Here is a 54,742-nt window from a genome sequence, read left to right as displayed (position 1 = left end):
CTGGCTCTATGCATGGCTGGGAACGGCTCGCCGCGCACCTGGGCCATACCGCGCTTTACGTGCTGATGGTCGCGATTCCGGTCACGGGATATCTCTACAGCTCGGCGGCCGGCATCCAGGTCGTGTACCTCGGCATCTGGCCGATGCCCGTGCTGATCGGCCCCGACACCGCGCTCAAGGGCGTGCTGCGCGTCGTGCATATCTCGCTGAACTACACCCTGCTCACCGTGGTCGTGCTGCACGTGCTCGCCGTCATCAAGCACCAGTTGATCGACCGCCAGAACATCCTCTCTCGCATGCTGCCGTTCGGCACGCCGCGCGACTGACTTCGCGGCGCGCATGCGCCATCTCCATTTCCCGATACCTTCCACCTTGGACCGACTGCCCATGATCCAGCGTCTTGCCCATACTGCTTCCGTCGTCGCGCTCGGCGCGGCGCTCGCCGCCGGCGCGGCACTTGCCACGACTTTCGCCACGAACGCCAACGCCGCGGCCGAAGCCGCGAAGAACTCCGTGAGCGCCGTGTTCAAGCAAATGAATGTGCCGGTCGAAGGGCGCTTCAACCACTTCACCGCCGACGTGCGCTTCGATCCGGCGAACGTCGCGGCATCGAGCGCGAAGCTCGACGTCGAGGTGGCGAGCTTCGACCTCGGCGCGCCGGAATACAACAAGGAAGTCGCCGGCGACGAATGGTTCGACGCTTCGCATTTCCCGCACGCGACCTTCGTCTCCACGCAGATCAAGCCCGCCGCGAACGGCGCGTTCACGGTGACCGGCAAGCTGACCATCAAGGGCAAGACGACCGACGTCGTCGTGCCGGTGCAGTACCGCAAGGACGGCGCCACCCAGGTGTTCGACGGCACACTGCCGATCAAGCGTCTCGCTTACGGCATCGGCTCGGGCGAGTGGAAGGACACCTCGATCGTCGCCGACGACGTGCAGATCAAGTTTCACATCGTGTCCGCCGCGCACTGACGCGCGTACGGCACCGCTTTTTCATCCCGTTTCTCCCGCACCAGGAATCGATTCATGAAGACCACGATTTTCGCCGCGGCCGTTGCCGCCTCGCTCGCAGCCTTCGTCGCCACGCCGGCGCTCGCAGCCGCCACGACCTATAACCTCGACCCGATGCACACCTATCCGAGCTTCGAAGCCGATCACTTCGGCGGCGTCTCGGTGTGGCGCGGCAAGTTCACGAAGAGCTCGGGCACGGTCACGCTCGATCGCGAGGCGAAGACGGGCACGGTGGACGTGACGATCGACGCATCGTCGATCGATACCGGCAACGCGAAGCTCGACAAGCACGTGAGCTCGGCCGAATTCCTCGACACCGCGAAGTTCCCGACGGCCACCTACAAGGGCACGTCGATCCGCTTCGAAGGCGACAAGCCCGTGGAAGTGATCGGCACGTTCACGCTGCATGGCGTGACCAAGCCGCTGAACCTGAAGATCGACTCGTTCAAGTGCTTCCAGAACCCGATGCTCAAGCGTGAAGTGTGCGGCGCGGACGCATCGGCACAATTCGACCGCGCGGACTACGGCGTGAACTGGGGCCAGTCGTATGGCTTCAAGACGGCGACGACGCTGCAGATCCAGGTCGAAGGCGTCAAGGCGGACTGAGTTTGCGCGCGGCATGGGCCGCGCGTCGCTCGATGCGAAAAAGCCCGTGCGCTGTCAGGCGCGCGGGCTTTTTTGTTGCGGGAAGCGATAAGGATGACGAAGTGTCGTCAGTGGATCGGCGACGTTGCGTGCGTGCCGCGCGGCGACAGCGCGACGTCGACGACGTGCGAATGCCAGATCCCGCAGGTGGCCTTCACGGGCACCCAGGCGTACTTGCCGCGGACCTTGGCGAAGGCGCGCAGATGGATCAGTGTGTCGATGGACGGGGCAGGCGAAAGTGCGTCGCTCGCGACGGGCGTGGGCGTGGCATTCGCGGGCGCGGGCTGCTCGATTTTCGCCGAGAGCGCGCGCCGATCGGGCACGAGCAGCGAATCGTAACGCTGCGCCTTATGCACCCACTGGTCGAGCGCGGCAACGCAATTGACGACGGCGTCCGGCACGCGTATGCGGCGCAGGTATGCGTAGTCTTCGGGTTGCGGTTGAATTTGCGCCTGAACGCGCAGACTGAGCCAGAAAAGCGCGAGCAGGGCGCAGGCAAGGGTCGTGAACTTCATGATGACGTGGCCTGTGCAGCGGGGATGGGACGGCGGGGGAGGGAGTATACATGCTGGACGCATGCTCGCGCGCCGAGTCACTCAAGACGCTTGAGCCTGCGCCGTACGCTGCAAAGCAAAAAGCCCAGTCCGGAGACTGGGCTTTTTGTTTGATGCTTTGGTAGGCCGTACGGGATTCGAACCTGTGACCAACGGATTAAAAGTCCGCTGCTCTACCAGCTGAGCTAACGACCCAAAAGAGAAGCGGGATTATAGCGGCGTCTGGTCAACGCGTCAACTTTTGCCGTCATAAAACCGATGGAAGCGCCCGGAGCACGCCGTGCCCCGGGCCTTCCCTGTATGCGAGAGGCGCATTTCGCGGCATTGGCATTAGCCAGCGCCACGTCACGCCAAAACCATCCAGCAGCGCTTATTTGAGCTGTGAAAGCTTGCTCTGCGCCGTCTGGGCGACATCCGAGTTGCCGTATTGCGAAACGACCTGCTCGAGCGTGCGTTTGGCCGCAGCCTTTTGCCCCTGCTCGATCTGATTGTTTGCAATGGCCAGCAGTGCCTCGGGGGCACGCGGGTGTTGCGGGTATTTGTTGACGACGTTCTGCCACGTCGCGGTCGACCCCTTGTAGTCCTTCAGCGCATACAGCGCGTTGCCGAGCCAGTACTGCGCGGTCGGCTGGTAAGGACTCTGCGGGAACTTCGCGATGAAGCTACGGAACGATGCCGCCGCGTTCTTGAAGTCGCCGTTGCGGAACTGCTGCGAAGCGGCGTTGAACGCGTCCATCTCACCCGGCTGAACCGTGCCTTGCATGCCGTCCACGGTCTCCTGCTGCGGCTCGAACTTCTTGAGTCGCGTGTCGAGATCCGTGTAGTAGTCCTTCTGTTGCTTCTGCAGGGTCGCCAACTGGTTCGCCATATCCTCGTTCTGTCCGCGCAACGTCGCGACCTGCTGGTTGAGCTGGTCGAGGTGGTTGGACTGGTCGAGGATCGTGCGTTGAGCGGCGGACAGCTGGCTGGACAGGCTGTCCGTTTTCGCGCGCAGGTCGAGAATCGCCTGGCGCGCCTGATCGTCATCGAAGATACCCGCGTGGGCCGGCAGCGCCGCAAAGGCGACGCCAGCCACGCAAGCGGCTGCGGCTACGCGCAGCGGGGAGAAACGGTGCGACATACGCCCCTTCATCCAATGCTCAATTACTGTTGATACACGAGGTCAGCACGGCGGTTCTGCGCCCACGATGCTTCGTCGTGGCCCGTTGCGACCGGCTTTTCCTTACCGAGGCTGACGGCTTCCATTTGCGAATCGGGCACGCCCATCAGCGAGAGGGCGCGACGGACCGCTTCAGCACGCTTTTGACCCAGCGCCAGGTTGTATTCGCTCGTGCCGCGCTCGTCGGTGTTGCCCTGGATCAGGACGTGACGTTCCGGGTGCGTCTTGAGGTACTGTGCGTGAGCTTGCAGCAGCGACTGGTAGTCGTCCTTGACGGCGTAGCTGTCGAAATCGAAGTACACGCTGCGCTTGGCGAGCGGGCTGTTCGGATTGTTCAGCTCATCGACGTTCACCTGGGCGACCGCGTTCGGGTTCGGCTGGGTGTTCATCGCACCGGCGTTCGGGTTCGTTTCCTTGACACCCGACTTACACGCTGCCAGTGCACCGATCATCAAGACGGCCAAGGCCAGGCGTACTTTCTTCGACATCATTATTTCTCTCCTGAAGTGTTATTGCATAAAAGGACCCCAGGACGGCTCGCGTACGCTGCCGCCCTGAACGGACAGGATTTGCCGCGTACGACCGTCGGTCGATACAGCAGCCAGCACGCCACGGCCGTTCACCTGTGTGGCGTAAAGAATGTACTGACCGTTCGCCGCGAAGCTGGGCGACTCGTCATGTGTCGTGTCAGTGAGCGCCGTGGCGACACCGGACTGCAGATCTTGAATGTACAGCTTAAATCCGCCGCCCGTGCGTGAGATGTACGCCAGTTGCTTGCCGTCCGGGCTGGCCTTCGGGCTCGTATTGTAGTTGCCGGTAAACGTCACACGCTGTGCCGCTGCGGCGCTTTCGCCCTGGGCCGGCATCTTGTAAATCTGAGGCTGGCCGCCGCGGTCGCTCGTGAAATAAATCCAGCGTCCGTCAGGAGAGTAGTTGGGTTCGGTGTCGATCGTCGTGCCTTGCGTGAGGCGGTGCAGGCCGGAGCCGTCGGCATTGACGGCGAAGATCTGCGTGTTGCCCGTGCGCGACAATGCTACTGCGAGCGTGCGGCCGTCGGGAGACCAGGCCGGCGCCGAATTGTTGCCCTTCTGGTCCGAAATGATCACGCGGCGACCCGTCGGCAGGTCGTGCACGTAGACGATCGGCTTCTTCTTTTCGAAAGATACGTAAGCGACCTTGGTGCCGTCGGGCGACCAGGCCGGCGAGATGATCGGCTCGGGGCTCGACAGCGCGATATGCGCGTCTTGTCCATCGGAGTCCGAAACCTGCAGCTGGAAGCGGCCGCCCGTCTTGATCACGTATGAAAGACGCGTGGCGAACACGCCGCGATCGCCGAGCAGCTTCTGATAGATGTAGTCCGCAACCTTGTGCGCGCTCATGCGCAGGCCGCTTGCCGGGCTCGTGAGCACGAGGCCGCCGAGGCTTTCGCCCTTCACGGTGTCGTAGAGCTTGAAGCGCACTTCGTACTGGCCGTTGGCGAGCTTGTTCACGCTGCCCGCAACGAACGCGTTGGCGCCCTTGGCCTTCCAGCTGCCGAGGTCGACGGAGTCGTTTTCCGAGATCGGTGCGCTGCCGGCATCGATATTCGTAAATTTCCCGCTGCGTTGCAGGTCGGCGCGCACGATGGCCGCGACCTGCTCGGGCGAATTCGCTTCACCGGCAAAGTTAGCCGTGGCGATGGGGAACTGGGTGGAGCCCACGCCGGTGACGAGGACGTTGAGTTGTGCGTTCGCCGCGCCGCCCGCCGTGATCAGGCAGGACGCGACGAGGGTTCGCAGGCCAAGCTTCGTCATCAATGTCATGCTGTGATATTTCCTGAAAAAAGCAATTTTGTCATAACGCGCAACAGCAGACTGACCCGAAAACGTTCGAATCGTTCCTTATTAGCCACTGTTGCGCGGCGGCTTTCCTCAACCTTTCTGCGCCTTGCGCTCGCCATCAACCTGCCGGGCGCAAGGTGATCTTGAAGCTAGAAGGCGCCTTGCCGTCGGTATCGACCGGCATCGGATCCGAGCGCTGAACTGCCCGCAACGCGGCGTCGTCCCACGACGCGTTGCCGCTGCTGCGCGAGATCGTCGCCGAAAGCAGCGTGCCGGTCGGCGAGCAACGCACCGCGATCTCCGTTTCGAGACCCGACGTTTCGCCCGCCCACACGATGTTCGGACGCACGCGGCGGCGCACCTTGTCGGCGTAGCCCGGCGATGTCGCGTTGCCGCCCGAGCCGCTGCCCGTGCCGCTCTTCGCAAGACCGTTGCCGCTCGTACCTTCGCCGCCGCCCATCGAGCCTTGCATCTGCGCGATGCGGGCGCGGCGTTCCGCGTCGAGCTTCTTCGCCTGGGCGTCGGCTTGCGCCTTCGCCTTGGCCGCCTTCTCGGCGTCGGCCTTCTTCTGCGCGTCGAGCTTCGCCTGCTTCTGCTGCTCTTCTTCCTGCTGCTGCTTCTTGAGCGCGTCCTGCTGCTGCAGCTGCTTTTGCTTCTCCGCCGCGGCTTGCTGCTGTTCCTGCTGCTGCTTGAGTTTTTCGGCCTTCTGCTGCGCGGCCTGCTGGGCCGCGAGCTGCTGACGCTTCGCTTCGGCTTCCTGCTGGGCTTTCAGACGCTGCTGCTGCTCGGCCAGTTGCGCCTCGCGCTGCGCTTCCTGCTGCTTACGCTTTTGCTGTTGCAGCGCAATGTCGGCTTCCTCGGTTTGAGGCGGCGGCGGGGCAGGGGCGACCGGCGCGGGCGGCGGCAGCGGCTTCGGTGTCGACAGGTCCGGCACCTCGGTCCACAGTTCCGCCTCTTCACCCGCCGGCGTGCTGTTCTGCCAGCGGATGCCGTGATAGAGGAACAGGCCGAGCAGCACGTGCATGAGCACCGCGAGGGCGATAGCACGTCCTGTGCCACGCTCTCGCGGAGGCTGCAGCGGATACGAATCGTTCTTGCGGATCATTGCGATTTGACGAGCAGTCCGACACGTTTGACGCCATGCGACTTCAGGTCGGACATCACGTTCATCACCGTCTCGTATTTGACGGACTTGTCGGCGGCGATCACGACGGGCTGGTCGGGATGGCTCTGCTCGCGATCGGCGACGAAGCCGTTGAGATCGGCGCGCGTCATGGTCTGTTGCTGCGTGGCGCCGGAGTCATCCTTGTAGCGTACGCTCAGATTGCCGTCGGGGCGAATATTGACCACGACGGGCGGCACCTGCTGCTGCTGCGACGCGCCGCCGACGGTCGGCAGGTTGACAATGGACGGCGCCACGAGCGGCGCGGTCACCATGAAGATCACGAGCAACACCAGCATCACGTCGATGTACGGCACGACGTTGATGTCGGCCATCGCACGGCGCGAGCGGCTGCCTCGCATGCTCGAACGGACTGAGCCTCCCATCTTCGACTCCTTGCTTCGTGAAGATTAGTGGGCCTGACGCTGCAGGATGTTCGAAAACTCTTCGATGAAGGTTTCGAAGCGGATCGCCAGACGGTCGATGTCGTGTGCGTAGCTGTTATACGCGACCACCGCCGGAATGGCGGCGAACAGACCGATCGCGGTCGCCGTCAGCGCTTCGGCGATGCCGGGCGCGACGTTCGCGAGCGTTGCCTGCTGCACGTTCGCGAGACCGCGGAACGCGTTCATGATCCCCCAGACCGTGCCGAAAAGACCGATGTACGGACTCACCGAGCCGACCGAAGCGAGGAACGAGAGGTTCGCCTCGAGCGCATCCATTTCGCGCTGGAAGGCGGCGCGCATCGCGCGGCGGGCGCCGTCGAGCACGAGGCTCGGATCGTTCAGGCGCTTCTCTTTCGCCTTCAGGAATTCGCGCATGCCCGACTCGAAGATACGCTCGAGCGCGCCGATCGTGTGACGGTTGTTGGCTGCGCTCTGGTAGAGCGCCTGCAGGTCGCCGCCTGACCAGAAGTCGCGCTCGAAGCGCTCTGTCTGGGACCGCGCCCGGCGGATCGCAAACCACTTGCGGAAGATGAAAGTCCAGGAAATCAGCGACATGAGCAGAAGAAGCCCCATCACCGCCTGTGCCAGTATGCTCGCATTAAGAACGAGAGAAATGATCGACAGATCTTGTGTAGTGTTCATATAGGTTCGTTGTGACGTCCCGAAAGGGGCGAGCGGCTGCAAGACAACGCAAGGCTTCCCGTAGGCGGTTGGGAAGCTCTCGTGCCGTCGCGGCCGAACCCTGCTTGGTCCTGCATTGACCGGCGCGAGTTCACTGGCGTCGTATCAACGGTAATTACTGCACTGCCGTTGACACGGCGTACAGGTCTTTCTGGGGTCCACGTTGCAAGGCTTCATGAACGGGGGCCGGAATGGGTGCGGGCCGCATGGCCGTGCTGTCGACGCAGGCAACGCGAATGGTGCCCGTGGCGAGCAGCGTGTTTTCGCGCCACGCTTCCTGCATGAAGTCGACCGAGGCGCGGCCCAGCTTCTCGACGCGGCTGACGGTGGTGACGACGTCGTCGAGGCGCGCCGGCGAACGGTAGTCGAGCGCGGTGCTGCGCACGACGAAGAGCACGCCCGTTTCCTCGGCGAGCCGACGCTGATCGACGCCGCACGCGCGCAGCCATTCGGTGCGCGCGCGTTCGAAGAACTTCAGGTAATTCGCGTAAAACACGATGCCACCGGCGTCGGTGTCCTCGTAGTAGACGCGCACCGGCCACGTAAAGCCGCGCCCGGCCGGTGACGACGCCGCGTCCGGCTTGCTGGTGGAATTTTCCATGCCGCGCATTCTACCGGAACGCGAGGCCCCTACGTCTTTCGTACGACTGACGTAAGTATTAAATTTGTAAGGTATTTTTAGCCGCGGTGGATACTGGTACCGGCGAATGTCTGGGCAACGGGCATCAGTTCGATCGTGTTGATGTTGACGTGCCCGGGGCGCGTGGCGATCCAGTAGATCGAATCGGCGATGTCCTCGGCCGTGAGCGGCTGCACGTCCTTGTAGACGCTGGCTGCCCGGGTGTCGTCGCCGCGAAAGCGCACGTTCGAGAACTCGGTGCCGCCGCACAGGCCCGGCTCGATGTCGGTCACGCGCAGTGCCGTGCCCGCGAGGTCAGCGCGCAGGTTCAGGCTGAACTGACGCACGAACGCCTTGGTCGCGCCATAGACGTTGCCCCCCGCATACGGCCAGCGGCCCGCCACCGAACCGATATTGAAAATGTGGCCGCGGTTGCGCTCGACCATGCCGGGCAAGAACGCGTGAGTGACCTGCACGAGACCGGTGCAGTTGGTGTCGATCATGGTTTCCCACTCGTCGAGGTCGGCCTTCTGTGCCGGCTCCACGCCGAGCGCGAGGCCGGCGTTGTTGACCAGCACGTCGATGCCGGCGAACCCGGGCGGCAGCGCGCCGGGCGCGGCTTCGACCGCCGCGCGGTCGCGCACGTCGAGCTCGATGGGCAGGAGGGCGTCGCCGAGTTCGGCGGCGAGGGCGTCGAGGCGGTCCTTGCGGCGAGCCGTGGCGACGACGCGATGTCCGCCCTTCACGAAGGCGCGAGCGATGGCGGCGCCGAATCCTGCGGACGCGCCGGTGACGAAAACGATCATGGTGGCTCTCTGGTCGGTAGAAGGCGGGAAAAGGGGAGAGCCTACTTGCAATGCCGCATGGCGGCAAGAAAGGGACAGTACGCGCGCGGATCGCATGGCCGGCGCCGCCGCACGGCGCGTCGCAGCCCGCGGGACGCCCGAGCGCACTGGGGGCGGGCGGTTGCCTATTCCCTGCCGTTCCAATAAACTAACGCGCTCAATCCCTGCGTGACTGGCGATAGGGTTCCGAAATGGCGGCATTGGCGGTAGCCATGCGCTTGTTATTGGGGACTCAAGGTGGAACGACCCACCGTGAAGCGCAGGGTGCCGTTTTGCCGTTCGCCTGGGCAGCCTGATTTCGCGCGCTTTCGTTTGCGCTGCGGGGGCTGTCCTGCCTCGCGTGTGCGGCACCTCGTTCCGCCACGTCAAGGCTGGCCTCTTCGCCAGCAGCGCCGCGTACCCGCTACGCGTTCCGCGCGAGACCCGGTCAACCTGAACACACTTAACGGAATCCGTATGTTTGACAGAGCCGAAAGCACCATCGCCAACGTCGATCCCGAACTCTTCAAGGCGATCGAACTCGAGAACCGCCGCCAGGAAGAGCACATCGAGCTCATCGCGTCGGAAAACTACACCTCGCCCGCGGTCATGGCCGCGCAGGGTTCGCAGCTCACCAACAAGTACGCCGAAGGCTACCCCGGTAAGCGCTATTACGGCGGCTGCGAAAACGTGGATATCGTCGAGCAGCTCGCGATCGACCGCGTGAAGCAGCTGTTCGGCGCCGAAGCCGCGAACGTTCAGCCGAACTCGGGCTCGCAGGCCAACCAGGGCGTGTTCTTCGCCGTGCTCAAGCCGGGCGACACCATCATGGGCATGAGCCTCGCCGAAGGTGGTCACCTCACGCACGGCATGGCGCTGAACATGAGCGGCAAGTGGTTCAACGTCGTGAGCTACGGCCTCGACGCCAAGGAAGACATCGACTACGACGCGCTCGAAAAGCGCGCGCACGAAACCAGGCCGAAGCTGATCATCGCCGGTGCGTCGGCTTTCGCACTGCGTATCGACTTCGAGCGCATCGCCAAGGTTGCCAAGGCGGTTGGCGCGTACTTCATGGTCGACATGGCGCACTACGCCGGTCTGATCGCCGCAGGCGTCTACCCGAACCCGGTGCCGCACGCCGACTTCGTCACCACGACCACGCACAAGAGCCTGCGCGGCCCACGCGGCGGTGTGATCCTGATGAAGGCGGAGTTCGAGAAGCAGATCAACTCGGCCATCTTCCCGGGCATTCAGGGCGGTCCGCTCATGCACGTCATTGCCGGCAAGGCCGTGGCGTTCAAGGAAGCGCTCTCGCCGGAGTTCAAGACCTACCAGCAGCAAGTGGTCGACAACGCACGCGTGCTGGCGGAGACGCTGGTCAAGCGCGGTCTGCGCATCGTTTCCGGCCGCACGGAAAGCCACGTGATGCTGGTGGACCTGCGCGCGAAGAACATCACCGGCAAGGCGGCGGAAGCCGTGCTGGGCACCGCGCACATTACGGTCAACAAGAACGCGATCCCGAACGACCCGGAAAAGCCGTTCGTGACGAGCGGTATCCGTCTCGGTTCGCCGGCCATGACGACGCGCGGCTTTGGCGTGAAGGAAGCCGAGCAGGTCGGCAACCTGATCGCCGACGTGCTCGACAATCCGGAAGACGCCGCGACGATCGAGCGCGTGAAGGCGCAGGTCGCCGAGCTGACGAAGCGTTTCCCGGTTTACCGCTAAGCCACGCGATAACCCATGCGCTGCCCCTTCTGCCGGCACGAAGACACGCAGGTCGTCGACTCGCGCGTGTCCGAAGACGGCGCCGCGATCCGGCGCCGCCGCCGCTGCCCGGCCTGCGACAAGCGTTTCACGACGTACGAGCGGGTCGAGCTGGCGATGCCTTCGATCGTCAAGAAGGATGGCAGCCGCACGGAATTCGACCGCCGCAAGATCGTGGCGAGCATGCAACTGGCGCTGCGCAAGCGCCCGGTTGCAGCCGATGCGATCGACGCGGCGGTTGCCCGTATCGAGGACCAATTGCTCGGCAGCGGCGAGCGCGAAGTGCGCAGCGAGCGCCTTGGCGAACTTGTCATGGGCGAATTGCGCGAACTCGACAAGGTGGCGTTCGTACGGTTTGCTTCGGTGTACCGACGCTTCGAGGACGTCTCCGAATTCGAAGACGTGATCGAGGAATTCCGCCGCGCGGGCGCCAACAACCCCGCGAAAAAGCGCTGAGCGCATTCCCATTTTTCTTCCCTCCTGCCAGGCCGCTGTCGTAACGCTTGCATTCTCGCGAGCCGGCGTTGCGCGCACCAGCTAGCCGTTCGGCTAATTGTTTCGTTTCGTTTTCGTCCGTAGATTGATGGCAATCCGCTCGAACTAAGGATTGCTCATGAAGTCCGGAGGATTCACGCTCATTGAGACGATGGTCGTCATCGTCCTGCTAGCGATCTGCGCAACGGTTTCCACGCCTGTTTTCACCGCGTGGCGCGTGCGCGATCAGGTCGACGCGCGCGCCAACGCCATGCTCGGCACGCTCGCCTATGCACGCAACGAGGCCATACGGCGCAAGGCGCGCGTCACCGTTTGCCGCGTCGACGCCGCGCGCCATTGCCTCGAGGCGGCCAAAGCGTGTCCGTCCGGAATTGCCGACTGGTCCTGTGGCTGGGCCGTCATGATCGAGCGCGCCGGAGCGTCTATTCCGTTGCGCATCCAGCCGGCGCTCGATGCGATCTCCGTGGCGTCGGGGCTCACCGCCATCACGTTTTCGCCGCCGGCGGGGCAGACCATCGGCAGCTTGCGCAACTTCGAGATTGCCCCGCGGGTCCCGTCGGCGGCACAACGCGGTGCGGGCTGGCGTCGCTGCATACGCATCGCACAGGGGGGGCGGGCACGCATCAGCGACGGCGCATGCACGGGGGCGTCATGAGCCGGGTGAGCGAGCGCGGCGAGCGCGGGTCGACGCTGCTGGAGGTCGCCATTGCGCTCGGCATCATGGCGATGTGCGGGCTCGGCCTGATGAGCACCCAGCTCGGGCTGGCCCGGCACGCGCAACTGGCAGCGGCGCGCGAGCGCGCGGCCTTTGCCGCTGACGCCATGGCCGAAGCGGCGCGCGTGGCGCGGGCAACGCCCGCCACGACCGATCGATGGCAGGCGCTGGCGGCGAGCGTCGTGCCCGAAGGGCGGCTGACCATGTCGAGCGCGGGCGGCGACGCATCGATCGCGTCCGTGAGTTGGGCGGCGACACCGCACGGCGCAGCGTCGGGATCGACGCCGGTTTCGCGGGTTGCGCGGTGTCTCGATGCCACGGCTTCCGCCGGGCGCGCCTGCGTCGCCCTGGCGTTTCTGCGATGAACATGCGCTGCGCCCACGGGGTCCAGGAGGCTGGCCACACGCTGCTCGAACTGACGATCGCCGTGGCGCTGGGCCTGGTGGTGACGCTTGGCGCGCTCTCGGCATATCGCATGCAGCGCCTGGCATACGCGCAGGCGAGCGACGCTGCGCGCATCCACGAGGCCGGCATGAATGCGTTGATGCTGATCGGCGAGCAGATTCAGATGGCCGGTTTTGTTTCGGCGGACGCACGCTCGCCGCTTGCCGGCGCCGCGATCTTCGGCTGCTCGGCGGGGAGCCCGAGCGGTACCGATGCGGCGCTTGCCTGCGCGCTGCTGCCGAGCCGCTCCGACGGGTTGGCCGTGCGCTATCAAGGCGACAGCGTATCGACGTGGCCCGCCGCAAACGGCCAGGTTACCGACTGCCTCGGGCAGGGGGTTGGTATGGGGAGCGTGGAAATCGTGAACCGGTATTATGCCGCGGCGGCGAGCCACACGACTCGCGAAAGCGAGCTTTACTGCGCGGGCTCCGGCAAGGTCGGCAAGCCACAGCCGCTCGTCGAGGGCGTCGAGCGTTTGCGCCTGCGCTACTGGACGGCGGGCGCGGCGCAGGCGGTCGACGCTTCGGCGCTCGCTCGCGATCAGTGGGCGTCGGTCGTCGCGGTCGATCTGTGCGTGCTGGTGCGCGGAGCGGCCTTTGCGCGGCGCATCCGATACGTCGATTGCGATGGCGTGCAGGCGCTCGGCGCGGATGGGCGAGCGCGACAAGCGTTCTGGCGGCACATCGCGCTGCGTAACGTTTTGCCGGCAGCGTCATGAAAATAAGCCTGCGCGGGAAGCGTCGCACACTGGCCACGGCTCGCGGCGTGGCGCTTCCAGTCGTGCTGCTTGTCGTCGCGATGATGCTCGCGACCTCGGCGGCGTGGTTCGAGGCCGCGCTGCTGGGGCGGCGCAACGCGGATGCCGTCGCCGATCATCTGCAGGCCTTCCATGCCGCCGACGCCGCGCTCGTGTTGTGCTCGCGTGCGCTGACGAATGGCTCGCTGGCCCCACCAGCGGCGGCCACGCAGTCAGGCGAGCCGCAAGCCTGGCGGCGGCAGGACAGCTTCGAGCGGCAGACGGTTGCGCCCCTTGCTGCGTGGCCGGGGTCCGTGCGCTTGCCGCAATGCCTCGTCGAGGCCTGGCGCATCGATAGCCGTCCGCTGGCTCGCGCGTATCTCGTCACGGCGCGAGGGTTCGGCGCATCGGAAGACACGCAAAGCTGGCTTCAGGACCAGTTGGTCATCGAAGCCGAGGGCGACGCGACACGCGTCGAGCATCACTGGCGCTACGTCGTCGCGAGGCCCTTTTGACGAGGCAAACGGGAGGTAAGGTGAAGAGCAACCGGTACAACGCGTTCACACTGCTCGAACTGGTCATCGCGCTGGCGGTGGCCGCCATCGTCGCCGCCTTCGCGATGCCGGGGTGGAGCGCGCAGATCGCGCGGGGACATCGCATCGACGCCGTGGCCGCGCTCTATCGCGCAGCGCAACTCGTCGATACGCAGAGCGCGTCGATGGCACTTTTGCCCACTGGGTTCGACCAGGCTCCGCCGACGGGAACGCCCGTCTACCGCCTGCGTCTCATGCCCGCCGACGATTCCAACGGCGGCTACGCCCTCGTAGCCGATCCGGTGGAAGCCGGGCCGATGCGTGGCGATGCGTGCGGCGCCTTCGTACTCGACGCAACCGGCGCGCGCAGCAATCGTGCTGCAGGCAGCGGCGTTGTCCCGGCGTCTACGCAGATGTGCTGGAGGGACCGGTGAACGGCCTGGAGGGCTGCCGCGGGCGGCGGTGATCAGCCGGTGAGGTCGTCTTCGTCGGACTTGTCGCGGGCAGGCCGGTTCGCAGAGGTGCCGCGCTGACGCCGCACCTGCTGCCAAACGCGATACGCTTCCCACGCCGTAAAAGCGAGGCCGCCCCACTTGATGACGGGGCGCGCAGCCGAGACGATGCTCGTACGCAGCGGCTTTGCCACGATGAGCGAGATGAGCGAACTGACCAGCGGATATTCCTTGAGCAGGCTGCCGAGGCCGGAAGCCACGCCGCCGCCTGAGCGACTGAATCCGGGCACGACGAACCGCAGCCAGCTGAAGTTCGTAACCGTCGCGCGGATGTCGACGAGCGCTTCGGCCATTTCGGCACGCTCGACGCTCGCTCGCACGAGCAGCAATTCCTTGCGCAGGGCGCGCAGCTGCGGCGTCGACAGATCGTGCGCGCGGCCGCGGCGGGGGCGAAAAGCAGTGTCCGGTCGAGGTTGATTCATGGCGTCGGCTCGCGGCTAGGGGTTGCGCAGGGCGTCTCGGTCTTTCTCGAATTCCTCGAGCGTCGCCTGGAAGACGAGTGGCGCGGTGTGCAGCCCGCGGCGCGCCTTCAGGCCGCAGAAAATGGCCGCGATCGCGTAGACGACCGTGAGACCGGCGAGCGCCTCCCAGCGGTACGTGTCCCAGAAGGCGATGGCAACGAGCGCCGTGAGCGCGATCAGGGCAAGCATCGCGAACATCATCCCCGCGAGGCCAAGAAAGAGCACGCCGATGAGGCGGTCCTTCTCCTCGGCGAGTTCGATGCCGATCAGTTCTAGCCGCGTCTGTAGCATCGCGGACGCGGAGCCGAGCAGTCGGCGCAACGGCCCGTGTTCGTGTCGCTGCGAGTGGGTGTCTGTCGTCATGGCGATGGCAGGTGGCGCAGGCGGATGCCCGAGCAATGCGCAAGAAAAAACGCAACAAAAGACAGCGGGCTGAATTGCCCGGCGAGACCAAGCGGTGCGGTGGGCCGCGCCAACGAAAAGCCGTCAGGCAAGCGCTGCCAGCGCCTGGTCGAGCGCGCCGCGCGAGGGGCCCGGAGCCCACTCGCGTAGCGCGGCGAGCGCTGCTTTATTTGCGGTTGATCAGCAATCCGACCAGCACGCCCACGCCGGCGGCGATCCCGATCGACGCCCACGGATGCTCGTGGACATAGTCGTCGGTGGCGCGGGCCGCTTTCTTGCCTTTCTCGACCACGACCACCTGGACGTCGGCGGCCTTCTCTTTTGCCTGCTTCAGACGCGAGAGTGCCGTTTCGCGCAATTCCGAAGCGCGCTCACCCGTAGCGCTCGCAGCCTGCTTGAGCAGGTCCTCTGCGTCCGCGAGGACGGTTTTGATATCGGACATCAGCCTCTCCTTGTTGACTTCTGACATTGACTGGCTCCCATCGTGTCACATCACGCGTGAATCGTAACAAAGATACGGGCGCTGGCAAGCATGACGCGCCGCCACGACCTGCGAGTTCGCACGATCCGTTCCCGCGAGCGTGTATGGACGGGGCTCTGGATCCCGCTCACAAATAATCGCGAGGTGAGTCATTGATTTGATCCGGCACCTAAAGTTTCCTCCAATCGGCTCAAAATTACAAAAACTCATACCGGTGTGAGCCGATGTTCGTTCGCGGGGCGCAACCTGGGCCTGTATGCTTGAGTGTTGTAAACGTCTACTGGATCAACGGGCAGCGCGCGCCGGTTCGATCAAACCCGTTCACTTCGTTCAGAGGAACCGCACCATGAGTCTACGTCTTGGCGATATCGCACCCGACTTCGAGCAGGATTCGAGCATTGGCCGCATCAAGTTTCACGAGTGGCTCGGCAATAGCTGGGGCGTGCTGTTTTCACACCCGGCCGACTTCACGCCGGTCTGCACGACCGAGCTTGGCCTGACCGCCAGGCTCAAGGACGAATTCGAGAAGCGCAACGTGAAGACGATTGCGCTTTCGGTGGATAGCGCCCAGTCGCACAACGAGTGGATCAAGGACATCAACGAGACGCAAGCCGCTAACGTCGGCTTCCCGATTCTCGCGGACGGCGACCGCAAGGTGTCCACGCTGTACGACATGATCCATCCGAACGCGAATGAGACGCTCACTGTGCGCTCGCTCTTCGTGATCGACCCGAACAAGAAGGTGCGCCTCATCATCACCTATCCGGCGAGCACGGGCCGCAACTTCGACGAGGTGCTGCGCGTGATCGACTCGCTGCAGCTCACCGACAACTATCAGGTCGCGACGCCCGGCAACTGGAAGCAGGGCGACGACGTCGTGATCGTGCCGTCGCTGAAGGACGAGGAAGTCCTCAAGCAGAAGTTCCCGAAGGGCTACAAGGCCCTGCGTCCGTATCTGCGCATGACACCGCAGCCCAACAAGTAAGCCGTTCGGCCAGCGTCCGCGTCACGGGCGCCGAAACAGAAACGCCGCACGAAACGAATCGTGCGGCGTTTTTTCATGCGCCGGCGAAGCCGGGCAGGGCGGCGATCAGAAGAACGCCTGAATGCCCGTTTGTGCGCGGCCGAGGATCAGCGCGTGGATGTCGTGCGTGCCTTCGTACGTGTTCACCACTTCGAGATTCACGAGGTGGCGCGCCACGCCGAACTCGTCGGAAATGCCGTTGCCGCCCAGCATGTCGCGGGCGAGACGCGCGATGTCGAGCGACTTGCCGCACGAGTTGCGCTTCATGATCGACGTGATCTCGACGGCCGCCGTGCCTTCGTCCTTCATGCGGCCAAGACGCAGGCAGCCCTGCAGCCCGAGCGTGATTTCCGTTTGCATGTCGGCGAGCTTCTTCTGGATCAGCTGGTTCGCGGCAAGCGGGCGGCCGAACTGCTTGCGGTCGAGCACGTACTGGCGCGCGGTGTGCCAGCACGATTCCGCGGCGCCGAGCGCGCCCCAGGCAATGCCGTAGCGCGCCGAGTTCAGGCAGGTGAACGGACCGCGCAAGCCCTTCACGCCCGGCATGAGGTTTTCTTCCGGCACGAACACTTCGTCGAGCACGATTTCGCCGGTGATCGAAGCGCGCAGACCCACCTTGCCATGGATAGCCGGCGCCGACAGACCCTTCCAGCCCTTCTCCAGAATGAAGCCGCGGATGTCGTCCTTGCCGTCTTCTTCGAGCTTCGCCCAGACGACGAAAACATCGGCGATCGGCGAGTTCGTGATCCACATCTTCGCGCCCGAGAGCGCGTAGCCGCCGTTCACTTTCTTCGCGCGCGTGACCATGCTGCCCGGGTCCGAGCCGTGGTTCGGCTCCGTGAGACCGAAGCAGCCGATCCATTCGCCGCTGGCGAGCTTGGGCAGGTACTTCTGCTTTTGCGCTTGCGAGCCGAATTCGAAGATCGGCACCATCACGAGCGACGACTGCACCGACATCATCGAGCGATAGCCCGAGTCGATGCGCTCGACTTCGCGCGCGATGAGGCCATAGGCGACGTAATTGAGGCCGGGGCCGCCGTATTGCTCGGGAATCGTCGGGCCGAGCAGGCCGACTTCGCCCATCTCGCGGAAGATCGAGGCGTCTGTCTTCTCGTGGCGGAACGCTTCCAGCACGCGCGGCGCGAGCTTGTCCTGGGCATACGCGGCGGCGGCGTCGCGCACCATGCGCTCCTCTTCGGTGAGCTGCTGGTCGAGCAGAAGCGGGTCTTCCCAATGGAACTGGGCGTGTGCGGCCATGGTGTCTCTCCTTTCCTCAAATCCTTGAAATGGGCAGATTTGCGCTTGACGTGAGTTCCGCTATGCGGAACAATGTTTTGCAAATTGACTTTAGTGTAGCACCAGGGCGCCCATGTCTGCATCCGGAATGACTACGACTTCCTCTTTTTCTGCTTCGCTGGCCGAGGGGCCGGTCGACGAGCGCAAGTTCGTCGTGGCGCTCGCCCGCGGGCTCGACCTGCTGCGGGCATTCCGCCCCGGCGAGACGCTGCTCGGCAACCGCGATTTCGTGGAGCGCACGGGCCTGCCCAAGGCGACCGTGAACCGGCTCGCATACACGCTCACCGTGCTCGGCTATCTGCGCTTTGACGAATCGCTAGGCAAATATGCGCTCGACGCCGGGGTGCTGTCGCTCGGCTTTGCGCTGCTTTCCGGCACGGACACGCTCGAACTCGCCCGCCCGCATATGCGCGCATTCGCGCGCGAGGTGGGCGCCGCGGTGTCGCTGGGGTGCCGTGACGGCCTCGACGTGATCTATCTGGAGACGATCCGCAGCGAGACGGCGCTCACGCTCGGCCTCGCGTCGGGCTCGCGGCTCTCGATGCTGACGAGTTCGATGGGCCGCGCGTATCTGGCCGTGCAGCCCATCGATGTGCGGATGGCGTTGTTCGCGGAACTGGAGAAGACAGCGGGCGCCGAAGGGCCGGCGTTGGTTGCGGCCGCGAAACACGAGATCGAGGTGTTCGGCAAGGAGGGGTGCTGCTATTCGTTTCGCGACTGGCACGAAGACGTCAACGCGGTGGCGGTGCCGTTTCGCGAGCCGCGCGAGCGTCGCTGGCTCGTGCTCAGCTGCAGCGGGCCGGCTTCGTCGATGGGCCCCGAGGTGTTTCGCGAGCGCGTGGCGCCGCTTCTGAAGTCGCTGGCGCGCCGTCTTGGTGAAACGGTCTGATGAACGAGGCGCGCGCCGCAGCGCGCACAAAAAAGCCGACTTTCAGGTCGGCTTTCTTCTTGGTGATGTGCGCGAGGCTCAGTGGTTCAGGCGGCCGAGCAGCAGGAACTCCATGAGCGCCTTCTGCACGTGCAGGCGGTTTTCCGCCTCGTCCCAGACTACGCTCTGCGGGCCGTCGATCACCTCGGCGCTCACTTCCTCGCCGCGGTGCGCGGGCAGGCAGTGCATGAAAAGCGCATCGGCGTTGGCGCGGGCCATCATCGGCGCGTCCACGCACCAGTCGGCGAAGGCCTGCTTGCGCGCTTCGTTTTCGGCCTCGAAGCCCATGCTGGTCCAGACGTCGGTCGTGACGAGGTCGGCGCCGTCGCAGGCGTCGTGCGGGTCGTCGAACACTTCGTAGAACGGTTTGCTTTCCGGCGCGACCAGCGCCGGATCGAGCGGATAACCCGGCGGCGTGGAGATGCGCAGCTTGAAGCCGAGGATTTGCGCAGCTTCGATCCACGTGTAGAGCATGTTGTTGGCGTCGCCGACCCACGCCACGGTCTTGCCGCGGATCGGACCGCGGTGCTCGTAGTACGTGAAGATGTCGGCCAGCACCTGGCAGGGGTGGTACTCGTTCGTGAGACCGTTGATGACCGGCACGCGCGAGCTTTCGGCGAAGCGCTGCAGGATGTCCTGGCCGAATGTGCGGATCATGATGATGTCGACCATGCGCGAGATGACCTGCGCCGAATCTTCGATCGGCTCGCCGCGGCCGAGCTGCGTGTCGCGCGTGTTCATGAACACCGCGTGGCCGCCCAGCTGGAAGATACCCGCTTCGAACGAAAGGCGCGTGCGCGTGGAGCTCTTCTCGAAGATCATCGCCAGCGTGCGGTCGTGCAGCGGGTGATAGGTCTCGTAGTTCTTGAACTTGCGCTTCAGGATGCGCGCACGCTCCAGCACATATTCATATTCGTCAAGGGAGAAATCCTTGAACTGCAGGTAATGGCGTATGGTCCGGGAGGTCATGAAACAAAAACGGCGCCCGATCCGGCCTCGAACTACAGGATTGGGCCGGCGACGCCGCTGCGGTTGGTGGTAAGTCAAAGCAGCATAAAGGATTTTACGCATTTTGACGAGTTGCCCAAAATATAGGCAGGGCGGCCCGGCGTACGGTGGGTGGCACTTTTGCGACGGCTTTCGTGCCTGTTTTGCGGGCAGCGCGAGAGCCCGGATCCAGCCTTTCAAGTGCCTTGTGTGCACTGCGTCAAAACGGTCAGTGCGCTATAATCCCAGAGATTTCTTAGGCACGACAAACGGGCCCTGAACGTGTGTGACGGCAAGGTGGCAACACCTCGCGGCCGCGCCAGGCAAGCCCGCTGGAGCGGCCTGTGCGCCGACTGGCAGTGCGCCGCGAAATCGTCTTGTCGATCCCGTTGCGAGACCTGCTTGCGACACGCGTCGGCGGCGATTATCGAGACTTTACGCCAGGCGGGATGCGCGGCAGCCGTTTCCTATCCATCGGACTGTCCATGCGTGTGGCGGCGGGCGACCCCCGCGGCCGGCGTTCCGCGGTACCCGCGCGGGCGCAGCGCTCGTGCCGCCGTTACACGCTGCAAACGCACCCAGCAGCTACACACACAGGTACTCCTGCATGGCCGACGAAGCTCCAACCGAATACTTCATTCAAGGCATCACCAGCGCGGGGAAGAAGTTTCGTCCGAGTGACTGGTCGGAGCGCCTCGCCGGGGTGATGTCGAGCTTTGGTCCGAAAGCGTCGGCCAATGCTCGCGGCCCGAATGCGTATCTGCGCTACTCGCTCTATGTGCGCCCGACGATGATCGGCGACCTCAAGGTCGTCGTGCTGGACTCGCGCCTGAAGGACATCGAGCCCATGGCCTTCAATTTCGTGATGAACTTCGCGAAGGACAACGACCTCGTCGTGACCGAGGCGTGCGAACTGCCTCACGACCACGCCACGCAGCAAGCCAACGTGCGCTGACGGCGCGGCGAAGGCAACGGACGGACCCGCCTCGGCGGGTTTTTTTGCGCCCGACAGAAACAAAAACCCGCCGAGGCGGGTTTTTTGTGGTGCAGCTCAAAGAGGGGATGCCAGCCGTGGCCGGCAATCCGGATCTCTTTACTGCGCGGCTTGCATTGCCTTGACGGCAGCAGCCAGGCGGCTCTTATGGCGAGCGGCCTTGTTCTTGTGAACGATCTTCTTGTCGGCGATGATGTCGAGCGTCTTGCCCGAGGCCTTCAGAACTTCAGCAGCCTTAGCCTGGTCGCCGGCGTCGATTGCCTTGCGAACAGCCTTGATGGCGGTGCGGAACTTCGAGCGCAGTGCCGAGTTGTGCGAGTTTGCTTTCGCGGCCTGACGGGCGCGCTTGCGTGCTTGTGCGGAGTTTGCCATTGCGATTCCTTGTGATTGCGGAGCGTGGCGCGACCGACGCTCTTTGCCTGGATTTGAACGACCGGCAGCGATGCCTCAAACGTTCAAAACGGTATTTGCCAGCTGAGTTTCGCTCAACCAGCCGCGCCTTTTGTGCCAGAGCGGGTTGCTGACGCCGGGTTGCCGACGCTTTCCCGCCCCCTTTCCAAGACGCGTTTCGAGCCCTCTAGGAGAACTCGAATCGATAATTATAGCAACAGAATCATGAGGGTGGCAATCACAGTGCGATAGCGAAGACAAGCGCCGCCGGACGTGAACGCCTTTCACGCGACACGGTCACAATCAGCGCGCCTGGTCTTTGCCTCCCGCTCGCCTGCGGCGTCGTGCGGGGTTTTGCGCCGACCTTTGCGCTGCGCATCCGCGATGGAGCGGACGACGCCCGTATAATGACCGCCCCATGAATCTATTCCGAGCCCTGCTGACAGTCAGCGGCTTCACGCTGCTGTCGCGCGTGACCGGTCTGGCCCGAGAAACGCTGATTGCGCGCGCCTTCGGTGCGAGCCAGTACACCGACGCTTTCTACGTCGCGTTTCGTATTCCCAACCTGCTGCGCCGCATCTCGGCGGAGGGCGCCTTTTCGCAGGCGTTCGTGCCGATTCTCGCGGAGTTCAAGAACCAGAAGGGCCACGACGCCACACGCGCGCTGGTCGACGCCACCTCGACCGTGCTTGCCTGGGTGCTCGCCGTCCTCTCGTTGCTCGGCATTTTCGGCGCATCGTTCGTCGTGATCGTGGTCGCGTCGGGCTTGAAGAGCGACGGGCAAGCGTTCCCGCTTGCCGTCACGATGACGCGCATCATGTTCCCCTATATCGTGTTCATCTCGCTGACGTCGCTCGCGTCGGGCGTGCTCAACACGTACAAGCAGTTCTCGCTGCCCGCGTTCGCGCCGGTGCTGCTCAATGTCTCGTTCATCACGGCGGCAGTGGCCTTCGCGCCGCACATGAAGCAGCCCGTCTACGCGCTCGCGTGGGCCGTGATCGTCGGCGGCGTGCTGCAGTTCATCGTGCAGTTGCCGGGCTTGAAGCGCATCGACATGATGCCGCGCATCGGCCTGAACCCGCTCAAGGCGCTCGCGCACAAAGGCGTGAAGCGGGTGCTCGCGAAGATGGTGCCCGCCATGTTCGCCGTTTCGGTCGCGCAGATCAGCCTCATCATCAACACCAATATCGCCTCGCGTCTGGGGCCCGGCGCGGTGTCGTGGATCAACTACGCCGACCGCCTGATGGAGTTCCCGACCGCGCTGCTCGGCGTGGCGCTCGGCACGATCCTGCTGCCGAGCCTCTCGAAAGCGCACGTCGATGCCGATCCGCACGAGTACTCGGCGTTGCTCGACTGGGGCCTGCGCGTGACGTTCCTGCTTGCCGCGCCTTCGGCCGTCGCGCTCTTTTTCTTCGCCGAGCCGCTCACGGCCACGCTGTTTCACTACGGCAAGTTCGACGCCACGTCCGTCATCATGACGGGCCGCGCGCTCGCGGCCTACGGCGTGGGGCTCGTCGGCCTCATCCTCATCAAGATCCTCGCGCCCGGCTTCTACGCGCGTCAGGACATCAAGACGCCGGTCAAGATCGGTGTGGGCGTGCTCATCGCCACGCAGATCAGCAACTACCTCTTCGTGCCGATCTTCTCGCACGCGGGCTTGACGCTCTCGGTCGGCCTCGGCGCCTGCATGAACGCGCTGCTGCTGTTCATCGGGCTGCGCCGCCGCGGCATCTATATGCCGTCCTCCGGCTGGGCGACGTTCTTCGTGCAGTTGCTCGGGGCATGTCTCGTGCTGGCCGGGGCGATGCACTGGTGCGCCATCAGCTACGACTGGATCGCACTGCGTCATGCGCCGCTCGAGCGCATCGCGTTGCTCGGTGCGTGCCTCGTCCTGTTCGCGGCGCTATATTTCGGTATGCTTTGGCTGATGGGCTTCAAATACGCGTACTTCAAGAGGCGGGCGAAGTGACGACGATGACTACGCGGGTTCTGGATTATTTCAGCGCGCTCGTTGCCGACGACGAGAGCCTGCCGCTCACCGAGGCGGCACTCGCGATCGCGCAGGACGCTTATCCCGATCTCGATCTGCAAGGCACGCTTGCCGAGATCGACGAACTCGCGCTGCGTGTGCGCCGCCGCATGCCCGAAGGGGCGGACGTGCGCCAGCAGGTTGCCGTGCTCAACCGCTGCTTCTTTCGCGAGATGGGTTTCGCGGCCAACCTCAACGACTTTCTCGACCCTGAAAACAGCCATCTGAACGCCGTGCTCAAACGCCGGCGCGGCATCCCCATTTCGCTGGCGGTGCTGTATCTGGAAATGGCGACCCAGCTCGGCCTGCCGGTGAAGGGCGTGTCGTTTCCGGGACATTTTCTGCTGCGCGTGGCGTTGCCCGAAGGCGACGAGATGCTCGATCCCACCACGGGCCGCACGCTCACCGAATCCGACATGGTGGAGATGCTCGAGCCGTTCGTGGCCAACGCCGGCGATTCCGTGGCGCGCGCGCTGCGCATGCTGCTCGAGCCGGCCACCCGTCGCGAGATCGTCGCGCGCATGCTGCGCAACCTGAAGTCGGTCTATCTGCAGACCGAGCGCTGGCAGCGCCTGCTGGCCATCCAGCAGCGGCTCGTGATCCTGCTGCCGGAGAACATCGAGGAAGTGCGCGACCGCGGCTTCGCTTATGCTCGGCTCGACTATCTGCGCCCGGCGCTCGAAGACCTCGAACACTATCTCGACGAGCGCCCCGACGCGGAAGACGCGACCGTCGTCGAGTCGCAGCTGCACGAGTTGCGCCAGCGCACGCTCGATAACGACTGAAACCCGCGGCCTGGCCGCAGAAAAAAGCCCGCGATTGTCGTCGCGGGCTTCTTTTATCGTGCGGGGAGAGGCCGCGCCGTTACTTCGGCTGCATGCGGATCGCGCCGTCCAGACGGATCACCTCGCCGTTGAGCATCGGATTCTCGACGATCTGCTTGACGAGCATCGCGTACTCATCCGGCTTGCCGAGGCGCGGCGGGAACGGGACCATCGCGCCGAGCGCATCCTGCACCTCCTTGGGCATCCCGAGCAGCATCGGCGTTTCGAAGATGCCGGGCGCGATCGTCATCACGCGGATGCCGCTGCGCGAAAGGTCGCGCGCGATCGGCAGCGTCATTGCGACGACGCCGCCCTTCGACGCGGCGTAGGCCGCCTGGCCGATCTGGCCGTCGTAAGCGGCTACTGAAGCCGTGTTGACGATCACGCCGCGCTCGCCGCCCTCGCTGGCTGCGGTCTGGGCGATGGCGGCCGCACCGAGGCGGATCATGTTGAAGGTGCCGATCAGATTGACCGAAATGGTCTTCGAGAACGTGTCGAGCGGATGCGGGCCGTCCTTGCCCACGGTCTTCACGGCGGGCGCGATGCCCGCGCAGTTCACGAGGCCGCGCAGCGTGCCGCGCGCAGTTGCCGCGGCCACGGCGCGCGCGCCGTCGTCCTCGCTCGCGACGTTGCACTTCACGAACGTGCCGTCCAGTTCCTTCGCGAGCGCGTTGCCGGCGTCCTCATTGAGGTCGGCGATGACGACCTTGCCGCCTTCGGCCGCAATCAGACGCGCGCTGGCCGCGCCGAGCCCCGACGCGCCGCCGGTGATGAGAAATACGTTGCCGCGGATTTGCATCTTTCGTCTCCTGTTGTTGTGGCCATGCTGTCCCGCGTAGAGAGGCAATGCGCGCGAGACTCACCAAAAACAAAACGGGCCGGCTGGCGTCGCGTCCCGAATCACCTCGGGAGTGCGGCGCCAGCCGGCCCGCAGGCAAACCAGCAAGTATGCCGAAACCGGCTCCGGGGCGGACTTTGACCCGGCGGACTTTGGCCCGCTTACTTGAGCGCTTCGAACGCGCGCTCGCGAATTTCGTCGACGCTGCCGAGGCCCGAGATGGCGCGATACTGCGGCGCCTGCAGGCCGTTTTCCTCACCGCGCTTCGCCCAGTCGCTGTAGTAGGCGATGAGCGGCTTGGTCTGGGCGACGTACACGTCAAGACGCTTGCGCACCGTTTCTTCCTTGTCGTCGTCGCGCTGGACGAGCGGTTCGCCCGTCACGTCGTCCGTCATGTCCACTTTCGGCGGATTGAACTTGACGTGATACGTGCGGCCCGAAGCCGGGTGCATGCGGCGGCCGCTCATGCGCGTGATGATCTCGTCGAACGGCACGTCGATCTCGAGCACGTAGTCGATCGCGACGCCCGCCTGCTTCATCGCTTCGGCTTGCGGCAGCGTGCGCGGGAAGCCGTCGAACAGGTAGCCGTTCTGGCAGTCGGGCTCCTGAAGGCGCTCCTTCACGAGATTGATGATGAGCTCGTCGGTCACGAGTTCGCCGGCGTCCATGAATCGCTTCGCTTCGAGGCCAAGCGGCGTACCGGCCTTGACGGCCGCGCGCAGCATGTCGCCCGTCGAGATTTGCGGAATGCCGAACTTTTCCTTGATGAAGGTTGCCTGGGTTCCCTTGCCCGCGCCCGGGGCGCCCAACAGGATCAAACGCATGTGAACAATCTCCGATCTGTGTGAATTCTTGCGGCGCGGCGGCTGCCCCGCACGCGCGGTGGGGCGGCATCGTCAGCGTCGTGCGTCTCCTCGCCCGTTCGCTCACGGCCGTCGAGGCAGTGCTGGCGGGGGCGACGGCATGTCCCGCGCGGCTTTCGCCCGGTGTTCATGAGTGGCACTGGACACGGGGCGGCGCTGCAAGACGGTGCCGAAAAGCGGGGAAACCCCGACGCACAAAGGCTTTAGACGGCTCGCGCAAACAATTGATTATGCCATGGGATTTTTGCCCCACGGACGGAATTAAGGCCGGTATAACGCCTGCACACGGGCGAGGTCGGCGGGGGTGTCGACGCCCGGCGCGGGTGCCTCGGTCGTCACGAGCACCGCGATGCGCTCGCCGTGCCACATCGCGCGAAGCTGCTCCAGTGCCTCGACCTGCTCGATCGGCGAATGCGCGAGCGAGGGGTAGCTGCGCAGGAATTTCGCGCGGTACGCGTACAGGCCGATGTGGCGGTAGACGGTCGCGGGAGCCGGCGGGGCGGGCATTGCGCCGAGATCGAGGCGCGCCGGCGACCAGTGGGGCTGCCAGGCGTCGCGGGCCCAGGGAATGGGCGCGCGCGAGAAGTAGAGTGCAACGCCGCGTGCGTCCAGCACGACCTTCACGACGTTCGGGCTGAAGATTTCATCAGGCGCCGTGATGGGATGCGCGGCAGTGGCGATCGCGCATTCGGGGTGCGCGGCGAGGTGCGACGCAACGTCGCACACGAGCGCGGGGTCGATCAGCGGCTCGTCGCCCTGCACGTTGACCACGATCGCTTCGTCGCTCCAGCCGTAGTGCTCGGCGACTTCGGCGAGGCGGTCGGTGCCCGACGGGTGGTCGGCGCGCGTGAGCACGGCCTCGAAACCGTGGGCGCGGGCGGCGTCGAGTACGCTCTGGGCGTCCGAGGCGATCAGCACCTGCTGCGCGCCCGAAGCGCGCGCGCGCTCGGCCACGCGTACCACCATGGGCTTGCCGCCGATGTCGGCGAGCGGTTTGTTCGGCAGCCGCGTGGACGCGAGACGCGCCGGGACGACGGCGATGAAGGGTTGCACGGGTGCGGTCATGGCCAGTTCGAGCTAGGACAGGAAAGGGGGATTGGCGAAACCGGTTCGGGAAACCGCCTTGGGAGACGACAGCGCGCCGGGGGGCGGCGCGCGTGACCCGGTTTCGAGCCGGCAAGACGAGATGAGCGGAGTGAGCGGCGCGGGTGCCGCCGCCCGCGCGCCTTACGCGGCGCTCGGCCCGTGCGGATCGACCGGCGTGCCTTCCACGGTTTGACGCGCTTCGTCGACGAGCATGACCGGAATGCCGTCCCGGATCGGGTAGGCGAGCTTGTCGGCGTTGCAGATCAGCTCCTGCGCGGCGCGGTCATAGCTGAGCGGGCCCTTGCAGATCGGGCAGACCAGGATTTCAAGCAGACGAGCGTCCACGAAGTTTCTCCACAACCAGGGTAATGAGGCGATGATCGAGCGCGGCTTCAACGGGGACGACCCAGATGCGCGCGTCGTTCCAGGCCCCCAATTTTACTGCATCCTTTTCAGTGACCAGGATCGCGTCGGCGGTGACGTCGGCGAACGGGTTGGTTGCGTAGGCATAGTGGTCGGGCAGCGGCAGCGTTTGCGGCGCGAGGCCGGCCGCGCGCAGCGTCGCGAAAAAGCGCTCCGGCGAACCGATGCCGGCCGCCGCCACGAGGCGCAGCGCGCCCGGCGATCCCTGTGTGCCTGCGTCTTGCCCCACTGCGGCCGCGCCGGCGGCAAACTGCGCGAGCGGACGGCGCAGCGCCGGATTGGCGAGATGCCAGGCGTCGGCGGGTTCGAGCTTGAGCGCGAACGTATTGGGCCAGGCCGGCAGCGTGCGCTCGAACGGGTTGTTCACCAGCGTGGCGTCGCGCCGGCGCGAGAGCGGCTCACGCAGCGGGCCCGCCGGCAGCAGAAAGCCATTGCCGCCCAGGCGATGGTCGAACACCACGATCTCGACGTCGCGCACCAGGCGGTAGTGCTGCAGGCCGTCGTCGCTCACGATCACGTCGACATCGCCGTGAGCGCCGCACAGCGCCGTGGCCGCGGCCACGCGGTCGGGCGAGACCCAGACGGGCACGCCCGTGCGGCGGGCGATCAACAAGGGTTCGTCGCCGCAAAGGCGCGCGGGCGTATCTGCCGTGACGGGCGTGGGGCGGGCGATTTTCGCGCCATACCCGCGCGAGACCACGCCCGGCGAGAAGCCCGCGGCGCGCAGCGCCTCGACGAGCGCGATCACCGTGGGCGTCTTGCCCGTGCCGCCCACGGTCACGTTGCCGACCACCACCACGGGCACGCCCACACGAACGCTCTTGAGCCAGCCCGCCGCGAAGGCGGCGCGGCGCGCACCGCTCACGGCGGCGAACGCGGCGGCGAGCGGCGTGAGCCCCCAGGCGAGTGCGCCGCGGCGTTGCCAGGCGTGCGCAAACTGCGCTTCGAGGCGTTCCTTGAGACTGGAGACGGGGCCGCTCATCGGCAATATGCGCGGTAATTTGCGCGCGAAGCGCCGCACGCGGTATGCGGGAAGCAGACAGGCAGGGCGGGCATCGGGTCGGTTCTCCGGTTCCAGGTGAGCTGAGCGACAAACAGGACGGCAGACGAATGACCTGCGCATGCGAGTGATGCGGCACAGGCGTTCGTGAACCCGGCACTCTAGCGCGGGTAGGCGTTACGCGGCAAGTTGCCGGGCCGCACGCAACTGTCGGTTGCCTGCAAGCCGCGCGAAACGCCCGAAAAATCGACGCCTGTGGATAACTTTGTGGAGAAGTACATCCCGGGAAGGCGCAAAAGCCCATTCCTCGGCCTCTCCATCGGCCTGTAAGGATGTGATATCGATAAAAAACGTATAGAAATCAATGGCGTGAGCGATTTTTTCAGCGTTTGCGGGCCGGCTGCGGTCAGCATGCCGCATGACAGCGCCGATGTGGACACTTCGCGGGGCTTGCGGGCCGGGTCTCATTCGTGCTGGACTATCGCCCCCCGAACGGTCTATCGTCTGTCCGGCCAAGGTTTCTCAACACCCTTACGCATGCTATCCGACCGCTTCTCCGCTTCCTCCGCGCCTTCGGGCGACGTCGTCGTGCCGGTCTCGGCGCTCAACCGGGCGATCGCCTCGATGCTCGAGCGCACGTTCCCGCTTGCATGGATTTCCGGCGAAGTTTCCAACTTTACGCGCGCCGCGAGCGGCCACTGGTACTTCTCGATCAAGGACGCCCAGGCGCAGATTCGCTGCGTGATGTTCCGTGGCCGTGCGCAGTACGCCGAATTCACGCCGCGCGAAGGCGACCGTATCGAAGTGCGCGCGCTCGTCACGATGTACGAGCCGCGCGGCGAACTCCAGCTGAATGTCGAGGCCGTGCGGCGTACCGGCCAGGGCCGCCTTTATGAAGCCTTCCTGCGGCTGAAGGCGCAACTCGAAGCCGAAGGGCTCTTCGACCCTGAGCGCAAACGCGCGCTGCCCTCGCATCCGCGCGCCATCGGCGTGATTACGTCGATGCAGGCCGCCGCGCTGCGCGACGTGCTGACCACGCTGTGCCGCCGCGCGCCGCACGTGCCGGTGATCGTCTACCCCGCGCCGGTGCAGGGCGCGGGCTCGGCGGAAAAACTCACGGCGATGCTGGAGACAGCGAACGCGCGCAACGAGGTGGACGTGCTCGTGCTGTGCCGCGGCGGCGGCTCGATCGAGGACCTGTGGTCGTTCAACGACGAGGCGCTTGCCCGCGCGATCGCGGCCAGCGCCATTCCCGTGGTGAGCGGCGTGGGGCACGAAACCGATTTCACGATCGCCGATTTTGCCGCCGACGTGCGCGCGCCGACGCCCACTGGCGCGGCGGAACTCGTTAGTCCGCAGCGCACGCTGCTGCTGCGCGACCTCGACCAGCGCCATGCCACGCTCGCACGCGATTTCGGCCGTCTGCTCGAGCGGCGCGCGCAGCAGCTCGACTGGCTGGCGCGCCGGCTCGTTTCGCCCGTCGAGCGGCTCGCGCAGCAGCGCACGCACCTGCGCCAGCTGACGATACGGCTCGCTTCGGCCGGCTCGCGTGCCAGCGCCGAGGCGCGTGCGCGCCTGAACGTCATGCAGATGCGCTGGCAGCGCGCGCGGCCCGACGCCGCCGCGCAGCACGCCCAGCTGGAGTCGCTCGGCCGGCGTCTGGACGGCGCCTTCGCGCGCCAGCGCGAGCGCGAAGCGGCGCGCGTTTCGGAGCTCACGGCCCGCCTCGAAGTGCTGAGCCCGCAACGCACGTTCGAGCGCGGCTACGCGGCGCTGCTCGATGCGCAAAGCGGTGCAGCGGTGCGCTCGCCCGCCACGCTCAAGCCCGGCAAGCGGCTCACCGTGCATCTCGCGCAGGGCAGCGCCGACGTCGCGCTCGCCGATGTCCAGCCGCGTCTCGCCGACGGTTTCTGATCTGGGCTCGCAGCCGGCCTGCCGGGCGCGTTGCTTGCTGCTCAGCGAGGCACCGGCGCAATCGCCCGATCGCTTCGCCTCGACGAAATATCGTCGAGGCAAGCGATTGTTGCAGTCTCGTTGCAGGAAGTTTGCACACCGGTTGCGCGAAGATTGCAACGCGATTGCAGCCGTCTCGCCTGCGCGCCAAGCAGGCATGGAAAGCGTTGTTCGAGCGTCGTTGCATCGGCGCAAAACGCATCGCGGTTCATTCGGAAAAGCCCTGCGCAAACGATATCCGGCATAAAGGCCGCTCGTTTGCGGGGTTATTCCAACTCGCCTACAATCGAGTGCTCCATGCCGGTTATCACGCAGAACTCCCCATAACACGACGAAGGAACCGCATCATGTCATTTACGCTCCCGCCGCTGCCGTTCGCGAAGAACGCCCTCGCTCCGCACATGTCGGAAGAGACGCTCGAGTTCCACTACGGCAAGCACCACCAGGCTTACGTCACGAATCTGAACAACCTGATTCCGGGCACCGAGTTCGAAAAGCTCTCGCTCGAAGAGATCGTCAAGAAGTCGTCGGGTGGCGTGTTCAACAACTCGGCGCAGATCTGGAATCACACGTTCTTCTGGAACAGCCTCTCGCCGCAAGGCGGCGGCGCACCGTCGGGCGCGCTCGGCGACGCGATCAACGCGAAGTGGGGCTCTTACGACGCGTTCAAGGAAGCCTTCACGAAGGCTGCCGTGGGCAACTTCGGTTCGGGCTGGACGTGGCTCGTGAAGAAGGCTGACGGCTCGCTCGACATCGTGTCGACCAGCAACGCCGCCACCCCGCTCACGACCGACGCCAAGGCGCTCCTCACGATCGACGTGTGGGAACACGCTTACTACATCGACTACCGCAACGCGCGTCCGAAGTTCGTCGAAGCGTTCTGGAACATCGTGAACTGGAACTTCGCAGCACAGAACTTCGCGTAATACGAAGCCCTGCTGAATGCGCCGCACTGGCTGCGGCACATGCAAAAGCCCTCGATGCGAGTCGAGGGCTTTTTTGTTTTGTGCGAAGCGTTTTATACAAACGAAATTACGCAAACGCGGCGATGGTTTCCTGCGTCGAGCGCACGTGGCCCATGTGGCGGAACAGTTTCTCGAACGAAAAGTGATGCATCTCTTCGTTCAGACCCGAGGTGGCATCTTCGACGAACACGAGCTTGAAGCCGAGATCGAACGCCGCGCGCGCGGTGGATTCGACGCCGAAGTTCGTGGCGATGCCGCCGATGACGATGGTGTCGATGCCGCGGCGGCGCAGTTGCTGCTCGAGGTTCGTGCCGTAGAACGCGCCCCACTGGCGCTTGGCGACGATCACGTCCTCGGGTTGCGCGCCGATCTCGGGCACGAGTTCCGAGGCTTCGGCCGGTGCGGGCGGCGTGTCGGGCGTGCGGCCGGGCGCGTCGGCGGGCAACGCGAGCAGTTCGTTCAGGAGCACGTGCACCCAGACGACGGTGCCGCCCTTGGCGCGCAGTGCGTCGGCGAGCGGTTTGGCGTTGGCGACGACCTGCGCGCCGCTATAGGGCGCGATCTGGCGGCCTACGATGCCGTGCTGAAGGTCGATCATCACGAGCGCCGTGGTGCGCGCATTCAGTGAAAGTGCTTGCGTCATGGTTCACCTATATGTGAGGATGGCTTCACATAATCATACACGAATGTGAAGGAGGCTTCAGATATGGCGGCAGACCCGCTTGCGCGCAAAGAGGCGCAAAAGGAAGAGGCACGCGCCAACGCCCGGCGCGTGCCGCGTCAGGAACGCGCGGCGCGCACGGTCGACGCGCTGCTCGAAGCCGCAGGCGAAGCCTTCGCCGAGCGCGGCTTCGAAGCGGCGACGATGACGCAGATCGCGCAGCAGGCGGGCGTTTCGGTGGGCGCGGCGTATCAGTACTTTCCGAACAAGGAGGCACTGGCCCTCGCGCTGCGCAAGCGCTATGGCGACGAAATGGACGCGCGCTGGAGCGCGCTCATCGCCGCGCACGACGATGCAGGCAAGCTGCCGCTCGCGCAACTCGTCGAGCGGCTGTTCGACTTGATGGTCGATCTGATGCACGACTATCCCGCGTATTTGCCGCTGCTTTCCGTGCCGCTCGGCTTCAAGCGCGATGCGGCCGTGCGCAATCTGCTGCGCCAGCGTTTCACGGCGCTCTTCCTGCGTTATCAGCCGGCGCTTGCGTCGGACGAGGCCTATCGCGTGGCCGAAGTCATGCTGCAGGTCATCAAGAGCCTCAACCCACTATACGCCGCGGCGAAGCCGAAGGAGCGCAAGCTGCTGGTCGCCGAGTACAAGGGCGTGCTGGCGGCGTGGCTCGCCGTGCGGCTCGCGTGAGCCCGCGAGCCGCGGACACATCGCTTTAGCGCAGCAACGGATCGTCGCGCGACTCGAGCACGCGGTCGATCAGGCCGTACTCGGCGGCCGCGTGGGCCGACATGAAGTTGTCGCGGTCGCTGTCGTGCGCGATCTGCTCGATGCCGCGTCCGGTACGCGCGGCGAGTATCGCGTTCAGGCGCTCGCGCAGGTACAGGATCTCGCGCGCCTGCAGCTCGACATCGGCGGCGGTGCCCTGGCCGCCTCCCGAAGGTTGATGGATCATGATGCGTGCGTTCGGTAGTGCGAAGCGTTTTCCCTTTGCACCCGCGGCGAGCAAAAACGACCCCATGCTGGCGGCGAAGCCCGTGCACAGCGTCGAGACATCGGGCTTGATGAATTGCATCGTGTCGTAAATGGCGAGTCCGTCGTAGACCGAACCGCCCGGCGAGTTGATATAGAAGCTGATGTCCTTGTCCGCGTTTTCCGCTTCGAGAAAGAGCAGTTGCGCGACCACGAGGCTCGCGCTTTGTTCGGTCACCGGCCCGACGAGGAACACGATGCGCTCGCGCAGGAGGCGTGAGTAGATGTCGTAGGCGCGCTCGCCGCGCCCCGAGGTTTCGATCACGGTCGGGACGAGATTGAGCGCGTTCGGCGGCAATGCTGCATGATTCAGTGCAAAGGATGGCATGACGGGCCTCGTGTTTTTTCCGTAGGCGGCGCGATTGCGCCACTGCTGCCATGACGCCCGCCGCGGGTCGCCCGTGACGAAAATATTTTTGCGTGAGGCTGTCACGCCGGCCGCGTGCCGGACGTCATGAGGGAAAGGGCGGCAGCGAGCACGCATGGCGAAGGAGCGAAGCGAATGACGCAGGCGATCGACACAATCGAAGGAACGAGTCCGGAAGGCACCGGGTGTAATGAGGCAGCGACCCCAGTGAGCGACGAAGCCGATCCGGCACCGGCAGCGTGGAACGACGCGCGCAGCGCCGCCGCCTTCGGCGAGGCGCGCGCTCGGCTCATTGCGCTGGCCGCACGCGTGCTGGGCAGCCGTGCGGAGGCCGAGGACGTCGTGCAGGACGCGTGGTTCCGCTGGCGCGACGCGGACGCACAAGCCCTGCGCGTCCCGCAGGCGTGGCTCGCCACGGTCACCGTGCGCCTTGCGATCGACCGGCTGCGGCGTTTGCGTCGCGAGCAAGCGGGCGAACACGAGGCCGCGTGGCTCGACGACGCGGCGCCTTCTGCGGAAGAGGCGGGCTTGCGCGCGCGGCGCTTCTCGGACGCGCTGCTGCTGCTGCTCGAAAAGCTGGGACCGCTCGAGCAGGCGGTGTTCGTGCTGCGCGAGGCCTTCGACTGCGACTACGCGCAGATCGGCGCGCTCACCGGCTGCACGAACGAGCATTGCCGGCAGATCGTGCGGCGCGCCCGTGTTCGGCTCGCTCGCGAGGCCGTGCCGCAAGCGGCGCCAGCAGACAAAGTGCAGCACGCGCGCACGGTCGAGCGCTTGCGTGACGTACTGCAAGCACAGGATCGCGTGGGATTGATGGATTTGCTGGGGGTGACGGCAAACGCGCTGGTCGTGGCGAGCGCGGCCGAAGAGTCTCGCAGCGAGGTCCCGCAAGAAGCGCCCGTTGCGCGCGTTCTGCGCGCCGAAGCGCTTGCGCTGGACGGCGAGCCGGGCGTGGCGCTCGTCGCGCAGGACGGCGCGCTCGCCGCCTGGCTGCATGTGCGCGACGACCGCGACGGGCTGCCCGAGCCGGTGGTTTGTGTCGCGGCGTTGGAAGAAGGGAGCGCCGAGCCGGCCAACCGGCTCCAGGCGGCCAACCGGGCTTTCGGCGGGGAGGCGGTGCGCAAGATGCTGGCCCGGCTCGCTTCGAGCGACGGCGCGGTGTGCGTGTCCACGCTTACCGTCACCGCTCGCGCGTGCGCCACACACGGCTGCGCGACGCTGCTCACCGAGCCGCTCGTCCTCGCGTAAGCCAGGCCTCGGCCTGAATGGGCGCTAGCCGCGCAACGCGGCGTCCCAGTTGATATCGACGCACAGTACCTGCACGCCGTGCTCCGTTTGCAAGGCGACCGAGGCCGTGACGCACAGGTGCGCCTCGTTGATCGACAGATAGGGCGGCGTGAACTGCACGCGGCCTGGCGCCTTCCTTGCGCCGATGAAGTAAGGCCGCCGTTCCCAGCTTGCGCCTTCAGAATGCAGCAGCGGCCGGAAGCGCTTGGCGCGCTGCGACGTGCGGCCGTCGGGCAGCACGTTGTCGCCGATCTGGCGGCCCGACGCGTCGAGCAGGAAGCAGCGCGCCGTGTCGTCGAGGCCGAGCAGCGGCAGCGTAGCGTCGCTCATGTTCGCGCCCTCGGCAAGCTGCTTCGCGGCCGCTTCGATGGCGCTCACGTACGGCGCGAGGCGCGCCGACTGCGAACGCTCGCGCGCGGCCACGCGCTCGCGCAGGCGCGCCGAAAGATCGTCCATGAGCTGCGCGGCCTTGGCCGGCGGCACGGGCTCGACGTCGGGCCGCGCGAAATACGCGCCCTGCACGAAGTCGGCGTTGCTTTCCAGCGCGATCAGCGCGTCGCGCTCGGTCGAAAGGCCGCCTACGAGCACGAGCTGACCCGACTCGTGCAGCATCGAGACGAGCCCCGGCAGCACGCGCTCGATATGCGCGTGGCGGCTCGCCTGGGCGAGCAGGCTGCGGTCGAGCGTGACGATGTCGGGCCGCACCTGCCACACGCGGTCGATGTTCGAATGCTTCGCGCCGAAGCCATCCAGCGCGATCACGAAGCCCGCCTTGCGCAATCCGTCGATGATCTCCGCGAAGCGCGAATTCTCGCCCCCTGCCTGTTCCGACACTTCCAGCACCACGCGTTGCGGCTGCAGGCCGAGCGCCTTGAGGCCGGCGAGCAGGGCGTCGCCGTAGCTCGTGTCCATGAGCGCGGCCGGGTGCAGGCTCAGAAAGAGCCATTCGTCATGCGAATCGAACGCGTTGAAGTTGCCCAGATGCAGCGATTCCGCGAGACGCCCCAGTTCGAGCAGGTCGCCGCGGCGCGCCGCCTGCGTGAACACCTCCTGCGACGGCGCCTGCTGGCCTTGCTCGTCGTGCGCGCGCAGCGACGCGTGATAGCCGATCGCGCGCCGGTGCGCGACCGAAAACACCGGCTGGAACACGCTGAAGACGGTGTAGCCGCCGTATAGCACGGTGCGGCGGGCGCCTTCTTCGCCGGCGATGGGGCGAGACTGGAAACCGGGGGGATCGATGTCGATCATGCTGGTCATTTCGTTTCGATGGCGCTCGGGACGGACGTGACGGGCGGGACGCGTGAGCGTCAAGTTTACAGGATAGAACAGCAAAAAGTGTGCGAGTGCCGGGTCCAGCGGCCGTTCACCCGTGCAATGGCGCACGTGCTATTTCGGGATGGTGTGCGGGATGGTGCGTGAATCCGGCGCGAAACCAGGCGACGCACAGCCACGAGGCGCGCCGCACCTTTGCGGTGCGCGCGCCGGCGGTGAGGATGCGACCGCAACGACCCCGGGCCCGGCTTGTCAGGCGCGCTGTCAGGTCCGCTCGGACGGATCGGTCTTCTTCGCGGTGCGGCGCAGGTCCGACGAGAGCTGCGCGAAGATCCACGACGAGCCCGCCGTAATGATGCCCACGCAAATGAAGGTGGCGTGGAACGCCGGAATCACGTTCTCGCCCGTCTTGTGGCCCATGATGCCCGTGAAGGTGGTGAGCAGCGCGCCCGCGACGGTCACGCCGAGGCTCATCGAGAGCATTTGCACGAGCGAGAAAAGGCTGTTGCCGCTACTCGCGCCGCCCGTGCCGAGGTCCTTGAGCGTGAGCGTGTTCATCGCCGTGAACTGCATCGAGTTCACGGCGCCGAAGATCGCCAGTTGCGCGATGCGCATCCACAGCGGCTCGTGGGGCGTGGAAAGCGCGAAGCTCGCCATCATGAGGCCCACGAGCACCGTGTTCGACACCAGCACGCTGCGGTAGCCGTAGCGCATGATGAGATACGTCACGAGGCGCTTGGAGAACATGCCCGCGGCGGCCGTGGGCAGCATCATGAGGCCGGCCTCGAACGCCGTGTAGCCGAGCGCCACCTGAAGCAGCAGCGGAATCAGATACGGCATCGCGCCGCTGCCGATGCGCGCGAACAGGTTGCCGAGCAGCCCCACGCTGAAGGTGTGGATCTTGAAAAGGTCGAGCGAAAAGATCGGCTGTGGCGTGCGCACCGCGTGCAGACCGTAGGCCACGAACGCGGCGAGCGAAAGGATGAAGAGCACGAGCACGGTGGCGTGCTGGATGCCGAATTCGCTGCGCCCGTCGAGCGCGAACGAAATCGCGAGCATGCCGATCACGAGCAGCAGGTAGCCCGGCAGGTCGAAGCGCGGCGTGTCGGGGTTGCGGCTGTCGGGCATGAAGATGAAGGTGGCGATGCAGCCCACCACGCCCACCGGCACGTTGATGAGAAAGATCCAGTGCCACGAGGCGATCTGCACGAGCCAGCCGCCGAGCGTCGGGCCGATGAGCGGGCCGATCAGCCCCGGAATCGCCACGAACGAGAGCGCGGGCAGATAGCGTTCCGCGGGAAACGTGCGCAGCACGGCAAGACGGCCGACCGGCAGCAGCATGGCGCCGCCCACACCTTGCGCGACGCGCGAGGCCACGAGCTGGTTCAGTGTATGGGCGCTCGCGCACAGGAGCGAGCCGACCGTGAACACGAAGATGGCGCCGAGGAACACGCGCCGCGTGCCGAGCTTGTCCGCGAGCCAGCCCGATACGGGAATCATCACCGCCATCGTGAGCGAATACGCGATCACGACTGATTGCATGCGCAACGGTAGTTCGCCGAGGCTCCTCGCCATCGCCGGCAACGCCGTGTTGACGATGGTCGAATCGAGGGTCTGCATGAAGAAGCCGGTGGCGACGAGCCACAGCATCACGGACAGCGAGCGGGGCGACGCAGTGGTGCTGGACGCAGCGGTGGATTCGGACATGGGCGAGGAGAGGGGCGCGCAGGCAAGCGCCATTGTAGGGAAAACGGCGCGCGCACGCAGACGGCCGGGCCGGCTGCCGCAAATGTGGCGTAAGCGGCCGAGGCGCCGGGGCGTGCGGCGCCTCGCGCGTTTATCCGTCGAGGCGCGCCGCCGCCGCGAAGAAAGCCTGGGCGCGCGGGTCGAGCGTGAGCGCCACGTTGATGCGAATCCACGGGCTCGCCTCGCCTTGCGGGCGGAAGTGGCTGCCCGGCGAGACCGCCACGCCGAGCGGCTCGCCGCAGGCAGCGAGTCGGGTGGAATCCTCCACGTGCGGCACGCGCGCCCAGACGAACTTGCCGCCCGTTTGCGCATAGCCGCGCGCCGCGCTCGCCGCGGCGGTCGACGCCGCCGCGCTGCCGAACAGCTCCCACCCATGCGCTTCGAGCGTGCGCGTGGCCGACCCTTGCGCCTCGGCGATGCGCCGGCGCAGTCGTTCGAGGTATTTGCGATACGCGCCGCGCTCGAGCAGCGTGGCGGCCACGGCCTGCGAGAAGCGCGAGCCGCTGATGCTGGTGAGCGCCTTGATGGCCGCGAGATCGCGCACGATCGCCGGGTTGGCGACCACGTAGCCCACGCGCAGCGCCGAGGAGAGCGTCTTCGAAAGTCCGCCCACGTACACGACGTGCTCGAACTGGTCCAGCGCCGCGAGCCGGTCGGTGGGATCGGCCTGAAAGTCGGCGTAGATGTCGTCCTCGACGATCGTGAAGCGGTGCTCGCGCGCGAGTTGCAGCAGGCGGAACGCGACAGGCGGCGAGATCGTCGAGCCGGTCGGGTTGTGGAACACCGTGTTGACGAAGAACGCGCGCGGATGGTGCTCGGCGAGCATCGCGTGCAAATGGTCGAGGTCGGGTCCGCTCGCCGTGCGGCGGATGCCCACGAGGCGCACCCCGTGCAGTTTCAGCAGACCGTACAGGTTGTAGTAGCCTGGGTCCTCGACAAATACCGTGTCGCCGGGCTTGAGCATGTAGCGCATGAGCAGGTCGAGGCCTTCGCTCGCGCCTTCGGTAATGAGGATCTGCTGCGTCTCGGCGACGATGCCAAGCGGCGCGAGCCGGTTGCGCAGATGCTCGCGCAGCGTGGCGTCGCCCGTTGGCGTGCCGTAGTCGACGAGGCTAGCGGGGTCGCTGCGCGACACATGGCGGATCGCCTGGCCGAGCGCGTCGATGTCGCGCCACGCCTGCGGGATCGAGCCGCTGTCGAGCTGCAGCAGTTCGCCCTCGCGTTCGAGCTGGCTGAGCAGGTGACCCGATTCGTCGGCGGCGTTCGAGAGGTCGCAGGTGCCCATGCCGGAGAGTCCCGAGCGCGCGTGCTCGCTCACGTAAAAACCCGAGCCGTGGCGCGAGTCCAGATAGCCGAGCGAGACGAGCCGGTCATAGGCCTCGATCACGGGAAAGCGGCTGATGGCGTAATCGGCGGCGAACTGGCGGATCGACGGCAGGCGCGAGCCCGGGTGCGCCGCGCGCGAGCGGATCCACGTCTGCACGCCGGTGACGATCTGGTCGGTGAGCGGCACATCGCTCGCGCGGTCGAGTTCGAGTTTCATCTGGGTCTCGCTGGGTAGGCCGCTTGAGGCTGCGGTTTGAAACGGCAGTGACTGTTCGGTTTTTTGGCTGCACAGTTCCAGATGAACTGTTCGGAACTGTACATGGGATCGCGCGTCGCTGATCGCAATAATGCTCCTACCGGGAAGGCGCTTCAAGTCCTTGTCAGCCAGCCTTCCCACGGCCATCCGAGGATGACTCGGCGGCCAGTCTGCAAGGAGCACGGCAATGCGCGAAATCCGAATCTTCGAACTGGAACATGGCGAGCCCGTCGAAACCTGGCGGCTCGGCGAGGCAATTCAATTGCATGTGAGCGAGGGCGAACTGTGGCTCACGATCGCGGGCGACGCCGGCGACTACTGGCTGCGCGCCCGCGAGTCGATCGGACTGGCCGCGGGCGTGCGCGTGCACGTGAGCGCGGGCCGCGAAGGGGCGCGTTTCGTGCTCGCGCTGGGCGGCGCAAGCGCCGCTGCGCCGGCGTGGACGGTGGCGCCGGTCGACATGGAACGCGTGCGCGCGGCGGGTGCGAGCGGTGTCGCGGCGCGCATCGGAGAGGCGTTGCGCGGCTGGGTGCAGCGCGGGCAGTGGGGCGTCCGGGCGGCGGGTTGAGCCGGGTTGGCGTCGTTGCTCGTCCTACGCGATGTGCCGGGCGGCAGGCGTCGTATCGCCTGCCATTTCCCCCACGTAGCGCGCGCGCGGACGGATCAGCCTGCCGTCGGCGGTCTGTTCGAGCGCATGCGCGATCCAGCCCGTCACGCGGCCCGCGGCGAACAGCGTGAACGCCGCGCCGCGCGGCAGGCCCAGCACGCGTTCGATGGCCGCGAGCGCGTAGTCGAGCGTCGGCCGCGCGCCGCTCGTCTCGGCCACGGCCTGGGCGAGCGCGTCGACTTCGTCCATCGGCGAGCGCGCCGGCGCGCGTTGGGCGAGCAGGTCCAGCAAGAGGCGCGCGCGCGGGTCGCCATCAGGATAGAGCGGATGGCCGAAGCCGGACAGCGGCACGGCTGCGCCGAGTTCGTCGGGCGCGAGACGGTCGGCAAGATAGCGATGCAGGTCGTCGGCGCGCGCGGCTTCGTCGAACAGCGCAGCCACGCGCGTGGTTTCGCCGCCGTGGCGCGGCCCGGCCAGCGCGGCCAGGCCGCCCGTTGCCGCGCCGAACAGATGCGTGCCGGTGGAGGTGATGCAGCGCACCGTGAACGTCGAGGCGTTCAGTTCGTGGTCCGCGCACAGCACGAGCGCTGCGCGCAGCAAGTCGGTTTGCGCGCGCGAGCGCACGCCCCACGCCTCGCCTAGCTGGCGGTGCAGCGGCTCGTTCGACGGCGCGGTGGAAACGAGCGCCGCCGCGAGCAGGCGCATGAGCATCGCAGCGGTGTCGATTTGCGCGTCGCGGCCTTGCGCCCAGATGCGCGGCATCTGCGCGGCGGCGGCGGGCAACAGCACGAGCGCGCGTTCGAGCGGTGTGTGCCCGCTCCAGATCTTCAGCCATGCGGACCATTGCGCGGCCGCGATGGGCGCCTCGGGCGCCTGCAGCACGCGGCGCGGCGCGCATTGCCACAGCAGCGCCGCGACCTCTTCGAGCGAGGCCTGACGCGCGAGCGCGATGGCGTCCTCGCCGCGATAAAAGAGCTTGCCGTCGGCGATCAACGTGATCGACGATTCGAGCACGGGCACGCCCCAGTCGAGCACTTTCTGCGCGACCTTGCCCGCGCGCTTGCCGTCGGCTTTGCGGCGCGCGAGGCGGCGCACCTCGGCGGCGTCGTAGCGGTTGTGGCGGCCATGGGGCGAGGGCGCCGAGGCGATGAGTCCGCGGCTCACATAGGCGTAGAGCGTGGCCCGGCTGATGCCGAGTTCGATAGCGGCTTGTTCCGCGGTCATATAGCTGGACATGGTGGCTCGCCTCCTGGAACCGGAGAAATCAATCTATGTTGATCATCATAATCAAGATTGATCCGGGATTCGAGCGGCGCGACGATGCGTGACATCACTACGGCCCGTTTTCTCCACGCTTGCCTAGCAAAAGGACTGCACGCCATGACGCCACGCGACGCGCTCGATCACCTCTGGATGCTGGCGGGCTGCGACCCGTCCGCGCTCGACTGGCTCGACATCGAAGGCGCCGATCCGGGCTTGCCGTCGATTTTTCGCGTGGGCACGCTCGCGGCGGCGAGCATCGGCGCGGCGGGGCTCGCGGCGGCGCAACTGCACGCGCTGCGCACGGGCCGGATGCAGCGCGTGGCGATCGACGTGCGCCGCGCGCTCGCCGCGTTTCGCAGCGAGCGCTATTTGAGCGTGGACGGCCAGCCGCCCACGGAGCTGCGCCATCCGGTGACGGGCCATTTCCCGACCGGTGACGGCCGCTGGATCCAGCTGCACGCGAACTTCCCGCATCACCTCGCGGGCATCCTGCGCGTGCTCCAATGCGCGGACCACCGCGACGCCGTCGCGCGCGCAATTCTTGGCTGGGAGGGCGCGGCGCTCGACGACGCGCTCGCGCAAGCGGGCCTGTGCGCCGCGCTCGTGCGCGCACCGCGCGAATGGGCCGCGCACGAGCAGGCGAAGGCGGTGGCGAGCCTGCCGCTGTTCGAGATCGAGCGCATCGGCGACGCGCCCGCCGAGGCGCCGCGAGCGGGTGGCGGCGCGCGTCCGCTGGAAGGCGTACGCGTGCTCGACCTCACGCGCATCATCGCGGGGCCGGTGGCGGGGCGCACGCTCGGACAGCATGGCGCGGACGTGCTGCTCATCAACGGCCCGCATCTGCCGAACATCGCGCCGCTCGTAATCGACAACGGCCGCAGCAAGCGCTCGGCCTCGCTCGACCTGCGTGACGCAGCCGCGTGCGAGCAGTTACGCGCACTCGCGCGCGACGCCGATGTGTTCGTGCAAGGGTACCGGCCGGGTGCGCTCGCCGCGCGCGGCTTCGCGCCCGAAGCGCTCGCGCAGGTGCGGCCCGGCATCGTGTGCGTGTCGATCGGCGCGTATGGGCATCGCGGGCCGTGGCGCGAGCGGCGCGGCTTCGACAGCCTCGTGCAGTCGGCGAGCGGCATCGTGTGGGCCGAGAGCGTCGCCGCGGCAAAACACGGCAACGGCGCAGCCGGCGCGCAGCCATTCACCACGGCCCGCCCGTTGCCGTGCCAGGCGCTCGATCACGCCACGGGCTATCTCGCCGCGTTCGGCGCGATGGTCGCGCTCGCCCGGCGCATGCGCGAAGGCGGCAGCTGGCACGTGCGCCTTTCGCTCGCGCAAACGGGCCGCTGGCTGCAGACGATGGGCACGCTCGAAGACGGCCAGCAGGCGCCCGAGGTGGGCGCCGCCGATCTCGCCGATTGCCTAGAGGAAATGGACTCGCCGTTCGGGCGCGTGCGCGCGGTGGCGCCCGCCGAGCGGCTTGAACTTACACCTGCGTTTCATGCGCGGCCGCCGGTGCCGATCGGCAGCGATGCGCCGGCATGGAACGACTAGATGCTGTCGCGTTTTCGCGCGCTACTTGCGCAGTTCCGCGACGAAATCGTAATAATCGTTGCGGCAGTAGGTATCGGTGAGTTCGATGGCGCGCTGGTCGGACGTATAGCCCACGCGCGTGATGAGCAGCAGCGCCTCGTTGGGCGCGATGCTCATCTGCCGCGCGATTTCGTCGCTCGCGTTCACGGCGCGAAAGCGTTGCAGCGCGCGCACGATCGAAAGCCCGCGCTGTTCGAGAAAGCTATAGAGCGAATCGCCGATCGCGTTCGGGTCGGGAATCAGCGCGGCGGGAAAGGTCGAGTTTTCGACGGCCATGACGATGCCGTCGGCCAGACGCAGGCGCTTCAGGCGCGTGACGGCCGCCGCCGGCGAGAGCCCGAGTTGGATCACTTCATCGCGGCTCGCGGGCTGGATTTCGCGCGAGAGCCAGCGCGAGCTCGGCGTGAAGCCGCGCTGGCGCAGCATCTCGCTGAAGCTCGTGAGGCGCGAGAGCGGGTCTTCGATGCGCGGCGTGATGAAGCTGCCCGCGCCTTGCGTGCGGCGAATCAGGCCCTGCTCGACGAGCAGCGCGATCGCCTTGCGCGCCGTGATGCGCGAAACGCCGAGCGACTCCGCGAGTACGCGCTCCGAAGGCAGGGCTTCGCCCGCGTTCCAGCGATTGTCGTGGATCGCGAGGCTCAGCTTGCGCGCGAGCTGCAGATAGAGCGGCGTGTCGTTGTCCGGGTCCGGGCGCAGGTCGCGCCAGCGGTCTTCCGTGGGTGCGTTCATGGGAGGCAGGCATGAAAGGCGAACGGCAATTTTATGTCATCGATGCGCAATCGCGGAAATGAACGGCTTGCGAGAGTGCGTATGACCGCATTGCGCGCGAGGCGATACACTGGCCGTTCTTTGCCAGTGGGCGCCGTTGCAGCGCGCAAAGGGAGATCATGACGACCGATATCGCAAGCGTCGCATTGCCGGACGGCGAACGCATTCCGAAGCTGGGGCAGGGCACGTGGGAAATGGGCGAGCGCAGCGCGCATCGCGCGGCGGAAATCGCCGCGCTGCGCGAAGGCGTGGCGCTCGGCATGACGCTCATCGACACCGCCGAGATGTACGGCGACGGCGCGACCGAGCGCCTCGTAGGCGAGGCCTTGCAGGGCCTGCGCGACGAGGTGTTTCTGGTGAGCAAGGTGTATCCGCACAACGCGAGCCGCAGCGGCGTCGCGCGCGCGTGCGAGGCGAGCCTGAAACGTCTCGGCACCGACCGGCTCGATCTCTATCTGCTGCACTGGCGCGGCGGGGTGCCGCTCGAAGAGACGGTCGAAGGGTTCGAAGCGCTCGTGCGCGCGGGCAAGATCCGTCACTGGGGCGTGAGCAACTTCGACACCGACGACATGGATGAGCTGTTCGCTACGCCCGGCGGCGACGCGTGCGCGACCAACCAGATTCTCTACAACATCGCAAGGCGCGGCGCGGAATTCGACCTGCTGCCGTGGAGCGCCGCGCATCGCATGCCGGTGATGGCGTATAGCCCCGTCGATCACGCGCGCTTGCCGAGGCGCTCGCCGCTCGACGACATCGCTCACGCACACGGGGTGTCGGTCTATCGCGTGGCGATGGCGTGGGTGCTGGGTCAAAGCGGGGTCTGTGCGATTCCGAAGGCGGGGCGCGTCGAGCACGTGCGCGACAACCGCGCGGCGCTCGATCTCGTGCTCGGCGAGCAAGAGCACGCGGCGCTCGACGCGTATTTCAAGCCGCCGCGCAGCAAGCGTCCGCTCGAGATGCTGTAGGGCGCGAATGGGGTAGGCGTTTGCATGCGCGGTCATACCAGGCATCGGCGTATGGCGAGCAGACAGCCGGTGTGGCCGCCTGGGAACGCCACGCGCATCGCGCATCCGGCGACCGGCCCACGGCGGCGGTGCCCGGCCGGGGGACCGGGACGCCGCCGCCGACGCCAGGACTGGCGCGCCTGGCCGTCGCGCCAGATCGGAGTGGCTGCGGCGGTCTGCCTGCACCGCCGTACAGGTTCAATGACCGCTGCCATGGCCGCCACCGTGTCCGCCGCCGTACCCGCCGCCCGGGCCGCCCGACGGTCCACCTTTGCCGAATCCACCTCCGAAGCCACCGCCGAATCCGCCGAAACCCCCGCCAAAGCCGCCGCCGAATCCGCCTGCTGGGCCGCCCGAAGGGCCGCTAGCCGATCCGCCGTGGCTGCCGCAGCCACAGCCGCCTGAACTGCCGCCGCTGTTGCTACCGCCGCTGCTTCCGCCACCGTTGTTGGCACCGCCGCTGTTGCTGCCACCGCTGTTACTGCCACCGCTGTTGCTACCGCCGTTGCTTCCACCGCCGCCTTTCCCACTGCCGCCTTTCCCGCCGCCGGAGTTGCTGGAACCGCCTCCCGAACCGCTCGGTCCCGTCCCTCCCACGCTAGAGCTGCCGCTGCGGCCAAGCCCTCCCGTACTGGCCGTCGCGGCGCCCGCACCGCCGCCGCTGCCGCCGTTGCTGCCGCTCGATGAACCCGGGCCGCCACGGCCGCCGCCGTTGCCCCGGAAACATGCGCTGCCCGTCCGGCTAATGCAATCGTTCGGCGCGAATACCGTGGAAACGTCGCTCGCCAGCGCAGCCGAATCGGACTCCGAATCAGTTTTCGACGAAATGCTGGCAGCAGGCGAATCGGCAGCAACCGGTGCGCCGAAAGCCCCGAAGCCCTCGGCCCCGCTCGCCGGCAAAGGTGCGTCGGCGAGCAGGATCACGGGATTGATGGCATCGCCTGCAGCGTGCGCAGAGATCACGGCAAATAAAACCCCCGCGCCCACCGCGCACATGCCAGCTCCCCGGCTTATCCAATCGCAGTACTGATGAATGTGGATCTTTTTCATCTTGTTCTCCCCGCAAGGCGGCAGCGTGATGCGCTGTCGTCTCCCATGCCCCCGTGCAGGCCGCACGCCTCGTGCGCGTGCGCCGACTCCGTCAGGCTCGCAACCCGCTTCGCGCCGGCGTATTGGGTTCGATCCGGCTGGAGCGGTACTCGCCAAACAAAAGGCACCCGGTCAGGCCGTGCGCAGGATGACCGGTTTGCGCAGGACTGCTTGTGGATTGTCGGGACCCATTGGCGTGGGACGGCAGATTACAAGCGCGTCGAGCGACCGGTCATTCGTCCGCCCGGTGCGACGCCCCGCGCGTGTCGGGGCGGATTGCACTGGATTGCAGCGGCCGGATGCCTGGTGGCGATATAGCCAGTTTTGTGCCATCGGCCGGGGAGAGGCGTGTGGGGTGGACTTGACAATTGATGTGTCGCCCGCGTGGCGGAAAAAACGCGGAAAACGTTACGGCGATGAAACGCGCGCGCTGAATGGCGCGAATCGCGTTGCGAAAGCGGACAGCGCAACGAAGCCGGATGCGATATGCGCACTATCGCGCCGTCAGGTCGCCGCTTGTGTGGCCGCGGTGGCGCTCTGTTGCGCGCGCAATTCGTCTACGGGAATGTGGCAGAGAATGCGATGGCCGCCGCCCGCGTCGGCGAGCGGTGGAGGCGCTTCGTCGCAAATGGCGCCGAGCTTGCGCGGGCAGTGCGCGCTGAAAATGCAGCCGCGCCCCGCGGCGTTCGCGCCGTTGGCCGTTGCCGCACCGAGCGCGCGCGCAGCCAGCAGCGTTTCTGTATACGGATGCCACGGGCCGTCGAAGACTGCGCCGGCCGGGCCGCTTTCCACGACACGGCCCGCATAGAGCACGACGATGCGATCGGCGAGATAGCGCACGACATCCAGGTCGTGCGAAATGAACAGGTAGCTCACGCCGCGTTCGCGCTGCAGGCGTGCGAGCAGGTTGAGAATCGCGGCCTGCACGGAGACGTCGAGCGCCGAGGTGGGCTCGTCGCAGATCACGATGCGCGGCTCGCCCGCGAACGCCTGGGCAATCGCCACACGCTGCTTGAGCCCGCCCGAGAGTTGCCGCGCGCGTGCCACGAGATAGCGTGCCGGTACGCGTACGGCCTCGAGCAGTCCCGCGATGCGCGATTCGTCTGAGGCCTGGTGAACTGCCGCCGTGTCGTCGCGCGGCCGGGACAGCGCGCGCTCGATCAGCCGTTTCACGGGCAGCGCGCGATTGAGCGAGGCGTCCGGATGCTGGAACACGACGCGCAGCGCCGCGCGCTCGTCGGCGCGACGCCGCGCGACGTGGGCGTGCAGGCGCTTGCCGTCGAGTTCGACGGCGCCGCCCGCGTCGGGCGCATGCAGGCCGAGCAGCATGCGCGCGAGCGTCGTCTTGCCGCTGCCCGATTCGCCCACGACGCCGAGCGTCTCGCCCGCATGCAGCTCGATCGATACGCCGTCGAGTGCGCGCACGGCTTGCGCGCCGTGTCCGAAGGTGCGCGAGACGTCGAGCGCGCGCAATACGACGCGCGGTTCGTCTTCGCCATTCGACGGACCACCGCTCGAAGTCTGCGAACCGTCGCCGCCTCCGATCAGATTCCCGAACGGCAAGTCGATCGCGCGTTCGTGATAGTGGCAGCGCGACATCTGTTCGCCGTGCGGCGAGGCCATGCGATGCGGCGGCGGCGCTTCCACGCGGCAACGCGCGTCGGCGAGGCGACAGCGCGGTGCGTAGATGCAGCCGGGCGAGTTCACGCCAGGCGCCGGCAACTCGCCCGGTATCGTGTCGAGCGCGCCCGCATGCTTGTTGCGGCCCTGCGCCGGCAGGCAGCGCAGCAGGCCGACCGTGTACGGATGCCGCGCGCGCTCGAACACGTCGCGCGTGGCGCCTTCCTCGACGAGCCGCCCCGCGTAGAGCACGCCCACGCGTTCGCACATGCGCCCGATCACCGCGAGGTCGTGGCTGATGAGCAGCACCGCCATGCCCAGTTCCGCACGCAGCTTCGCGATGAGGTCGAGCACCTCGGCCTCGACGGTGGCGTCGAGGCCCGTGGTCGGTTCGTCGAGAATCAGGAGCGTGGGGTTCGACGCGAGCGCCATCGCGATCACCACGCGCTGCTGCATGCCGCCCGAGAGCTGATGCGGATAGCTCGCCAGCACGCGGCCCGGATCGGCAATGCGCACACGTTCGAGCATCGCGTGCGAGCGCGAGCGGGCCACGCTCGCGTCGGCGCCCGTGGCTTCGAACGCTTCGTTCAGCTGGCGGGCAATCGTGAGCGTGGGATTGAGTGCGCTGGCGGGGTCCTGATAGACCATCGAAACGGCGTTGGCGCGCAGCGCGCGCAGGCCGTCGGCGTCGAGCGCGAGCACGTCGTCGCCCGCGATCGCGATGCGCCCGGCCTTCACGCGGCCGTTGCGCGGGAGATAGCGCAGCGCGGCGAGCGCGACCGTCGACTTGCCGCAGCCCGATTCGCCGACGAGCCCATACGCTTCGCCGCGCCGGATGCGCAGCGAGACGTCGGTGAGCACGTCGCGGTCGCGCCCGCGCACGCGGTAAGCGACGGTGAGGCCGACGAGCGCGAGCGCGTCGTCGTCGCGCGGCGCACTGAAGGTGGCGAGAGCGGGGCGTGAAGAAGCGGGGCGGTTCACGATTGGAGCACCTCGCGCAGGCTGTCGGCGATCAGGTTCACGGCCACCACGAGCGAGGCGATGGCGAGCGCGTCGAACGCCACGGTCCACCATGCGCCGCCCGCGAGCAGCGTGTACGACTCGGCGAGCGCGAGCCCCCAGTCGGCGGACGGCGGCTGGATGCCGAAGCCGAGGAACGAGAGCGTCGCCACCGCGAAGATCGCATAGCCGAGGCGTACCGTCGCCTCGACGACGATGGGCGGCCAGACGTTGGGCAGAATCTCCGTGAACATCACGGCGAACGCGCTCGCGCCGCGCAGGCGAGCCGCCGCCACGTAGTCGAGATGGCGCTCGGCGAGCACCGCCGCGCGCACCGTGCGCGCGATGAGCGGCGCAAACGTGATGCCGATCACGAGCACCACGGCGAGATTCGAGGCGCCCACGGCCGCGAGCACGAGCAGCGCGACGATCACGAGCGGCAGCGCGAGCACGGCATCGAGCGTGCGCGCGACGAGCGTGCCGACTGCGCCTTCGAAATAGCCCGTGATCAGCCCGAGCGCCGCGCCCGCGAGCGTGCCGACGAGCGTGGCGAGCGGCGCGATCGTGAGGATGTCGCGCGCGCCCACGATCACGCGCGAGCAGATCTCGCGGCCGAGCTGGTCGGTGCCGCACCAGTGCGTATGGTCCGGCGGCAGGAGCGAGCTGAGCGGATCGGACGCGTAGGCGTCGTGCGGCGCGAACCACGGGCCCGCGAGTGCGCAGACGATCCACCATAAGAGGATCAGCGCACCCGCGACGAACGAGGGCGAGCGCAGCAGCAGATGCAGCGTGTCGCGCAGACGCGTGTCGGCGAGCGCTTCTTCGCCCGGTTCGCCGCCCGGGAGAATTGCTTCGGATGCCGTATCGTTCATGTGCCTCCCGGCGCGCGCAGGCGCGGGTCGAGCAATGCGTGCAGGGCGTCGGCGGCGAGATTGGCGAGTGTATAGACCGCGCCCACCGCAAGCACGCCCGCTTCGAGCAACGGGAAGTCCTTGGCCTTCGCGGCGTTGAAGATGAGGGAGCCTACGCCAGGATAGCGGAACAGCGATTCGACCACAACGAGCCCGCCAATCAGATAGCCGAGCTGCGTGGCCGCCACCGTCACGCTGGGCAGCAGCGCATTGCGCAGCACGTGCCGCACGATCACGACGTGGCTCGGCAGCCCCTTGAGAATCGCGGTGCGCGTGTAGTCGGCATCGAGCGCCGTGATCGTGCCCGCACGCGCGATGCGTGCGAGATAGCCGAAGAACACGAGCACGAGCGGCAGCACGGGCAGCACGAGGTGCCGCAATTGTTCGAGCGCGCCCGCGCCGCTGGGCGCGGTGGCCTCGATAGGCAGCCAGCGCAGCCACACGCCGAAGATGAGGATCAGCACGATCGACGAGACGAATTCCGGCACTGCGCTCGCGCACAGGCCGCCCGTGCTGATCGCGCGGTCGATCAGGCGGCCTTCGTGGAGCGCCGCCCATACGCCGCCCGCAATGCCGAGCGGCACCACCACGACGAATGCGAGCAGGCCGAGCCTGGCCGACTGCAGGAGCGCGTCCCCCACGAACGGCGCGACGGGCTGCTTGTAGCTCCACGACATGCCGAAGTCGCCGCGCAGCGCATGCGTGATCCACGAAACGTACTGGTCGAGCACCGGCCGGTCCGCGCCCAGTTCGTGATTGAGGGCGGCCACGGCGCGCGCGTCGGCGAGCGGGCCCAGCACCGCGCGGCCGATATCGCCGGGCAGCAGCTGGCCGCCCGCGAACACGAGTACCGAGAGCAGCCAGAGCGTGAAGATCGCCCAGGCGGCGCGCCGGCCGAGAAAGCGCGCGACGCCGGCGCGTGGGGCGAATGCGCGCGCGGTGCCGGCCGGATTCGATATGGGCGGGAGCGGAGTAGCCATCGGACCTCCGTTTCGGGTGCGCTTGGGCCGGTTCAGGCGGCGAGCGTCGCGCGGTCGAAATAGAGCTGGGCGAGCGCCGTGAAGCGCACACCCGAAAGCACGGCGCGCTGTGCGATCAACTGGTCGTAGAAGTACGGGATGATCACGGGCGTCTCGTCGAGCAGCAGCGTCTGAATCTGCCTCGCCACCTGCTTCTGGGCCGCTACGTCGAGCGTCGCCGCGAACTGCGCGACCAGCTTGTCGTACTGCGCATTGCGAAAGTGCGCAGCATTCCACGTGCCGCCCGAGGTGAGTGGCGCGTTGAGAAACACGTTCGGCACGCCGCGGTGCCCATAGTCGGTAATGCCGAGCGGCGAGTCGAGCCAGTCCGATTTGCCGAACGTGCCCGCGCCGTAGTACTGCGACTGGCTTTCCACCTTGAGCGCGATGCGGATGCCGACCGCCTTCGCCGCGTTCTGCACGACCACGGCGAGGTCCGGTATCTCCATGTACTTCTCGGTGGTGAGCGTCACGTCGAAGCCGTTGGGCACGCCCGCCTGCGCGAGCAACTGGCGTGCCTTCGCGACGTCGATCTTGCGCTGGGGCACGTCGGTCGCCGTGGACGGGAAGATGGGCGCGAACGGGCTGTCGTTGCCCACCACGGCGCGGCCCTTGAACAGCCCGCGCACGAGCACGTCGCGATCGAGCGCAAGCGCAAGCGCCTGGCGTACGCGCTTGTCCTTGAACGTGGGCGAGTCGTTGCGCATGTGGATCTGGCGATGCGCGCTCGAGCGCACGCCGATCACCTTGAAGTCGGGATTGTTCAGGATGCCGATGCCGCCCTGCACGGTGAAGGTGCCCATCACGTCGGCCTGGTGGCCTTGCAGCGCGAGCAACTGCGCCTGCTCGTCGGCGTAGAAGGCGAACTCCACGCGCGCGGGCAGCGCCTTGTCGCCCCAATAGTCGGGATTGCGCACGAAGCTCACGCCGCGCCGCGCTTCGAATTTGTCGAGCTTGAACGGCCCGGTGCCGATAAAGCTCTTTTCGTAATTGCCCGCATAGTTGGCGGGCAGCATCACGGCGTTGTAGTTGTCCGAAGAAACGTAGTAGGCGAAGTTGCCGTTGGGCGCGTCGAGATGGAACTCGACCGTGTGATCGTCGACGGCCTTCGTGCCGCCTTTCGAGAGCACGCCCTTGAGCACCGAGAGCGCCGCCGAGCCGCTTGCGGGGTCGGCGAGGCGATCGAAGGTCGCCACCACGTCCTTCGCGCCGAACGGCTGGCCGTCGTGGAATTTCACGTTGGGGCGCAGCTTGAACGTCCAGACGTCTGCTTTGGCGTTGGCTTGCCAGGAGAGCGCGAGGGCGGGTTGCAGATGGCCTTGCGCGTCGTCGTTGGCGAGGAATTCGCCGGTCTGGTTCAGGAGGCACAGCGCGCCCGCATCGGTCACGGTGAGCGGATCGACCGCGCCCGCGGGCATCAGGTGCGCCACGCGGATGGTCTGCTCGCCGGGCTTTGCCGCGCCCTGGGCATGCGCGCCGCGCGGCACGGCGAGTCCCGCAAACCCGGGCAGTGCCGTGAGGCCTACTGCGCTGGCATAGCGCAGCAGCTCGCGGCGCGTGAGGCGGCCGGCAGCGAATTCGTCGAGTGCGTGGTTGCCGTGGTCGCCGGCCTCGGGGCGCAGCGCTTCGAGGCGGGACGGGTCGGACACGTCATGCGGACGGCGGGACTGCGGTCGTTTCATCGGTGCGGGTTTCCGTGCGTTTTCCGTTCAGGGGACGCGCGAGGCCCGAGGGCTTGCGCGACGGCGGCATGCGGTACGGCAGACGACGAATGGGTGCAGCAAGGTGAAACGATTGACGGGGCTATCGGGCGCACCAGGCGCGCAATAGCAGCGCCTAGTTTACGCGCTTTCGGCAAACGAGGCGAAGGGTAGGGTTTCGCGGGGTTGCGCGCGCGTGGCGCGCCGTGCAGTCGTCAGAGGGGCGCGAGTGTCCTAGCGGGCCACGGCGGGCCGGCGCCAGCGATGGAACAGCACCGAGCCGATCCAGCAGGCGATGAATGCCGCGACGATGCCGTAGCCCAGTTCGCCGAAGCGCTCGTTCAGACCTGCGATGAGCGTCCACGCGCCGCCGCTCGCGCCGAGCTTGTCGGCGATGAGCCCGAGGGCTTCCACGCCGCCGATCACGATCGCCACGAGCGCCGAGACGAACGTGATGCTCGCGTTGTAGTAGAGCTTGCGCCTGGGATCGTCCATCGCCCAGCCGTAGGCGTGGACCATCAGCACGTTGTCGGTGGAATCGACGAGCGTCATGCCCGCCGTGAAGAGCGCGGGGAACACGAGAATCGAATAGATCGGCAGGCCCTTGCCCGCTTCGGCGGCGGCGATGGCGAGCAGGCCGATTTCGGTGGCCGTGTCGAAGCCGAGGCCGAACAGCACGCCCACGGGGTACAGATGCCAGCTTTTCGTGACGAGCGCAAAGAGCGGCCTGAGCGCGCGCGAGAAGAGGCCGGCTGGCGCGGGTGTATTCGAGGCGGCGGCGAGCGCTGCGTCGTCGCCTTGCTGCGCGCGGCGGTAACGCATCCACACGTCGCGCAGGATCACGAGGTTCACACCCGCGAGTACGAGCAGGAACGTCGACGAAACGAGCGTGCCGATGATCGAGCCGATCTCGTGGAACTGCTCGAAGCGGCCATGCAGCGAGAGCGCCGTGAGCGCGATGCCGAGCGTGGCGACGATCACGACCGTCGAATGGCCGAGCGAGAACGCGAGTCCCACGCCGAGCGGGCGCTGGCCCTGCTGCATGAGCTTGCGCGTGACGGCGTCGATGGCGGCGATGTGGTCGGCGTCCACCGCGTGACGCAGGCCGAAGCCGTAGGCGAGCAGCGCCGTGCCGAGCAGCAGCGGATAGTGGCGAAACGCGATCAGCGCCCACGCCCACGCGCCGAGGTTGGCGGCGATGAGCGCGGCATAGAGCGGAATCAGGCGGGCGCGGAGCGAGGCGGCGGGCATCGTCAGTGGATCATTGCGTCGTGGTAGGCGGAACGGGCTGCCGCGCGCTCAATGGTCGTGCGGATGACGGTGGATGGGATCGACCCAGTACACGGTTTCCGGCGCTTCGACGGCGTCGATGTTCAGGTTCACCACCACGGCCTCGTTGTCGCTGCGCACGAGCACGCATTCGAGCGGATCGTCGGTGCTGGCGTTGATCTCCTGGTGCGGGACGTAGGGCGGCACGAAGATGAAGTCGCCCGGGCCCGCCTCGGCCGTGAACTCCAGATGCTCGCCCCAGCGCATGCGCGCGTGACCGCGCACGACGTAGATCACGCTTTCCAGCGCGCCATGATGATGCGCGCCGGTCTTCGCGTTCGGATGGATCGTCACCGTGCCCGCCCAGATCTTCTGCGCGCCCACGCGCGCCGCATTGATCGCGGCCGCGCGGTTCATGCCGGGCGTTTGCGCCGTGTTCGTGTCGAGCTGGTCGCCGCGTATCACCTTGACGCCGTTTTCGCGCCAGTCGATCGGTGCGTCGTCGCGAGGATGCTCATGATCGTGTTCGTGACTCATCGTCGTGTCTCCTTGACTGTGGCGGCGCAGCGTCATCGCCGCATTGTGGCATGGTCAAAATTGCGCCGCGCGCAAGCAAAAAAGCCCGTCCGCAGGGGACGGGCTTTCGTGTGCACAGCAACGCCTGCACGTCGCCGACTTTACGTCTTCTTCGCGTTGATGACCGCTTCGGCCACGTTCTGCGGGGTTTCTGCGTAGTGCTTGAACTCCATCGTGTAGGTGGCGCGGCCTTGCGTGAGCGAGCGCAGCGACGTGGAGTAGCCGAACATCTCCGAGAGCGGCACTTCGGCGCGCACGATCTTGCCGCCGCCGCCCGCGATGTCCTCCATGCCCTGCACGATGCCGCGACGGCTCGACAGGTCGCCCATCACGTTGCCCATGAAGTCCTCGGGCGTCTCCACTTCCACGGCCATCATCGGTTCGAGCAGGATCGGCTTGGCCCTGCGCATCGCTTCCTTGAAGGCCATCGAACCGGCCATACGGAAGGCGTTTTCGTTCGAGTCCACGTCGTGGTACGAGCCGAACGTGAGCGTGACCTTCGTGTCGACCACCGGGTAGCCCGCGAGCACGCCTGCCTTGAGCGTTTCCTGAATGCCCTTGTCGACCGCCGGGATGAACTCGCGCGGAATCACGCCGCCCTTAATGGCGTCGACGAATTCGTAGCCCTTGCCCGGCGTCTGCGGTTCGAGCGTGATGACGGCGTGACCATACTGGCCGCGCCCGCCCGACTGCTTGACGAACTTGCCTTCCACATCTTCGACCTTGTTCTTCACGGTCTCGCGATACGCGACCTGCGGCTTGCCGACGGTCGCCTCCACGCCGAACTCGCGCTTCATGCGGTCGACGAGAATTTCGAGGTGCAGCTCGCCCATGCCCGAGATGATGGTCTGGCCGGACTCTTCGTCGGTCTGCACGCGGAACGACGGGTCTTCCTGCGCGAGGCGATTGAGCGCGATGCCCATCTTCTCCTGATCGGCCTTGGTCTTCGGCTCGACGGCCTGCGAGATCACCGGCTCGGGGAAGATCATCCGTTCGAGCACGATGGCATGCGCCGGATCGCAGAGCGTGTCGCCCGTCGTCGCTTCCTTCAGGCCCACGGCCGCGGCGATGTCGCCCGCCCGCACCTCCTTGATTTCCTTGCGTTCGTTCGCGTGCATCTGCAGGATGCGGCCCAGGCGCTCCTTCTTGTCCTTGGTCGCGTTGAGCACCGTATCGCCCGAATTCACCACGCCCGAATAGACGCGGAAGAAGATCAGCTGGCCGACGAACGGGTCGGTCATGATCTTGAAGGCGAGTGCGGAGAACGGCTCGTCATCGCTCGGGTGGCGCTCGATCTCCTTGTCGTGGAGGTC

The 54,742-nt window shown here is 66.5% G+C and carries 57 protein-coding genes, 1 tRNA gene and 1 riboswitch (2 of these 59 cut by a window edge); of the genes, 22 read left to right on the top strand and 36 right to left on the bottom strand.

Annotation, left to right across the window (positions count from 1 at the left end; all coding sequences use genetic code 11):
* The 3 genes from BFD71_RS08615 to BFD71_RS08605 form a co-directional block, all read left to right on the top strand.
* Positions 1-326 carry the 3' portion of a cytochrome b gene (locus BFD71_RS08615; RefSeq protein ID WP_069262959.1) on the top strand. The gene continues 238 nt to the left of window position 1, outside the view, so only the last 326 of its 564 coding nucleotides appear in the window; its start codon lies beyond the left edge, outside the window; it ends in the stop codon at positions 324-326.
* A 61-nt stretch (positions 327-387) separates the two neighbouring features.
* Positions 388-975, top strand: coding sequence for a YceI family protein (locus tag BFD71_RS08610; RefSeq protein WP_069262815.1), 588 nt, complete (start codon positions 388-390; stop codon positions 973-975).
* A gap of 54 nt (positions 976-1,029) precedes the next feature.
* Complete coding sequence (locus tag BFD71_RS08605; RefSeq protein ID WP_069262814.1) at positions 1,030-1,620, top strand: YceI family protein; 591 nt, start codon at positions 1,030-1,032, stop codon at positions 1,618-1,620.
* Positions 1,621-1,727: 107 nt separating this feature from the next.
* Here the strand turns inward: BFD71_RS08605 and BFD71_RS08600 are convergent, their stop codons facing one another.
* From BFD71_RS08600 to ydfG, 10 genes are all read right to left on the bottom strand, one after another.
* A complete protein-coding gene (locus tag BFD71_RS08600; protein WP_069262813.1) occupies positions 1,728-2,174 on the bottom strand; it encodes a BspC domain-containing protein in 447 nt (148 codons plus the stop codon).
* Between the two features lie 158 nt (positions 2,175-2,332).
* A tRNA-Lys gene (locus BFD71_RS08595) sits at positions 2,333-2,408 on the bottom strand.
* A gap of 175 nt (positions 2,409-2,583) precedes the next feature.
* Positions 2,584-3,333 carry a tol-pal system protein YbgF gene (gene ybgF / locus BFD71_RS08590; protein ID WP_069262812.1) on the bottom strand — a complete coding sequence of 250 codons (750 nt, stop codon included), beginning with the start codon at positions 3,331-3,333 and terminating at the stop codon, positions 2,584-2,586.
* 23 nt (positions 3,334-3,356) lie between these two features.
* Positions 3,357-3,863, bottom strand: a complete 507-nt coding sequence (gene pal / locus BFD71_RS08585) for a peptidoglycan-associated lipoprotein Pal (protein WP_042266217.1) — start codon at positions 3,861-3,863, stop codon at positions 3,357-3,359.
* 18 nt (positions 3,864-3,881) lie between these two features.
* Positions 3,882-5,174, bottom strand: coding sequence for a Tol-Pal system beta propeller repeat protein TolB (gene tolB / locus BFD71_RS08580; protein ID WP_069262811.1), 1,293 nt, complete (start codon positions 5,172-5,174; stop codon positions 3,882-3,884).
* Positions 5,175-5,310: 136 nt separating this feature from the next.
* Complete coding sequence (gene tolA, locus BFD71_RS08575; RefSeq protein ID WP_069262810.1) at positions 5,311-6,297, bottom strand: cell envelope integrity protein TolA; 987 nt, start codon at positions 6,295-6,297, stop codon at positions 5,311-5,313.
* Entirely contained in the window at positions 6,294-6,740 is a 447-nt protein-coding gene (gene tolR, locus BFD71_RS08570) for a protein TolR (RefSeq protein ID WP_035513412.1), read from the bottom strand. The genes tolA and tolR overlap by 4 nt, the downstream gene beginning before the upstream one ends.
* 24 nt (positions 6,741-6,764) lie before the next feature.
* Positions 6,765-7,442 carry a protein TolQ gene (gene tolQ / locus BFD71_RS08565; RefSeq protein ID WP_028205324.1) on the bottom strand — a complete coding sequence of 226 codons (678 nt, stop codon included), beginning with the start codon at positions 7,440-7,442 and terminating at the stop codon, positions 6,765-6,767.
* Positions 7,443-7,596: 154 nt separating this feature from the next.
* Positions 7,597-8,091, bottom strand: a complete 495-nt coding sequence (gene ybgC, locus BFD71_RS08560; RefSeq protein WP_069262809.1) for a tol-pal system-associated acyl-CoA thioesterase — start codon at positions 8,089-8,091, stop codon at positions 7,597-7,599.
* A 68-nt stretch (positions 8,092-8,159) separates the two neighbouring features.
* Entirely contained in the window at positions 8,160-8,906 is a 747-nt protein-coding gene (gene ydfG, locus BFD71_RS08555) for a bifunctional NADP-dependent 3-hydroxy acid dehydrogenase/3-hydroxypropionate dehydrogenase YdfG (RefSeq protein WP_069262808.1), read from the bottom strand.
* A gap of 197 nt (positions 8,907-9,103) precedes the next feature.
* Positions 9,104-9,241, top strand: a riboswitch (ZMP/ZTP riboswitch).
* Between the two features lie 160 nt (positions 9,242-9,401).
* On the opposite strand from ydfG, the gene glyA reads away from it, so the two are divergent.
* From glyA to BFD71_RS08520, 7 genes are all read left to right on the top strand, one after another.
* Positions 9,402-10,649 (top strand): serine hydroxymethyltransferase, encoded by a 1,248-nt coding sequence (gene glyA, locus BFD71_RS08550; RefSeq protein ID WP_069262807.1) that lies wholly within the window; start codon positions 9,402-9,404, stop codon positions 10,647-10,649.
* Positions 10,650-10,664: 15 nt separating this feature from the next.
* Complete coding sequence (nrdR, locus tag BFD71_RS08545; protein ID WP_069262806.1) at positions 10,665-11,144, top strand: transcriptional regulator NrdR; 480 nt, start codon at positions 10,665-10,667, stop codon at positions 11,142-11,144.
* Positions 11,145-11,301: 157 nt separating this feature from the next.
* Complete coding sequence (locus BFD71_RS08540) at positions 11,302-11,838, top strand: GspH/FimT family pseudopilin (RefSeq protein WP_069262805.1); 537 nt, start codon at positions 11,302-11,304, stop codon at positions 11,836-11,838.
* The gene (locus tag BFD71_RS08535; protein ID WP_141710603.1) at positions 11,835-12,263 is read left to right on the top strand and encodes a hypothetical protein; all 429 of its coding nucleotides are present in this window, start codon (positions 11,835-11,837) and stop codon (positions 12,261-12,263) included. Before BFD71_RS08540 ends, BFD71_RS08535 begins: the two co-directional genes overlap by 4 nt.
* Entirely contained in the window at positions 12,260-13,060 is an 801-nt protein-coding gene (locus BFD71_RS08530) for a PilW family protein (RefSeq protein WP_370684255.1), read from the top strand. The genes BFD71_RS08535 and BFD71_RS08530 overlap by 4 nt, the downstream gene beginning before the upstream one ends.
* The gene (locus BFD71_RS08525) at positions 13,057-13,593 is read left to right on the top strand and encodes a pilus assembly PilX family protein (RefSeq protein WP_069262803.1); all 537 of its coding nucleotides are present in this window, start codon (positions 13,057-13,059) and stop codon (positions 13,591-13,593) included. The genes BFD71_RS08530 and BFD71_RS08525 overlap by 4 nt, the downstream gene beginning before the upstream one ends.
* Before the next feature lie 20 nt (positions 13,594-13,613).
* Positions 13,614-14,045 (top strand): type IV pilin protein, encoded by a 432-nt coding sequence (locus BFD71_RS08520; RefSeq protein ID WP_069262802.1) that lies wholly within the window; start codon positions 13,614-13,616, stop codon positions 14,043-14,045.
* Positions 14,046-14,077: 32 nt separating this feature from the next.
* Here the strand turns inward: BFD71_RS08520 and BFD71_RS08515 are convergent, their stop codons facing one another.
* From BFD71_RS08515 to BFD71_RS08505, 3 genes are all read right to left on the bottom strand, one after another.
* Positions 14,078-14,545 carry a DUF3318 domain-containing protein gene (locus tag BFD71_RS08515; protein ID WP_069262801.1) on the bottom strand — a complete coding sequence of 156 codons (468 nt, stop codon included), beginning with the start codon at positions 14,543-14,545 and terminating at the stop codon, positions 14,078-14,080.
* 15 nt (positions 14,546-14,560) lie between these two features.
* The gene (locus tag BFD71_RS08510; RefSeq protein WP_069262800.1) at positions 14,561-14,947 is read right to left on the bottom strand and encodes a phage holin family protein; all 387 of its coding nucleotides are present in this window, start codon (positions 14,945-14,947) and stop codon (positions 14,561-14,563) included.
* 205 nt (positions 14,948-15,152) lie between these two features.
* Positions 15,153-15,455 (bottom strand): DUF883 family protein, encoded by a 303-nt coding sequence (locus BFD71_RS08505; RefSeq protein ID WP_007584918.1) that lies wholly within the window; start codon positions 15,453-15,455, stop codon positions 15,153-15,155.
* 358 nt (positions 15,456-15,813) lie between these two features.
* Between BFD71_RS08505 and BFD71_RS08500 the strand changes: the two genes are divergently transcribed.
* Complete coding sequence (locus BFD71_RS08500; RefSeq protein ID WP_069262799.1) at positions 15,814-16,452, top strand: peroxiredoxin; 639 nt, start codon at positions 15,814-15,816, stop codon at positions 16,450-16,452.
* Between the two features lie 105 nt (positions 16,453-16,557).
* Here the strand turns inward: BFD71_RS08500 and BFD71_RS08495 are convergent, their stop codons facing one another.
* Positions 16,558-17,748, bottom strand: a complete 1,191-nt coding sequence (locus BFD71_RS08495; RefSeq protein ID WP_069262798.1) for an acyl-CoA dehydrogenase — start codon at positions 17,746-17,748, stop codon at positions 16,558-16,560.
* A gap of 127 nt (positions 17,749-17,875) precedes the next feature.
* Between BFD71_RS08495 and BFD71_RS08490 the strand changes: the two genes are divergently transcribed.
* Positions 17,876-18,676, top strand: a complete 801-nt coding sequence (locus BFD71_RS08490) for an IclR family transcriptional regulator (RefSeq protein ID WP_305120751.1) — start codon at positions 17,876-17,878, stop codon at positions 18,674-18,676.
* A 78-nt stretch (positions 18,677-18,754) separates the two neighbouring features.
* Here the strand turns inward: BFD71_RS08490 and argF are convergent, their stop codons facing one another.
* Complete coding sequence (gene argF / locus BFD71_RS08485) at positions 18,755-19,684, bottom strand: ornithine carbamoyltransferase (RefSeq protein WP_069262796.1); 930 nt, start codon at positions 19,682-19,684, stop codon at positions 18,755-18,757.
* Positions 19,685-20,309: 625 nt separating this feature from the next.
* Between argF and BFD71_RS08480 the strand changes: the two genes are divergently transcribed.
* A complete protein-coding gene (locus BFD71_RS08480; protein ID WP_069262795.1) occupies positions 20,310-20,657 on the top strand; it encodes a DUF3579 domain-containing protein in 348 nt (115 codons plus the stop codon).
* 138 nt (positions 20,658-20,795) lie between these two features.
* Here BFD71_RS08480 and rpsT read toward each other — a convergent pair whose 3' ends face one another.
* Positions 20,796-21,068 carry a 30S ribosomal protein S20 gene (gene rpsT, locus BFD71_RS08475; protein WP_069262794.1) on the bottom strand — a complete coding sequence of 91 codons (273 nt, stop codon included), beginning with the start codon at positions 21,066-21,068 and terminating at the stop codon, positions 20,796-20,798.
* Positions 21,069-21,504: 436 nt separating this feature from the next.
* Here rpsT and murJ point away from each other — a divergent pair, with 436 nt between their 5' ends.
* Together murJ and BFD71_RS08465 are read left to right on the top strand one after the other, a co-directional pair.
* Positions 21,505-23,055 carry a murein biosynthesis integral membrane protein MurJ gene (murJ, locus tag BFD71_RS08470; protein WP_069262793.1) on the top strand — a complete coding sequence of 517 codons (1,551 nt, stop codon included), beginning with the start codon at positions 21,505-21,507 and terminating at the stop codon, positions 23,053-23,055.
* Positions 23,056-23,060: 5 nt separating this feature from the next.
* Positions 23,061-23,900, top strand: a complete 840-nt coding sequence (locus BFD71_RS08465) for a SirB1 family protein (RefSeq protein ID WP_035513442.1) — start codon at positions 23,061-23,063, stop codon at positions 23,898-23,900.
* A gap of 79 nt (positions 23,901-23,979) precedes the next feature.
* Here the strand turns inward: BFD71_RS08465 and BFD71_RS08460 are convergent, their stop codons facing one another.
* From BFD71_RS08460 to lpxK, 5 genes are all read right to left on the bottom strand, one after another.
* Entirely contained in the window at positions 23,980-24,738 is a 759-nt protein-coding gene (locus BFD71_RS08460) for an SDR family NAD(P)-dependent oxidoreductase (RefSeq protein WP_069262792.1), read from the bottom strand.
* 200 nt (positions 24,739-24,938) lie between these two features.
* Positions 24,939-25,601 (bottom strand): adenylate kinase, encoded by a 663-nt coding sequence (gene adk, locus BFD71_RS08455; protein ID WP_069262791.1) that lies wholly within the window; start codon positions 25,599-25,601, stop codon positions 24,939-24,941.
* 300 nt (positions 25,602-25,901) lie between these two features.
* The gene (gene kdsB / locus BFD71_RS08450; protein WP_069262790.1) at positions 25,902-26,705 is read right to left on the bottom strand and encodes a 3-deoxy-manno-octulosonate cytidylyltransferase; all 804 of its coding nucleotides are present in this window, start codon (positions 26,703-26,705) and stop codon (positions 25,902-25,904) included.
* 162 nt (positions 26,706-26,867) lie between these two features.
* Positions 26,868-27,071 carry a Trm112 family protein gene (locus BFD71_RS08445; RefSeq protein ID WP_042266182.1) on the bottom strand — a complete coding sequence of 68 codons (204 nt, stop codon included), beginning with the start codon at positions 27,069-27,071 and terminating at the stop codon, positions 26,868-26,870.
* Entirely contained in the window at positions 27,052-28,131 is a 1,080-nt protein-coding gene (gene lpxK / locus BFD71_RS08440) for a tetraacyldisaccharide 4'-kinase (protein ID WP_069262789.1), read from the bottom strand. The genes BFD71_RS08445 and lpxK overlap by 20 nt, the downstream gene beginning before the upstream one ends.
* Positions 28,132-28,686: 555 nt before the next feature.
* On the opposite strand from lpxK, the gene xseA reads away from it, so the two are divergent.
* Both xseA and sodB read left to right on the top strand, forming a co-directional pair.
* Complete coding sequence (xseA, locus tag BFD71_RS08435) at positions 28,687-30,063, top strand: exodeoxyribonuclease VII large subunit (protein WP_069262788.1); 1,377 nt, start codon at positions 28,687-28,689, stop codon at positions 30,061-30,063.
* A gap of 386 nt (positions 30,064-30,449) precedes the next feature.
* A complete protein-coding gene (gene sodB, locus BFD71_RS08430; protein WP_042266176.1) occupies positions 30,450-31,028 on the top strand; it encodes a superoxide dismutase [Fe] in 579 nt (192 codons plus the stop codon).
* Positions 31,029-31,134: 106 nt separating this feature from the next.
* Here the strand turns inward: sodB and BFD71_RS08425 are convergent, their stop codons facing one another.
* A complete protein-coding gene (locus BFD71_RS08425; RefSeq protein ID WP_069262787.1) occupies positions 31,135-31,710 on the bottom strand; it encodes an isochorismatase family protein in 576 nt (191 codons plus the stop codon).
* Between the two features lie 63 nt (positions 31,711-31,773).
* Between BFD71_RS08425 and BFD71_RS08420 the strand changes: the two genes are divergently transcribed.
* Entirely contained in the window at positions 31,774-32,424 is a 651-nt protein-coding gene (locus BFD71_RS08420) for a TetR/AcrR family transcriptional regulator (RefSeq protein ID WP_069262786.1), read from the top strand.
* A 25-nt stretch (positions 32,425-32,449) separates the two neighbouring features.
* Here the strand turns inward: BFD71_RS08420 and clpP are convergent, their stop codons facing one another.
* Complete coding sequence (clpP, locus tag BFD71_RS08415; protein ID WP_069262785.1) at positions 32,450-33,094, bottom strand: ATP-dependent Clp endopeptidase proteolytic subunit ClpP; 645 nt, start codon at positions 33,092-33,094, stop codon at positions 32,450-32,452.
* Positions 33,095-33,268: 174 nt separating this feature from the next.
* Here clpP and BFD71_RS08410 point away from each other — a divergent pair, with 174 nt between their 5' ends.
* The gene (locus tag BFD71_RS08410) at positions 33,269-34,381 is read left to right on the top strand and encodes a sigma-70 family RNA polymerase sigma factor (RefSeq protein WP_069262784.1); all 1,113 of its coding nucleotides are present in this window, start codon (positions 33,269-33,271) and stop codon (positions 34,379-34,381) included.
* A 24-nt stretch (positions 34,382-34,405) separates the two neighbouring features.
* Here the strand turns inward: BFD71_RS08410 and BFD71_RS08405 are convergent, their stop codons facing one another.
* The 3 genes from BFD71_RS08405 to BFD71_RS08395 form a co-directional block, all read right to left on the bottom strand.
* A complete protein-coding gene (locus BFD71_RS08405) occupies positions 34,406-35,677 on the bottom strand; it encodes an EAL domain-containing protein (RefSeq protein WP_069262783.1) in 1,272 nt (423 codons plus the stop codon).
* 279 nt (positions 35,678-35,956) lie between these two features.
* Positions 35,957-37,399: a multidrug transporter subunit MdtD gene (mdtD, locus tag BFD71_RS08400; RefSeq protein WP_069262782.1), complete on the bottom strand. Its 1,443-nt coding sequence runs from the start codon at positions 37,397-37,399 to the stop codon at positions 35,957-35,959.
* 130 nt (positions 37,400-37,529) lie between these two features.
* Positions 37,530-38,981 (bottom strand): aminotransferase-like domain-containing protein, encoded by a 1,452-nt coding sequence (locus tag BFD71_RS08395; RefSeq protein ID WP_069262781.1) that lies wholly within the window; start codon positions 38,979-38,981, stop codon positions 37,530-37,532.
* A 226-nt stretch (positions 38,982-39,207) separates the two neighbouring features.
* Between BFD71_RS08395 and BFD71_RS08390 the strand changes: the two genes are divergently transcribed.
* Positions 39,208-39,588, top strand: a complete 381-nt coding sequence (locus tag BFD71_RS08390) for a DUF2917 domain-containing protein (protein WP_069262780.1) — start codon at positions 39,208-39,210, stop codon at positions 39,586-39,588.
* A 24-nt stretch (positions 39,589-39,612) separates the two neighbouring features.
* On the opposite strand, the gene BFD71_RS08385 is transcribed toward BFD71_RS08390, so the two are convergent.
* Positions 39,613-40,863, bottom strand: coding sequence for a citrate synthase family protein (locus tag BFD71_RS08385; RefSeq protein WP_069262779.1), 1,251 nt, complete (start codon positions 40,861-40,863; stop codon positions 39,613-39,615).
* A gap of 144 nt (positions 40,864-41,007) precedes the next feature.
* Here BFD71_RS08385 and BFD71_RS08380 point away from each other — a divergent pair, with 144 nt between their 5' ends.
* Positions 41,008-42,435 (top strand): CoA transferase, encoded by a 1,428-nt coding sequence (locus tag BFD71_RS08380; RefSeq protein ID WP_069262778.1) that lies wholly within the window; start codon positions 41,008-41,010, stop codon positions 42,433-42,435.
* Positions 42,436-42,456: 21 nt separating this feature from the next.
* On the opposite strand, the gene BFD71_RS08375 is transcribed toward BFD71_RS08380, so the two are convergent.
* Positions 42,457-43,203 carry a GntR family transcriptional regulator gene (locus BFD71_RS08375; RefSeq protein ID WP_069262777.1) on the bottom strand — a complete coding sequence of 249 codons (747 nt, stop codon included), beginning with the start codon at positions 43,201-43,203 and terminating at the stop codon, positions 42,457-42,459.
* Positions 43,204-43,361: 158 nt separating this feature from the next.
* Here BFD71_RS08375 and BFD71_RS08370 point away from each other — a divergent pair, with 158 nt between their 5' ends.
* Positions 43,362-44,207 carry an aldo/keto reductase gene (locus BFD71_RS08370; protein ID WP_069262776.1) on the top strand — a complete coding sequence of 282 codons (846 nt, stop codon included), beginning with the start codon at positions 43,362-43,364 and terminating at the stop codon, positions 44,205-44,207.
* A 237-nt stretch (positions 44,208-44,444) separates the two neighbouring features.
* On the opposite strand, the gene BFD71_RS40365 is transcribed toward BFD71_RS08370, so the two are convergent.
* From BFD71_RS40365 to fusA, 8 genes are all read right to left on the bottom strand, one after another.
* Positions 44,445-45,296, bottom strand: coding sequence for a hypothetical protein (locus tag BFD71_RS40365; RefSeq protein WP_141710600.1), 852 nt, complete (start codon positions 45,294-45,296; stop codon positions 44,445-44,447).
* A gap of 543 nt (positions 45,297-45,839) precedes the next feature.
* On the bottom strand, positions 45,840-47,936 hold the full coding sequence (locus tag BFD71_RS08360; RefSeq protein WP_069262774.1) for a dipeptide ABC transporter ATP-binding protein: 2,097 nt from the start codon (positions 47,934-47,936) through the stop codon (positions 45,840-45,842).
* A complete protein-coding gene (locus BFD71_RS08355; RefSeq protein ID WP_069262773.1) occupies positions 47,933-48,826 on the bottom strand; it encodes an ABC transporter permease in 894 nt (297 codons plus the stop codon). The genes BFD71_RS08360 and BFD71_RS08355 overlap by 4 nt, the downstream gene beginning before the upstream one ends.
* Positions 48,823-49,845, bottom strand: coding sequence for an ABC transporter permease (locus BFD71_RS08350; RefSeq protein WP_069262772.1), 1,023 nt, complete (start codon positions 49,843-49,845; stop codon positions 48,823-48,825). Before BFD71_RS08350 ends, BFD71_RS08355 begins: the two co-directional genes overlap by 4 nt.
* Before the next feature lie 32 nt (positions 49,846-49,877).
* Positions 49,878-51,566 carry an ABC transporter substrate-binding protein gene (locus BFD71_RS08345; RefSeq protein ID WP_069262771.1) on the bottom strand — a complete coding sequence of 563 codons (1,689 nt, stop codon included), beginning with the start codon at positions 51,564-51,566 and terminating at the stop codon, positions 49,878-49,880.
* A gap of 252 nt (positions 51,567-51,818) precedes the next feature.
* Positions 51,819-52,835, bottom strand: a complete 1,017-nt coding sequence (locus BFD71_RS08340) for a HoxN/HupN/NixA family nickel/cobalt transporter (protein ID WP_069262770.1) — start codon at positions 52,833-52,835, stop codon at positions 51,819-51,821.
* 48 nt (positions 52,836-52,883) lie between these two features.
* Positions 52,884-53,390 (bottom strand): cupin domain-containing protein, encoded by a 507-nt coding sequence (locus tag BFD71_RS08335; RefSeq protein ID WP_069262769.1) that lies wholly within the window; start codon positions 53,388-53,390, stop codon positions 52,884-52,886.
* Positions 53,391-53,530: 140 nt separating this feature from the next.
* Positions 53,531-54,742, bottom strand: partial view of an elongation factor G gene (gene fusA, locus BFD71_RS08330; RefSeq protein ID WP_069262957.1) — the 3' portion only. 897 nt of this gene lie beyond the right edge of the window; the window shows 1,212 of its 2,109 coding nt (coding positions 898-2,109); its start codon lies beyond the right edge, outside the window; its stop codon occupies positions 53,531-53,533.

The organism is Paraburkholderia nodosa (assembly GCF_001718195.1).
Taxonomy (GTDB): Bacteria; Pseudomonadota; Gammaproteobacteria; order Burkholderiales; family Burkholderiaceae; genus Paraburkholderia; species Paraburkholderia nodosa_A.
The sequence above is the reverse complement of the archived record's forward strand: the minus strand, read 5'-3'. Positions and strand labels throughout refer to the sequence as shown.

Coding starts and splice junctions, on each gene's coding strand:
- BFD71_RS08390 (WP_069262780.1), top strand. CDS start 39,208: ATGCGCGAAATCCGAATCTTCGAACTGGAACATGGCGAGCCCGTCGAA.
- BFD71_RS40365 (WP_141710600.1), bottom strand. CDS start 45,296: ATGAAAAAGATCCACATTCATCAGTACTGCGATTGGATAAGCCGGGGA.
- BFD71_RS08480 (WP_069262795.1), top strand. CDS start 20,310: ATGGCCGACGAAGCTCCAACCGAATACTTCATTCAAGGCATCACCAGC.
- BFD71_RS08500 (WP_069262799.1), top strand. CDS start 15,814: ATGAGTCTACGTCTTGGCGATATCGCACCCGACTTCGAGCAGGATTCG.
- BFD71_RS08465 (WP_035513442.1), top strand. CDS start 23,061: ATGACTACGCGGGTTCTGGATTATTTCAGCGCGCTCGTTGCCGACGAC.
- ydfG (WP_069262808.1), bottom strand. CDS start 8,906: ATGATCGTTTTCGTCACCGGCGCGTCCGCAGGATTCGGCGCCGCCATC.
- BFD71_RS08395 (WP_069262781.1), bottom strand. CDS start 38,981: ATGAAACTCGAACTCGACCGCGCGAGCGATGTGCCGCTCACCGACCAG.
- ybgC (WP_069262809.1), bottom strand. CDS start 8,091: ATGCGCGGCATGGAAAATTCCACCAGCAAGCCGGACGCGGCGTCGTCA.
- BFD71_RS08420 (WP_069262786.1), top strand. CDS start 31,774: ATGGCGGCAGACCCGCTTGCGCGCAAAGAGGCGCAAAAGGAAGAGGCA.
- BFD71_RS08425 (WP_069262787.1), bottom strand. CDS start 31,710: ATGACGCAAGCACTTTCACTGAATGCGCGCACCACGGCGCTCGTGATG.
- murJ (WP_069262793.1), top strand. CDS start 21,505: ATGAATCTATTCCGAGCCCTGCTGACAGTCAGCGGCTTCACGCTGCTG.
- BFD71_RS08385 (WP_069262779.1), bottom strand. CDS start 40,863: ATGTCCAGCTATATGACCGCGGAACAAGCCGCTATCGAACTCGGCATC.
- BFD71_RS08505 (WP_007584918.1), bottom strand. CDS start 15,455: ATGTCAGAAGTCAACAAGGAGAGGCTGATGTCCGATATCAAAACCGTC.
- lpxK (WP_069262789.1), bottom strand. CDS start 28,131: ATGAGCGGCCCCGTCTCCAGTCTCAAGGAACGCCTCGAAGCGCAGTTT.
- BFD71_RS08355 (WP_069262773.1), bottom strand. CDS start 48,826: ATGAACGATACGGCATCCGAAGCAATTCTCCCGGGCGGCGAACCGGGC.
- kdsB (WP_069262790.1), bottom strand. CDS start 26,705: ATGACCGCACCCGTGCAACCCTTCATCGCCGTCGTCCCGGCGCGTCTC.
- BFD71_RS08345 (WP_069262771.1), bottom strand. CDS start 51,566: ATGAAACGACCGCAGTCCCGCCGTCCGCATGACGTGTCCGACCCGTCC.
- tolQ (WP_028205324.1), bottom strand. CDS start 7,442: ATGAACACTACACAAGATCTGTCGATCATTTCTCTCGTTCTTAATGCG.
- BFD71_RS08490 (WP_305120751.1), top strand. CDS start 17,876: ATGACTACGACTTCCTCTTTTTCTGCTTCGCTGGCCGAGGGGCCGGTC.
- ybgF (WP_069262812.1), bottom strand. CDS start 3,333: ATGTCGCACCGTTTCTCCCCGCTGCGCGTAGCCGCAGCCGCTTGCGTG.
- BFD71_RS08530 (WP_370684255.1), top strand. CDS start 12,260: ATGAACATGCGCTGCGCCCACGGGGTCCAGGAGGCTGGCCACACGCTG.
- BFD71_RS08410 (WP_069262784.1), top strand. CDS start 33,269: ATGACGCAGGCGATCGACACAATCGAAGGAACGAGTCCGGAAGGCACC.
- BFD71_RS08350 (WP_069262772.1), bottom strand. CDS start 49,845: ATGGCTACTCCGCTCCCGCCCATATCGAATCCGGCCGGCACCGCGCGC.
- BFD71_RS08380 (WP_069262778.1), top strand. CDS start 41,008: ATGACGCCACGCGACGCGCTCGATCACCTCTGGATGCTGGCGGGCTGC.
- BFD71_RS08525 (WP_069262803.1), top strand. CDS start 13,057: ATGAAAATAAGCCTGCGCGGGAAGCGTCGCACACTGGCCACGGCTCGC.
- BFD71_RS08495 (WP_069262798.1), bottom strand. CDS start 17,748: ATGGCCGCACACGCCCAGTTCCATTGGGAAGACCCGCTTCTGCTCGAC.
- argF (WP_069262796.1), bottom strand. CDS start 19,684: ATGACCTCCCGGACCATACGCCATTACCTGCAGTTCAAGGATTTCTCC.
- BFD71_RS08600 (WP_069262813.1), bottom strand. CDS start 2,174: ATGAAGTTCACGACCCTTGCCTGCGCCCTGCTCGCGCTTTTCTGGCTC.
- BFD71_RS08535 (WP_141710603.1), top strand. CDS start 11,835: ATGAGCCGGGTGAGCGAGCGCGGCGAGCGCGGGTCGACGCTGCTGGAG.
- BFD71_RS08460 (WP_069262792.1), bottom strand. CDS start 24,738: ATGCAAATCCGCGGCAACGTATTTCTCATCACCGGCGGCGCGTCGGGG.
- glyA (WP_069262807.1), top strand. CDS start 9,402: ATGTTTGACAGAGCCGAAAGCACCATCGCCAACGTCGATCCCGAACTC.
- BFD71_RS08540 (WP_069262805.1), top strand. CDS start 11,302: ATGAAGTCCGGAGGATTCACGCTCATTGAGACGATGGTCGTCATCGTC.
- pal (WP_042266217.1), bottom strand. CDS start 3,863: ATGATGTCGAAGAAAGTACGCCTGGCCTTGGCCGTCTTGATGATCGGT.
- tolB (WP_069262811.1), bottom strand. CDS start 5,174: ATGACATTGATGACGAAGCTTGGCCTGCGAACCCTCGTCGCGTCCTGC.
- mdtD (WP_069262782.1), bottom strand. CDS start 37,399: ATGTCCGAATCCACCGCTGCGTCCAGCACCACTGCGTCGCCCCGCTCG.
- BFD71_RS08605 (WP_069262814.1), top strand. CDS start 1,030: ATGAAGACCACGATTTTCGCCGCGGCCGTTGCCGCCTCGCTCGCAGCC.
- adk (WP_069262791.1), bottom strand. CDS start 25,601: ATGCGTTTGATCCTGTTGGGCGCCCCGGGCGCGGGCAAGGGAACCCAG.
- BFD71_RS08375 (WP_069262777.1), bottom strand. CDS start 43,203: ATGAACGCACCCACGGAAGACCGCTGGCGCGACCTGCGCCCGGACCCG.
- BFD71_RS08370 (WP_069262776.1), top strand. CDS start 43,362: ATGACGACCGATATCGCAAGCGTCGCATTGCCGGACGGCGAACGCATT.
- nrdR (WP_069262806.1), top strand. CDS start 10,665: ATGCGCTGCCCCTTCTGCCGGCACGAAGACACGCAGGTCGTCGACTCG.
- tolR (WP_035513412.1), bottom strand. CDS start 6,740: ATGGGAGGCTCAGTCCGTTCGAGCATGCGAGGCAGCCGCTCGCGCCGT.
- tolA (WP_069262810.1), bottom strand. CDS start 6,297: ATGATCCGCAAGAACGATTCGTATCCGCTGCAGCCTCCGCGAGAGCGT.
- sodB (WP_042266176.1), top strand. CDS start 30,450: ATGTCATTTACGCTCCCGCCGCTGCCGTTCGCGAAGAACGCCCTCGCT.
- rpsT (WP_069262794.1), bottom strand. CDS start 21,068: ATGGCAAACTCCGCACAAGCACGCAAGCGCGCCCGTCAGGCCGCGAAA.
- BFD71_RS08340 (WP_069262770.1), bottom strand. CDS start 52,835: ATGCCCGCCGCCTCGCTCCGCGCCCGCCTGATTCCGCTCTATGCCGCG.
- BFD71_RS08515 (WP_069262801.1), bottom strand. CDS start 14,545: ATGAATCAACCTCGACCGGACACTGCTTTTCGCCCCCGCCGCGGCCGC.
- BFD71_RS08510 (WP_069262800.1), bottom strand. CDS start 14,947: ATGACGACAGACACCCACTCGCAGCGACACGAACACGGGCCGTTGCGC.
- BFD71_RS08610 (WP_069262815.1), top strand. CDS start 388: ATGATCCAGCGTCTTGCCCATACTGCTTCCGTCGTCGCGCTCGGCGCG.
- BFD71_RS08405 (WP_069262783.1), bottom strand. CDS start 35,677: ATGACCAGCATGATCGACATCGATCCCCCCGGTTTCCAGTCTCGCCCC.
- clpP (WP_069262785.1), bottom strand. CDS start 33,094: ATGCCATCCTTTGCACTGAATCATGCAGCATTGCCGCCGAACGCGCTC.
- xseA (WP_069262788.1), top strand. CDS start 28,687: ATGCTATCCGACCGCTTCTCCGCTTCCTCCGCGCCTTCGGGCGACGTC.
- BFD71_RS08335 (WP_069262769.1), bottom strand. CDS start 53,390: ATGAGTCACGAACACGATCATGAGCATCCTCGCGACGACGCACCGATC.